This window comes from Pseudomonas lurida, from assembly GCF_013522705.1.
Classification (GTDB): Bacteria; Pseudomonadota; Gammaproteobacteria; order Pseudomonadales; family Pseudomonadaceae; genus Aquipseudomonas; species Aquipseudomonas quebecensis.
Map to the genome: position 1 here is coordinate 223,434 of NZ_JAAMRE010000003.1, position 57,671 is coordinate 281,104.

Consider the following 57,671-nt stretch of genomic DNA (forward strand, 5'->3'; position numbering starts at 1 on the left):
CGCGCGCGGCAGGCCCGGGGATGGGTGCTGGCTGTCCCGGTCGGCGCCCAGCCCACGAAGGCCCTGGGCGTAGCTGAGTGTGCCGTTCCAGATGCCGTCGGAGATCCTCAGCAGGTTGAGGCTGGCTTCGGCCACCGTGAGGCTTGGGCTCTGAATCGCCAGGAAGGTGTCGGCAATATAGCTGCGTGAACGTTTGGTACTCAGGCGCAGGTTGCCGTTCAGCAGGGTGCGCTGGTCGCGCCACAACAGGCGGTTGAGGCCCACGCCATACTGATTGACCTGACCGTTGGCCCTGATGGTCTGACTGGGCAGTTCGATGCCGTACCGGTAGTGCGCCTGGCTGGCAGTCAGGGCCAGGGTCCAGTACCCGTAGGGCAGCGAATAGTAGATGCCCTCGGAGCGGCTGTAACGGGTGCTGCCGGCCAGGGAGGTGCTGGCGCTGAGGTTGATGAAATCATTCAGGCCCAGCGGGCTGTCGTAGGCGAGGTTGAACACGCCCGTGTGCCGCCCGGTGGTGTCGGCGCCCCGGTTGTTGTACCGCGCAATGCTGCTCAGGCGCGATGCAACGCTGCGCGGATGCACCCGCAGATGGGAGCCGCCGGGCTCGGTGCCGGGCAATACCTGCACCGTCAGGTCGAGTGAGCGCAGGCGGTTCAACTGGTCGAGGCCCTGCTCCAGGTCGCGCAGTTGCAGCGGTTGGCCCAGCATCCCGGGAAACGCACCGCGCAGCGACACGGGCAGGCTCGGGTCGGCCAGCTCGATGCTCTCGACAAAGCCTTGTTCGATGACGATATCCAAGGGTTGGCCATCTTCGGGCGCCTGCCGCAAGTACGGCCGGCTGGCGATAAAGCCCGCGTCGACATACAGCGCGGTCAATGCCGCGAGCAGTTGGTTTATCTGCGTAGCGCTCATGCAGGCGGTGAGGTGTGACTGCAGCAGGCTGCGCACGCGCGCAGGGTCCAACAGGGAATTGCCCGTCAGGATCAGCCCGCTCGTGTGCCAGCAGGGCTCGTCGGTGACGGGCGACGGTGCGCAGGGGCTTGCCGGCGCCGGTGGTTCGCGTTCGAGCTGGCGCAAGCGTTGCTCGCGTTCCAGATGTTCACGGGTTCGGCGTTCGAATTCCTGTGTGCGCAGCTCAACCGGGTTGGCCTGCACGGTAGCGGCCAGACCGGGCGTGGCGGCACTCGACGCAATGGACAGGGCCGTGAGCAGGCAGGCGCGAATATCGAGCGGGAAGGGACGCATGAGCAGAGGTCCTGTCGAATGCTTTCAACGCGAAGTTTAAAGTCGTTTTCCCCTGTAAATGCTGAGTTGTACGTCTGAAAATTGTGTGGGAATCGAACTACTCAAGTAGGACCCTGTCGTTTTTTTTGTAGGTTTCTGACCGAGTGAACAGCGTTAGACACAGCGACGCCAATCCCCGTAGACTGCGGCTTTCGAGCCTCATAGGTGTCTTATGGAGTTTCTTGCCGAGTACGCAAGTTTTCTAGCTAAAACCGTCACCCTGGTGGTCGCCATTCTGGTGGTGCTGATCAGCTTCGCGGCGCTGCGCAGCAAAGGTCGGCGCAAGTCCGCCGGCCAATTGCAGGTCAGCAAACTCAACGATTTCTACAAAGGCCTGCGCGAACGTCTGGAGTCGAGCCTGCTCGACAAGGACCAGCTCAAGGCCCTGCGCAAATCCGAGGGCAAGGCTGAGAAAAAGAAGGGCAAGCAAAAAGCCGAAGCTAAACCACGCGTGTTCGTGCTGGATTTCGACGGTGACATCAAGGCTTCGGCCACCGAGAGCCTGCGCCATGAAATCACTGCACTCCTGAGCCTGGCCACGCCCAAGGACGAAGTGGTGCTACGCCTGGAAAGCGGCGGCGGTATGGTGCACAGCTATGGCCTGGCCTCGTCGCAACTGGCGCGTATCCGCCAGGCCGGCGTGCCGTTGACGGTGTGCATCGACAAGGTGGCGGCCAGCGGCGGCTACATGATGGCGTGCATCGGCGAGAAGATCATCAGCGCCCCGTTTGCCATCCTCGGCTCCATTGGCGTGGTGGCGCAGTTGCCCAACGTCAATCGCCTGCTCAAGAAGCACGATATCGACTTTGAAGTCCTCACCGCTGGTGAATACAAGCGCACCTTGACGGTGTTTGGCGAAAACACCGAGAAGGGCCGGGAGAAGTTCCAGGAGGATCTGGACATTACCCATCAACTGTTCAAGAACTTTGTCTCGCGTTATCGCCCGCAACTGGCCATCGACGAAGTGGCGACCGGCGAGGTGTGGCTGGGTGTGGCTGCGTTGGATAAACAGCTGGTTGATGAACTGCAGACCAGCGATGAATACCTGGCGACGAAGGCGAAGACGGCCGAGGTGTTTCATTTGCACTATGCCGAGCGCAAGAGTTTGCAGGAGCGCGTGGGGTTGGCGGCGAGCGGGTCGGTGGATCGAGTGTTGTTGACGTGGTGGAGTCGGTTGACTCAGCAGCGCTTTTGGTAAATCTGGATTCAGAATGCAGTGTGATTGTGGGCGTAGGTTTGTGCACACATCTTAAGGCTGATAAATAACTGTGTGGTGAGCGGGCTTGCTGTGGTGAGCGATCGGGGGCAAGCCCCTCCCACCTGGTTTATGTGCCAGGTACAGGTTTTGTAATGGTTTTGTGTTGTGGGAAAGTCGCGTTTCGAATGTAGGATTTAAGTCCTTTTCTGATCACAGGACTTGCATGAATACCCTCTCGGAGCCCCCCAGTCGTCTCTCCCCAAGGCGCTTGTTGCTGCCGTTCCCGCTGAAACATCCCGTTTTTCGATTGCTAACCTTGTCCCGGTCTTCTGACCGCGTCTTGCCGTGTCCGGCATTCTGAATTCAACCAGGGGACTTCATAAATGGAATGGTTAGCGGATCCAACGGCCTGGCTCGGCTTGTTGACCTTGATTGTGCTGGAACTGGTGCTGGGTATCGACAACCTGGTGTTTATCGCGATCCTGGCGGATAAGCTCCCGCCCGAGCAGCGCGACCGTGCGCGGTTGATCGGTTTGTCTCTGGCGTTGCTGATGCGCCTGGGCCTGCTTGCGAGTATTTCCTGGTTGGTAACGCTCACCCAGCCGCTGTTTGAGGTCTTTGACAAGACGTTCTCGGGGCGCGATCTGATCATGCTGTTCGGCGGTGTGTTCCTGCTGTTCAAGGCGACCATGGAATTGCATGAGCGTCTGGAGGGCCATGTGGCACAGCGTTCGGGCAATGCGGCTTATGCGCTGTTCTGGCCGATCGTGGCGCAGATCGTGGTGCTCGATGCGGTGTTTTCCCTGGATGCGGTGATTACCGCCGTGGGCATGGTGGACGAGCTGGCGGTGATGATGATCGCCGTGATCATTTCCATCGGCCTGATGATTGTCGCGAGCAAACCGTTGACGCGCTTCGTGAATGCCCACCCCACGGTGATCATGCTGTGTCTGGGCTTTCTGATGATGATCGGCTTCGCCCTGACCGCCGAAGGCCTGGGCTTTCATATTCCGAAGGGCTACCTGTATGCGGCCATCGGCTTCTCGATTCTGATCGAAGTGTTCAACCAGATTGCCCGCGCCCGTCGCAGGAAATCGGCGCAGGGCGTGCTACCGGTGCGTGAGCGCACCGCCCATGCGGTCATGCGCCTGTTGGGCGGCCGCAGCCTGGCGGTGGAAGAGGTCGGTGAAGAGGTTGCCGATCTGCTGGGCGAACCGGACGCGGCGCAAGGTCCGCTGTTCCACCGACGCGAGCGGGTCATGATCAGCGGCGTACTGCAATTGGCCGAGCGACCGATCCGCACGCTGATGACACCGCGGGCCAAGGTCGACTTCATCGATCTGTCGGACGATCGCGACACTATTCGCCTGAAACTGATGCATTCGTCCTATTCCCGGCTGCCGTTGATCCGTAACGGTGCCATTGATGAGCCATTAGGCTTTGTGCACAAGAAGGAACTGCTCAAGGAATGCCTGGCTGGTAACGAGCCGAACCTTGAGCACCTGGCGCGCCGGGCGATCAATCTGTTGGAGAGTTTTTCGATCCTCAATGCATTGGAGCAGATGCGCCAGGAGTCGACCCACATCGCGTTTGTGATCAACGAATTCGGTGATTTTATCGGCGTATTGAGCATGACCGACATTCTTGAGTCCATCGCAGGCGAACTGCCGGATGCCAGCGAAATTGAAGGCCCGGACATTGTTGAAGAAGGCGCGGGCTTTCGCGTCAACGGCGCGCTGAATCTGCAGCACGTGCGCCAACGCATCGGCTTCAACGCCATCGCTACCCAGGATTACCAGACCTTGGCGGGATTGGTGATGAGCCTGCTCGACCGTCTGCCCGTGGTGGGCGACCGGCTGGAGCATGAGGGTTGGCGTTTGACGGTGGTCGCGGTAGAAGAGCGGCGGGTGACGCAAGTGGTTTTGCAACCTTGCGACGTGAATAATGTTTGAAGGTGCTGCGCACGACACGGAGTTGCTTGGTCTCGGGCCCGAAGCCCTTGAGTTTCTCCATCAAGGTGCCGCGCATATAAATCAGTAACGTCGGGGTACCCGTCACGTCAGGGTGCCTCGGCGTCTTCGCGCAATCCACCACCAGGCTGCGCACGCGCGGGTACTGTCGGGCAATTCGGTCAAACAGCGGCCCGGCCGTTACGCAGGCTGGGCAATGCTCAGAGACAAACAAAATGAATACCGGACGCTTGGTGTTCAAGATCCGTTGATATTCCTGGGCGTTGGCAATCGTTGCGGTGGCATACCCCATGGCGTGAACCTCCTGGATAGAGCTGGTTTTCACCAACGCTAAGCCGGGCCCGCGCCTGCGTCTACTGTCAACCTTTACAGGTCAGCCTCCCGTTCCGCGCGTTCGCGCGCCTTGCGCGCCTGGTTCGCGCACTTGCGGTATTCCTCATTGTCGCGAGACGCCTTGGCGCGGCGATAGTCGTGATGGTTCTGGCTGCTGTAATTGGCATCGAAGGACTCCTTGAGCCTCGCCAACTCCTCCTTGCACGCGCGACGGTCCTCGCTGCCCAGTGCATGCCCGGCAAACATCGCAAAAACCACTAACCCGACAACACTCGTCTTCATCATCGCCCCCGCACCCCGCCTTCAAAAAAACCAAAACAACACGCCGCGCCTGACCCTGAAAGCCTAGCTCCCCCTCTCGATATTTCCACGCTGCCACCGCCCCCAATTGAGGCGTTATCACCCAACCTGTGGCCGCAGGTAGCACCTTAGCAGCCGATACTGGCTCTTAGCCGTATTTCATCAAAAGCCTATCTCACTGATCTAAAAGGTATTTCCCACCAGCATATTTTTCCGCGTCTACGTATGGCACACTTTCTGCTGTCTATTCCGTTGTTACAAACTAAGTTCCGGTATAGCGGAATACACAACCCCTGGAGTGCTTGTCATGCATCACCGACCTTCCGTGTTCAAAGCGTGTGTTTTTCTCTTCGCCGCATCGGCTTCCCTCGCCAGCGTTGCGCAGGCGGCGGGCAGCAAGCTCGATGATGTGCTCAAACGTGGGCATCTGATCGTGGGTACAGGCAGTACCAATGCGCCGTGGCACTTCCAGGGAGCGGATGGCAAGTTGCAAGGGTTCGATATCGATATCGGCCGCATCGTGGCCAAGGGGCTGTTCAACGACCCAAGCAAGGTCGAGTTCGTGGTGCAGTCGTCCGACGCGCGGATTCCCAACCTGCTGACCGACAAGGTCGACATGAGCTGCCAGTTCATCACCGTCACCGCCAGCCGCGCGCAGCAGGTGGCGTTTACCTTGCCTTACTACCGCGAAGGCGTGGGCCTGCTGCTGCCGAACAACAGCAAGTACAAGGAAATCGACGACCTGCAGGCCGCGGGCGATGGCGTGACCGTGGCCGTGCTGCAGAACGTGTACGCCGAAGAGTTGGTGCACCAGGCGCTGCCCAAGGCCAAGGTCGATCAATACGACAGCGTTGACCTGATGTACCAGGCCGTGAACTCCGGCCGCGCCGATGCCGCCGCCACTGACCAGTCCTCGGTCAAATACCTGATGGTGCAGAACCCCGGCCGCTACCGCAGCCCGGCCTACGCCTGGAGCCCGCAGACCTACGCCTGCGCGGTCAAGCGCGGCGATCAGGACTGGCTGAACTTCGTCAACACGGCGCTGCATGAAGCCATGACCGGCGTGGAGTTCCCCACCTACAAAGCGTCCTTCAAGCAATGGTTTGGCGTGGACCTGCCGGAGCCGGCGATTGGCTTCCCTGTCGAGTTCAAGTGACGTGTAAAAACCGGGGCGCCAACACTGGCGCCCCTCTCAGGTAGCGTTGACCATGAATTATCAGTTGAATTTTGCCGCCGTCTGGCGCGATTTCGACACCTTGCTGGCGGGGCTCGGGTTGGGTCTGCAACTGGCATTGCTGTCGATCGCCATCGGCTGCGTGATCGGCCTGCTGATGGCGTTTGCCATGCTGTCCAGGCACCGCGCCTTGCGCATACTGGCGTCGGTGTACGTGACGGTGGTGCGTAATACGCCGATTTTGGTGTTGATCCTGTTGATCTACTTTGCCTTGCCCAGCCTGGGCATTCGTCTGGACAAGATTCCTTCGTTCATCATCACCTTGTCGCTTTACGCCGGGGCGTACCTGACCGAAGTGTTCCGCGCCGGGCTGTTGAATATTCCCAAGGGGCTGCGCGAAGCCGGCCTGGCCATCGGCCTGGGCGAGTGGCGCATTCGGGCCTATATCACCGTGCCGGTGATGCTGCGCAATGTGCTGCCGGCGCTGTCGAACAACTTTATCTCGCTGTTCAAGGACACCTCCCTGGCCGCTGCGATCGCCGTGCCGGAACTGACCTATTACGCCCGCAAGATCAACGTCGAAAGCTACCGGGTGATTGAAACCTGGCTGGTCACGACCGCGCTCTACGTGGCCGCCTGTTACCTCATTGCCCTGTTGCTCCGCTACCTGGAACAACGTCTGGCGATCCGTCGTTAAGGAGGGTTCCCCATGTACGAATCTCCCAGCTGGTTGCATGCGTTGTGGATCGCCCGGGACACGCTTTGGGCGGGGTTTCAGGCCAGTGTCTATGTGTCGGCGCTGGCTATTATCTTTGGCACGCTGATCGGTATCGTCGCCGGGTTGATCCTGACCTACGGCAGGTTCTGGATGCGTGCACCGTTTCGCCTGTATGTCGACCTGATCCGTGGCACCCCGGTGTTTGTGCTGGTGCTGGCGTGCTTCTACATGCTGCCGGCGCTCGGCTGGCAGATCAGCGCATTCCAGGCCGGTGCGGTCGGGCTTACGTTGTTCTGCGGCTCCCACGTGTCGGAAATCGTGCGCGGCGCATTGCAAGCCATTCCCCGTGGGCAACTCGAAGCGAGCAAGGCGATCGGTCTGACGTTCCGGCAGTCGCTCGGCTACGTGCTGTTGCCGCAGGCGTTGCGTCAGATCCTGCCGACCTGGGTCAATTCCTCCACGGAGATCGTCAAAGCCTCGACCTTGCTGTCGGTAATCGGCGTGGCCGAATTGCTGCTCAGCACCCAACAAGTGATCGCACGCACCTTCATGACCCTGGAGTTCTACCTGTTCGCCGGGTTTCTGTTCTTTGTCATCAACTACGCCATCGAGTTATTCGGGCGCTACATTGAAAAGCGGGTGGCCTTGCCATGAACCAATCTCACACAACCGAACCGCTGCTGAACATTCGCGGCCTGCGCAAACAGTACGGCGAGGTCGAAGTGCTCAAGGGCGTCGACCTGTCGATGCAGCGCGGCAATGTGGTGACGCTGATCGGCTCCAGCGGCTCAGGCAAGACCACACTGCTGCGTTGCGTCAATTTGCTGGAAGAGTTCCAGGGCGGCCAGATCACCCTGGACGGCGAGTCGATTGGCTACAGCGACGTCGGTGGCAAACGCGTGCGTCACCCGGAGCGCGTGATCGCTCAGCATCGGGCGATGACGGGCATGGCGTTTCAGCAGTTCAACCTGTTTCCGCATTTGAGCGCGTTGCAGAACGTCACCCTGGGCTTACTGAAAGTTAAGAAAATGCCTAAGGACCAGGCGGTAGCGCTCGCGGAAAAATGGCTTGAGCGCGTAGGACTTCTAGAGCGGCGCAATCACTTTCCCGGCCAATTGTCCGGTGGTCAGCAACAGCGCGTGGCAATTGCCCGCGCCATTGCGATGAACCCCAGCCTGATGCTGTTCGATGAAGTGACCTCGGCGTTGGACCCGGAACTGGTCGGCGAAGTGCTCAGTGTGATCAAGGGCCTTGCCGAAGAGGGCATGACCATGTTGCTGGTCACCCATGAAATGCGTTTCGCCTATGAAGTGTCCGACCAGATCGTATTTATGAACCAGGGGCGTATTGAGGAGCAGGGTTCGTCGAAGGATATCTTCGAACGTCCGCAATCGCCGCGCCTGGCGGAATTTTTGAAGAACATTCGTTTTTAATCAGGAGCACATCGTTATGAGCATCACTCGTTACGGAGCCGGCAGTACTGCCGGCGGTGGCCAGCCTCGTCCTTTCGCGCGTGCCGTGGAGGCGGATGGCTGGTTATACGTGTCAGGCCAGGTGCCGGCAGTGGACGGCGAAATCATTACCGGCGGCATTGTCGAGCAAACCCACCAGACCTTGCGCAATGTAGTAGCGATTCTGGAAGAAGCCGGCTACGAATTGAAAGACGTGGTCCGGGTCGGCGTATGGCTGGAAGACCCACGGGACTTCTGGAGTTTCAACAAAGTCTTCGGCGAATATTTCACCCCTGAACACGCCCCTGCGCGGGCTTGCGTGCAAGCCAGCATGATGGTCGATTGCAAGGTCGAGATCGATTGCGTGGCCTACAAGAAAAAAGGCTAAATGCTTCGACTTCCATACAGAACCCATGTGGGAGGGAGTGGCTCCCCCCACATTCGACCGGACCGAAAACCACCATGACCGAAGACACCATCAAACGCCGCGCCAAAGGCCTGGACCGCGCGTTCGATATTCTCGATTTTCTCAAGGAAATCGGCCAACCGCTGCGCCCGAACGATATCGCCAGCGGCATCGGCAGCCCCAAGTCCACGGTCTATGAACTGGTCGCCTCGCTGCTGGAGCGGCGCATCCTGGAAACGGTGGGCAAGGACGGTCACGTCTACCTGGGCCGCCAACTGTACTTTCTCGGTCAGGCGCACCTGCGCCATTTCGACCTGACCCGCGAGGCCGACCATGCCTTGCAGGAGATCGTCAGCCAGACCCACGAGACCGCCCAGATGTGCCTGCTCAACGGGCGCAAATACACCGTGGCGCTGATGCGCGAAGGTGAGCGGCATTTCCGTATTTCCTCGGACATCGGCGAAAACGCGCCCATCCCCTGGACTGCCTCCGGGCGTCTGCTGCTGGGGCACTTGAGCGATCAGCAGATCGTCGACCTGATCGACCCCGACGACTTCATCCTGCCGGACGGCCAGCGCCTGCCGCTGGAGACTTTCCTGGCGCAGATTCGTCAAGCCAGCCTCGACGGCTTCTTCTCGTTCGACAGCGTGGCCGACACCTTCACCCACTGTTTCGCCGCCCCGGTGCGGGATGCCCAAGGGGTGAGCATCGCGACTTTGTGCATCGTCGCGCCACGGGCCGACGCCCTCAACAACTACAACGACTATCGCCGGGTGCTGATCGAAAGCGCCAACCATCTGGCCCGTCGCATCAACGAATAGGAACCTCTTATGCCTGCCCTCAATGCCGTTGAAAAAGGCGCCGCCGCGGTCGGTGCCCATCTGGTCCGCGACGTCAGCATGCCGGCCCTGGTGCTGCACCGTGACGCCCTGGAACACAACATTCGCTGGATGCAGACGTTTGTCCGCAACAGCGGCGCCGAGCTGGCGCCCCATGGCAAGACCAGCATGATGCCGGCGCTGTTCAAACGGCAGATCGAGCAGGGCGCGTGGGGCATTACCCTGGCCACCGCGGTGCAGACCCGTGCTGCTTATGCCGGTGGCGTGCGCCGCGTATTGATGGCCAACCAGTTGGTGGGCGCGCCGAACATGGCGTTGATTGCTGAGCTGTTGGCCGACCAGGATTTCGAGTTCCATTGCATGGTCGACCATCCGGACAACGTCGCCGACCTGGGGCGGTTTTTTGCCGCCCGTGGCCTACGCCTGAACGTGATGATCGAGTATGGCGTGCTCGGCGGACGTTGCGGGTGCCGCAGCGAGCAGGACGTGCGCGACCTGGCCAAGGCGATCAAGGCGCAGCCGGCCCTGGCACTGACGGGGATCGAAGGCTACGAAGGGGTGATCCACGGCGAACACGCCATCCGCGGTATTCGCGATTTTGCCGCGAGCCTGGTGCGCCTGGCGATGGAACTGCAGGACAGCGGCGCTTTCGATCTGGCCAAGCCCATCGTCACCGCTTCGGGGTCGGCCTGGTACGACCTGATCGCCGAGTCGTTCGAAGCCCAGAACGCCGCCGGGCGTTTTCTCAGCGTACTGCGCCCCGGCAGCTACGTGGCCCACGACCACGGTATCTACAAAGACGCGCAGTGCTGCGTGCTCGACCGCCGCAGCGACCTCAGCGAAGGCCTGCGCCCGGCCCTGGAAGTCTGGGCCCACGTGCAATCGCTGCCCGAGCCGGGGTTTGCAGTCATCGCCCTGGGCAAGCGCGACGTGGCCTACGACGCCGGCCTGCCAATGCCGCTCAAGCGCTACAAGGCCGGTGTCCTGCCGGCCGAAGGCGATGATGTGAGCGCCTGCGTCGTCACCGCCGTGATGGATCAGCACGCCTTTATGACCGTGGCGCCGGGCGTGGAGCTGCGCATCGGCGACATCATTTCCTTCGGCACCTCGCACCCGTGCCTGACCTTCGACAAATGGCAAGTCGGCTGCCTGGTGGATGAGCAATTGCAAGTGATCGAATCCCTGCACACCTGCTTCTAAACCGCGCCGCCCCTATCTGGGGCAAGCCCCCACCCACCTGTTGAAATGCGTTCCCATGTGGGAGGGGGCTTGCCCCCGATAGAGCCCTCAGCCACATCAGAGACTCAGGCATGAACACAACCCCTCGCATCGCCCTGATCGGCGAATGCATGATCGAACTGCAATACCGCGCCGACGGCAGCCTGCACCAGAGCTTCGGCGGTGACACCCTGAACACTGCGGTGTACCTGCGCCGTGAGCTGGGCGAAAGCGGCAGCGTCGACTACGTCACCGCCCTGGGCGATGACAGCTTCAGCGATGCAATGTGCCGGCAATGGGTCGACGAAGGTCTCGGTCTCGGCCTGGTCCAACGCCTGCCGGGGCGGTTGCCGGGTTTGTATTGCATCCAGACCGATGACCAGGGCGAGCGAAAATTTCTGTATTGGCGCAACGAAGCCGCCGTGCGCGACTGCTTCACCACGCCCGCCGCCGAGCCGGTTCTGGCGGCGCTGCCGAGCTACGACGTGGTGTATTTCAGCGGTATCACCCTGGCCGTGCTCGGTGAGGTCGGCCGTGCGCGCCTGCTGCAGGCGCTGATCGAAACCCGCCGCCGTGGCGGCCAGGTAGTGTTCGACAACAACTACCGTCCGCGCCTGTGGCCCAGTGTGGAAGCAGCGCGCGCGGCGTATCACGCGGTGCTCGCCGAAGTGGACATCGCCTTGCTCACCGAAGATGACGAGCGCGGGTTGTTTGGCTATCAGGACGCCGAGCAGGTGTTCGCGGCCTATCCAGCCATTGCCGAGGTGGTGCTCAAGCGTGGCGCCGATACATGCCTTATCCGCTGCAACGGCGAGCATTTTGCCGTGCCGGCGTTGAAGATCGAGAAGGTGGTGGATACCACGGCGGCGGGGGATTCGTTCAGCGCGGCGTATCTGGCCAGCCGGCTCCAGAGTGGTTCACCCGAGGTGGCGGCGTTGGCTGGACATCGTCTGGCCAGTCGGGTGATTCAGGTTCCGGGGGCATTGATTCCCCTGGGGTGAATAGCCGTCTTCGGCGGATCGGGGGCAAGCCCCTCCCACAGTCGATTGCATTCCTCCAGATATATGCATTCCACGGTGGGAGGGGCTTGCCCCCGATAGGGCCCTGAAGGCATCCCTCAATCGCGATAAAACACCTGCACCAAGTGATACCCGAACTTGCTCTTGACCGGCCCATGCACCACCCGCAGCGGTTTCTTGAAAATCACCGCATCGATCGCCCCAACCATTTGCCCTGGCCGGATCTCGCCCAGATCGCCGCCACGTTTGCCCGACGGGCAGGTGGAGTACTTCTTGGCCAGCACATCAAAAGCTTCGCCCTTGGCAATGCGCTGCTTGAGTTGTTCGGCTTCCTCGCTGGTTTTCACCAGGATATGACGGGCTTGGGCTTTCATGGTTTTCTACCAGGTGTGCGACGGCGCGCGATTATGCCTGAAGTCGTTCGTCGACGCCGATCATCGCGCGGATTTTCGTCGCCAGCAGATCAATGGAAAACGGCTTGGCTACCATGTCCATGCCATCCTCCAGGAAGCCCTGGCGCTCGGAGGCTTTTTCGGCGTAGCCGGTCATGAACAGCACCTTGAGCCCCGGACGGTGCTGGCGCGCGATTTCCGCCAGTTGCCGGCCGTTCATGCCCGGCAGGCCCACGTCGGTCACCAGCAGGTCCACGCGCAGGTCCGATTCCAGCAGCGGCAACGCGGTACGCGCGTCCGCTGCCTGGTGTGCCGTGTAGCCCAATTCGTCCAGCAGGTTCACCACCAGCATGCGCACCGCCAGGTCATCCTCGACCACTACGACTGCTTCGCCCGCCTGGGCCACCGGCGCTTCGCCGAGGCTGGCCGGCAGGCTGCTCTCCAGGGAGGTGCCGTGCAGGCGCGGCAGGTACAGGCGCACGCAGGTGCCCTGGCCCGGCTCGCTTTGGATGGTCACATGGCCGCCGGACTGCTGGGCAAACCCGTAGATCATCGACAGCCCCAGGCCAGTACCCTGGCCGATAGGCTTGGTGGTGAAGAAGGGGTCGAACGCTTTGGCAAGAATCTTCGGCGCCATGCCGGTGCCGTTGTCGCACACACCGAGCATCACGTAATCGCCGGCCTTGACGGGTTCGAGGGTGGTGATGTCGGTGCCGTCCAGGTAACTGTTGGCGGTTTCGATCAGTATTTCACCGCCGTCGGGCATGGCGTCACGGGCATTGATCACCAGGTTGAGCAACGCGTTTTCCAACTGGCTGGCATCGGTGTTGACCGGCCAGATGTCCTGGCCCAGTTGCACATTCAGGCGAATGTGCGCGCCTTTGGTACGACGGAACAGGTCTTCCAGGGACGCCACCAGTTGGTTCGGGTCCAGTGGGCGCCGGTCCAGCGACTGGCGCCTGGAGAACGCCAGCAACCGATGGGTGAGGGCGGCGGCGCGATGGGCGGAGGACACGGCGGCCTCGATGAAACGGCCGATCTCCTCGCTGCGCCCTGCGGTGATGTAGCGCTGCATCAGGTCCAGGCTGCCGATAATGCCGGTGAGCATATTGTTGAAGTCATGGGCGATGCCGCCGGTGAGCTGGCCTACCGCTTCCATCTTTTGCGCATGGCGTAAGGCATCTTCGGCGCGCTCGCGTTCGTACATTTCGTTTTGCAGGCGCTGGTTGGCCTCGGCCAGCGCCTGGGTGCGCTGGGCGACCCGCTCTTCGAGGTTTTCATTGAGGTGGCGCAGGGCCTGTTCGGTGGTCTTGCGTTCGGTCAGGTCCAGGGCGGCGCCGAGGAACCGCGCCGGCCGGCCCTGGTGGTCCTTGTAGCAGCGGCCGCGGGCGAAGATCCAGCGTACCTCGCCATCGGGCAGCAACAAACGGTACTCCTCGGCGTATTCGGTGCCGTGGCTGATGCAATGCTTGATGCTGCGCGCCACCGTGCCACGGTCTTCGGGGTGAACACCTTGCAGGTAGGCGCTGATGGGCAAGAGGCCGGCGTCGCCGGGTGCGACGCCGTGCAGATAGGCGAAGTGCGCGTCGGCGATGAAGTGGTCTTCGCCAATGTCCCAATCCCAGGTACCCACCGCGTCGGTAGCGGCCAGCGCCAATTGCAGGCGTTGCTCGCTGTTATGCTGGGCCTTCAGGCTGGCTTCGGAGCGTTGTTGCAGCTCGAGGGCCTTGCTGCGGCGCTCGTGGGTGTCGATGGCGGTGACCAGGATGCCGGCAACCTGGCCGCTTTCGTCGCGGATCGGGCTGTAGGTGAGGTCCAGCCAGATTTCGGTGTCGCGGTGGTTGCGCTGCAGCACAAAGCGCTGCTCGCTGAAGGTGCGCGTCTGCCCGTCGCGCACGGCGCTGTAGATCGGTGCGGTAAAGCTTTCCAGCTCCGGCCAGGTCTGATGCGCCGGCTGGCCCATGGCATCGGGGTGCTTGTTGCCCGCCAGCCGGGCAAAGCCATCGTTGTACAGTTGGATAAGTTGGTGGCCCCACAGCAAAAGCATCGGCATCGGTGAATTGACCACGATATCGACGGCTGTGCGCAGGCTTTGCGGCCAGTCATTGGCCTCACCGAGCGGGCTTCGTGCCCAGTCCAGCCGTGCAATCAATGCAGCGGCTTCGCTACCGGTGGATGTTCCATTCATGAAAAAGCCCTGAGCGTAACGCTTTGAAAGATAAAAACACCCATTATCCCGTGAGTGGGCAATAAGTGACTACCCCGGAAAAATAGCACGCCCTGGCGTTTTGTCTCGCAAATCGGCCCCTCAGAGCTGAAACCTTTCATCTTCAAGCCAGTTCGGGACGGTCGCGAAACGCCTCCAGGGCCTCGGGGTTGGCCAGGGCGTCGGTGTTCTTCACCGGTTCGCCGTGCACGACGTTGCGCACCGCCAGTTCGACGATCTTGCCGCTGATGGTGCGCGGAAGATCGCTGACGGCGAGGATCTTCGCCGGCACATGGCGCGGTGTGGTGTTGGCGCGGATCACCTGGCGGATCTGCTGTTCCAGCGCCTCATCGAGCACGACGCCAGGGTCCAGGCGCACAAACAGCACGACCCGAACGTCGTCCTGCCAGCGTTGGCCGATGGCCAGGCTTTCCAGCACCTGAGGGACTTTTTCCACCTGGCGATAAATCTCGGCGGTGCCGATGCGCACGCCGCCGGGGTTGAGCACCGCGTCCGAACGCCCGTGGATCAACAGGCTGCCGTTGGCGCGCTGCTCGGCGTAGTCGCCCTGGGCCCATACGCCGGGGAACTGGCTGAAATACGACGCACGCAGTTTCTGCCCGTCGGGGTCGTTCCACAGGCCGATGGGCATGGCGGGGAAGTGACGGGTACACACCAGCTCACCTTTTTCGCCGATCAACGGCTGGCCCTGGTCGTCCCACACCTCGATGGCCATCGCCAGGCTCTTGCACTGCATTTCGCCACGGCGTACCGGCAGCACCGGGTTGCCGATGACAAAACAGGAGACGATGTCGGTGCCGCCGGACATCGACGACAGGCACAGCTCGGCCTTGATCTCACGGTACACGTAGTCGTAGCTCTGCGGTGACAGCGGCGAGCCGGTTGAGATCAGCCCCTTGAGGCTACCCAGCGCATGGCTCAGGCGCGGTTGCAGGCCGGCCTTTTCCAGGGTGGCGAGAAACTTGGGGCTGGTGCCGAACACGCTGATGCGTTCCGCGTCGATCAGGTCGATCAAGCGCGCAGGCCCTGGGTGAAACGGCGAGCCGTCATAGAGCACCGCCGTAGCGCCCAGGGCCAGTACCGACACCAGCCAGTTCCACATCATCCAGCCGCAGGTGGTGTAGTAGAACAGGCAGTCGTCGCGGGACAGGTCGGCATGCAGGCCGTGTTCCTTCAGATGGGTGAGCAGCACACCGCCGGTGCCATGGATGATGCACTTGGGCACCCCAGTGGTGCCACTGGAATACAGGATGTACAGCGGATGATCGAACGGCACCGCAACAAACGCAGGCTCGCCGCCGGGTTGGTAAACGTCCTGCCAGAGCGTCACGCGGGCCCGGGTGCGATAGTCCTCGACCCGAGCCTGCGGCCGTGCGTACGGCACCACGATCAACTGCTGCAAAGACGGCAGGCGTTCGAGGATTTCATTGAGCTTGGCGCTCTGATCGATGGTTTTGCCGGCATACCGATAACCGGCGCAGGTGATCAGCACCTTGGGTTCGATCTGGCCGAAGCGATCGATCACGCCTTGGGTGCCGAAGTCGGGCGAAGAGCACGACCAGATCGCGCCAAGGCTGGTGGTGGCAAGCATGGCAACCAGGGTTTGCCAGGTATTGGGCATACACGCCGCGACGCGGTCGCCGATACCGACGCCCGCTGCTCGCAGACTGTTTTGCAGGCCGGCGACATGGGCGGCGAGTTCGGCGTAGGTGAGTTGTTCGCGCTGGCCGTCTTCGCCGACGGCGACCACGGCCGGGTGATGGTCGCGGCGGCGCAGCAGGTGCTCGGCAAAATTTAGGGTCGCACCGGGAAACCACTGGGCGCTGGGCATCGCGTCGCCTTCGATCAGCGCGGCGCTGGGCGGGCTGCGAAACTGCACGTCGAAAAACGCGACAATGGCCTGCCAGAACTCGGCGCGCCGGTCGATGCTCCACTGGTGCAGCGCCGGGTAGTCGCAAAGCTGCACGGCGTGGCGATCATTGATAAAGCGCCGGAACTGATCCATGCGCGTGTTGCGGATGCGTTCCGGGGAGGGTTGCCAGAGGATTTCGGACATCAGCCAGGTCTCTTGTTCTTATGCACGTCTTCCAAACAACAGCGTTCCGCTGTGTTTGATCTATTGGGCCAGCCAGCCCCCATCGATATTCCACGCCGCACCACGCACCTGGGCGCCGGCCTCGCTGCACAAAAACAGCACCAGTTCGCCCAGTTGCGATGGGGTCACGAACTCCAGCGACGGCTGTTTCTCCGCCAGCAGATCATGCTGCGCCTGCTGCGGGTCCACGCCTTGGGCAATGCGGTCGTCGATCTGCTTCTGCACCAGCGGCGTCAGCACCCAGCCGGGGCAGATCGCGTTGCAGGTTACGTTGCTGGGGGCGGTCTCCAGGCCCACCACTTTGGTCAGGCCGATCACGCCGTGCTTGGCCGCCACATAAGCGGCCTTGCCCACCGAACCGACCTGGCCGTGCACCGAGGCAATATTGACGATACGCCCCCAGCCCTTGGCCTTCATGCCCGGCAGGCCCAAGCGTGTGCTGTGGAACACCGACGACAGGTTGATCGCGATGATCGCGTCCCAGCGCTCGGCCGGGAAGTCTTCGACCGCCGCCACATGCTGGATGCCGGCGTTGTTCACCAGAATGTCCACGCCGCCGAACTCACGCTCGGCGTAGGCGAACATGTCGGCGATCTGCGCCGGGTCGCTGACGTCCGCCGGATGGTGACCGACCTGGCCGCCATAGGCTTGCACCTGGGCGATTACCGCGCTGGCATCGCCAAAGCCATTGAGGATCAGGTTGGCGCCGGCCTTGGCCAGGCTCAGCGCGATACCCAGGCCGATGCCGCTGGTGGAGCCGGTAACCAGGGCGGTCTTGCCATTCAATGTCGTCATGTACACCTCATACAATGCCTGTGGCATAGAAAGTACCGATCACCACGAACACCGCAAGGGTCTTGATAATCGTGATGCCGAAAATATCCTTGTAGGCTTCGCGGTGGGTCAGGCCGGTGACCGCCAGCAGGGTGATCACCGCGCCGTTGTGGGGCAGGGTGTCCATGCCGCCACTGGCCATGGCCGCGACCCGGTGCAGCACTTCAAGGGGGATATTGGCCGCGTGGGCCGCCGCGATAAAACTCTCGGACATCGCGGCCAGGGCGATGCTCATGCCGCCCGAGGCGGAACCGGTGATACCGGCCAGCAACGTCACAGTGATCGCCTCGTTGACCAACGGGTTGGGGATGCCCTTAAGCCAGTCCGCCAGCACCAGAAAGCCCGGCAACGAAGCGATGACCGCACCGAAGCCGTATTCCGACGCGGTATTCATCGCCGCCAGCAACGCACCGCTGACCGCGCTCTTGCTGCCTTCGGCGAGTTTGCTCTTGATGGCCGAGAAGCCGAACACCAGCACCATGATAATCCCCACCAGCAGCGCCGCCTGCACCGCCCAGATCGCCGTGAGCTTGGCAATCTCGGTGGTCACCGGCGCGCTCATGCCAGGCAGGCTGAGGCTGTGGGTCTTGCCGTACCACTGCGGAATCCAGTGGGTGAACAGCAGGTTCATCACGCCTACCAGGATCAGCGGCGACAGCGCGATCCACGGGTTGGGCAGCGCCAGGTTCTCAGCGGTTTCCGGTTCATTGCGCAGGTCGATGCCGTAGCCTTCCCCGGCGCGCTGGGCCTTGTTGCGTTGGCGTGCCAGGTAGAGCATGCCGGCGCAGAACACGAAGATCGTGCCGATCAGCCCCAGCCACGGCGCCGCCCAGGCTGTGGTGTTGAAGAACGTGCTGGGGATGATGTTCTGGATCTGCGGCGTGCCGGGCAGGGCGTCCATGGTGAAGGAAAACGCACCCAGGGCGATGGTCGCCGGGATCAGGCGCTTGGGGATATTGCTCTGGCGGAACATCTCCGCCGCGAACGGGTACACCGCGAAAACCACCACAAACAGCGACACGCCGCCGTAGGTGAGCAGGGCGCAGACCAGCACGATCACCAGCATCGCCTGGCGCGTGCCGAGCAAACGGATCGCCGCCGCCACGATCGAACGCGAGAAGCCCGACAACTCAATCAACTTGCCGAATACCGCACCCAGCAGGAACACCGGGAAATACAGTTTGATAAAGCCGACCATTTTTTCCATAAACACCCCGGTAAAGGCAGGGGCGACGGCGGAAGGATCGGTCAGCAGCACCGCGCCGAGGGCGGCGATGGGGGCGAACAGGATAACGCTATAGCCACGGTAGGCAGCCAGCATCAGCAACGCGAGGGCTGCCAGGGCAATGATCACACTCATGGTGTGTCTCCAGATGGGATTGTTATTTTTGTGGGTGACGCTGTGGGAAGGGCTATAGCGAGATGTGTGCCAAGTGGTTAATTGCTTGAAATATATGGATATTTTTCAACAGGTTTTAAGCCGTGTCTCAATTTCAAGACAGGCGCGGATCAAATGTGGGAGGGGGCTTGCCCCGATAGCGGTCTATCAGCCAGGAAAATAGCGGCTGAACCAATGCCATCGGCGGCAAGCCCCCTCCCACCCAGTCTGTCTATTTATTGAGATGCTTGTCTCTATTTAGAGATTGCGTAATGCCCAGGGCCACCATCTTCTTGTACAACGTCGATCGCCCCAGCCCCAACCGCTTAGCCGCCTCCACCACATTGCCTTCACATCCTTTGAGCGCCGCCACAATCACCTGCCGGTCAAACCGCTCTCGCGCCGCGTTGTAGCTTTCGCCTTCTACCGCCGCCACGGCATTGCTACGCGCCACCGGACTGAAGGTGCCGATCGCCGCGCGGACTTCCTCGGCGTTCAATACCAGGTCATCGCTCAACAGCGCCGCGCGCTCCAGCACATTGCGCAACTCGCGGATATTCCCCGGCCAGGCATGCTGGGCCAGCAGGGCCAGGGCTTCGCGGTCCAGTTCGTGGTGGCTGCTCAGTTCTTCGAGGATCGCCTCGCTGAGCGCCGGAATATCTTCCAGGCGTTCGCGCAGGGGCGGCACCTGGATGGGCAGCACGTTCAGGCGGTAGTACAGGTCTGCGCGAAACTCGCCGCGCTTGATTGCCGCTTCAAGGTCCATCGATGTGGCCGCGATCACCCGCACATCACTGTGCAGCATCTCGTTGGAGCCGACCGGTTCGAATTCCTTTTCCTGCAACACCCGCAGCAGTTTGCTCTGCAGCGGCAGCGGCATATCGCCGATTTCATCCAGAAACAACGTACCACCCTCGGCGATCTGGAACTTGCCGGAGCGGCCCTTGCGGTCCGCCCCGGTAAACGCGCCAGGTGCCGTGCCGAAAAATTCGGCTTCCAGCAGGTCATGGGGGATCGCCGCGCTGTTGATGCTCACGAACGCCTTGTGCGCCCGCGACGACGCGCCATGAATGGCCTGGGCCAGCAGCTCCTTGCCGGTACCGGTTTCCCCCAGCAGCAATACGGGCGACTCGGCCTTTGCACTGCGCCGCGCCCGGCGTTTGACCTCCAGGCTCGCGGCACTGGTGCCGATAAAATGCGCGAAGGTGTACTTGCTCTGGCGTGAGCGCAGCAACGAGCGGGTGGAGGCCAGTTCCTGCTGCATGCTCAGGTAGCGCTCGATCAGGGGCGACAAGTTGCGCAGCTCATCGAACAGCGCGAAGCCGATGGCGCCGATCACCGCGCCGGCATCGTTGTGAATCGGCAGGCGCATCACCACCAGCGGGCCTTTGGGCGTGTCCTGGATATCCAGCAGGATCGGCCGGTCGGTGCGCACCACCTGGCGCAACAAACTGTTTGAGATCACTTGTTCGCACGGTTGGCCGATGGCCTCTTCGGCGCTCTTGAGACCGAAGCGTCTGGCGTAGCGCTCGTTCATCCACACGATGTTGGCATCACGGTCGACAATCACCGTGCCTTCGCTGGACTGCTCGATGATCTCGAACAGCGACTGGATCGCCAGCCCGCGTACCTGTTGGTAATCGGTGAGGTTATCGGTGAGGTTCATGCCCATGCCGCCAGCAAAAGGGTGAGTGGAATCCCATAACGTCCTACAGCGGGATATGCGCCGCTGCCATCAGTTCCTTGGTGTAGGGGTGCTGCGGTGACTCGAATAGGTCATGGCTGGCGCCGCGCTCCACCACCTGGCCGTCCTTGATCACGATCATGTCGTGGGCCATGGCCCGCACCACGGCCAGGTCATGGCTGATAAACAGATACGTCAGGCCGTATTTTTCCTGCAGTTCACGCAGCAGCGCCACCACTTGTTTCTGCACGGTGCGGTCCAGAGCGGAGGTGGGTTCGTCCAGCAGCATCAGCGCCGGCTTGAGCACCAGTGCGCGGGCGATAGCGATGCGTTGGCGCTGGCCGCCGGAAAACTCGTGGGGGTAGCGATGCCGGCTGGCAGGGTCCAGGCCCACATCCTTGAGCACCTGGATGACCTGCGCTTCGCGCTCGGCCAGGCTGCACGGGGCATGCACTTCGAGACCTTCGCTGATGATCTGCTGCACTGACATGCGCGGGCTGAGGCTGCCGTAAGGGTCCTGGAACACCACCTGCATCTGCTTGCGCCACGGGCGCATCTGTTGATGGCTGAGGGCTTCTAGGGCGTGGCCCTGGAAGCATATGCCGCCGTGTGAGTCCAGCAGGCGCAGGATCGCCTGGCCAAGGGTGGATTTGCCCGAGCCGGATTCACCGACGATGCCCAGGGTCTTGCCACGTTGCACGCTGAGGCTGATGCCGTCTACCGCGCGCAGGTAGGTTTTGCGCCGAAACAGCCCGCCGCCGAGGCGGAACTGCACGCTCAGGTCATTCACTTGCAACACCGTCTCGCGTTCCTCGCTGCACAGGGCGTCGCCCGCCGGTTCGGCATCCAGCAGCAGGCGGCTGTAAGGGTGCTGCGGCGCGCTGAACAGCGCCTGGCATTCGGCCTGCTCGACGATCTCGCCGGCGTGCATCACGCACACCCGTTGGGCGATGCTGCGTACCAGGTTGAGGTCATGGCTGATCAACAGCAGCGACATGCCCAGGCGTTGCTGCAGGGATTTGAGCAGCAGCAGAATCTTGCGCTGCACGGTCACATCCAGCGCGGTGGTCGGTTCATCGGCTATCAGCAGCTCCGGCTCGCATGCCAGGGCCATCGCAATCATCACCCGCTGACGCTGGCCGCCGGACAACTGATGGGGATAGGCCTTGAGGCGTTCCCTGGGCTTCTGGATACCGACCAGCTCAAGCAATTCCAGGATGCGCGCCTGCGCCGCCCTGCCGCCCAGGCCCTTGTGCAGCAACAGGGTTTCACCGATCTGTTTTTCGATGCTGTGCAGCGGGTTGAGGGAGGTCATCGGCTCCTGGAAAATCATGGCGATGCGGTTGCCGCGCAGTTTCTGCAAGGTCGTCGCAGGCGCTCCCACCAGTTCCTTGCCGCGATATTTCACCGAGCCGGTGGTGGCGCTGCCGGCTTCAGGCAACAGTTGCAGAATCGAATGGGCGGTCACTGACTTGCCCGAGCCCGATTCGCCCACCAGCGCCAGGCACTCGCCGGGGCGCACCTCCAGGCTCAAGTTGCGTACCACGGCCTGGCCGTTGAAGGCGACGCAGAGGTCGCGGATCTCGATCAGGTTCATTTGCAATCACTCATGAGCGTGGGTCGAAGGCGTCACGCAGCGCCTCGCCGATAAAAACCAGCAGCGACAGGATCAGCGCCAGGGTGAAAAACGCCGTCAGGCCCAGCCACGGCGCCTGCAGGTTCTGTTTACCCTGGGCGATCAGCTCACCCAGCGACGCGCTGCCCGCCGGCATGCCGAAGCCGAGGAAGTCCAGGGCGCTCAACGTGGAAATGGCACCGGTCAAAATAAATGGCAGGTAGCTCAAGGTCGCAGTCATTGCATTGGGCAGGATATGCCGACCAATGATCTTGGCATCGCCCAGGCCCAGGGCCCGCGCCGCCTTGACGTATTCCAGGTTGCGCCCGCGCAGGAACTCGGCGCGCACCACGTCCACCAGCGCGAGCCAGGAAAACAGCGCCATGATCCCCAGCAGCCACCAGAAATTCGGCTCGACGAAACCCGACAGGATGATCAGCAGGTACAGCACCGGCAGGCCGGACCACACCTCAAGTACACGCTGCCCGATCAAATCCACCCAGCCGCCGTAGTATCCCTGCAGCGCGCCGGCGGCAATGCCGATAGCCGCGCTGATCGCGGTAAGCGCCAGGGCGAACAGGATCGATACCCGAGCGCCGAAGATGACCCGCGCCAGCACATCCCGCGACTGGTCGTCGGTGCCCAACCAGTTCACCGCCGAGGGCGGGCTGGGGGCAGGGCGGGTCAGTTCGTAGTTGGGCGTGTCGTCGCTGAATGGGATCGGCGGGAACAGCATCCAGCCGCCGTCCTGCTTGATCAGCTTTTGTACGTAATCACTGCGGTAATCGGCCTGAAATGGCAATTGCCCTCCGAACTGCTGCTCGGTGTAGCGCTTGAACACCGGGAAATACAATTCGTGCTTGTAGCTCACCACCCAGGGTTTGTCGTTAGCGATCAACTCGCCGCCCAGGGTCAGGATAAACAGACCGATAAACAGCCACAGCGACCACCAGCCGCGACGGTTTTTCTTGAACCGCTCGAAGCGTCGGCGGGCCACCGGTGACAGATTGAGCATCAGGCGTTCCTCGCGGCGAAGTCGATACGCGGGTCCACCAGGGTGTAGCAGAGGTCGCCGATCAGTTTTATCAGCAGGCCGAACAAGGTGAAGATAAACAGCGAGCCAAACACCACCGGGTAGTCCCGTGATACGGCGGCTTCGTAGCTCATGCGGCCCAGACCGTCGAGGGAGAAGATCACTTCGATCAGCAGCGAACCGGCAAAGAACACACTGATGAACGCCTGGGGAATTCCGGAGATCACCAGCAGCATGGCGTTGCGAAATACATGACCGTACAGCACGCGGCGCTCGCTCAGGCCCTTGGCGCGCGCGGTGACCACGTACTGACGCGTGATTTCATTCAGGAATGAGTTCTTGGTCAGGATGGTCAAGGTGGCGAAACCGCCGATCACCAGGGAGGTCACCGGCAGCACCAGGTGCCAGAAATAGTCGGCCACCTTGCCCACGGTGCTCAGCTCTTCGAAATTCTCCGAGACCAGGCCGCGCACCGGGAACCAGTTGAGGGATGTACCACCGGCAAACACTACGATCAGGAACATCGCGAACAGGAACGCCGGCATGGCATAGCCGATGACGATGGCGGTGCTGCTCCACACGTCAAAGCTGCTGCCATGGCGCACGGCCTTGCGAATGCCCAGGGGGATCGACACCAGGTAGGTGATCAGAGTGGCCCACAGGCCGAGGGAAATGGTCACGGGCATTTTTTCGAGGATCAGGTCGATCACGCTCTTGCCACGGAAGAAACTGTTGCCGAAGTCCAGCTGGGCGTAGCTTTTGAGCATCAGCCACAGACGTTCCGGCGCGGGCTTGTCGAAGCCGTATTGCTTTTCGATGTCCTTGATCAGTTTCGGGTCCAGGCCGCGACTGGCGCGCGAACCGCTGCCGATGCCTTCGCCGGACGAGCCGCCGACGCCACCGCCGCCAATCCCTTGCAGGTGGGCGATCGCCTGTTCCACCGGGCCGCCGGGGGCGGCCTGCACAATCACAAAATTCACCAGCAGGATGATCACCAGGGTCGGGATGATCAACAGCAGGCGCCGCACGATATAGGCAAACATCAGCGGGCCTCCGCGCGTTTTTTCAGTTCGGCTTTCATTTGTTCATTCGTCAGCGGTGTGGGGCTGATTTCCCACCAGGTTTCCAGGGCCTCATCGTTCTTGGCCTCGATGGCCGGGCGGCCGAAGCGGTTCCACCACGCCGCCGACGTACCGGGCGGGTAGTAATTGGGAATCCACAGATAATTCCATTGCAGCACCCGGTCCAGGGCATGGGCGTAGGTGAGCATCTGTGCCTGGGTGTCGGCCTTGACCAGGCCTTTGATCAGGGTGTCGACGGCCGGGTCCTTGAGCACCATGTAGTTATTGGCCCCCGAATCGAACGCGGCGGCCGAACCGAAGTAGTTGTACAGCTCCATCCCCGGAGAGGTGGTGACCGGGAACCCGGTGACGATCATGTCGTAGTCTCGACTCATCAAGCGGTTTACATACTGCGAGGAGTCGATGCGACGAATATTCAGGGTGATACCGATCTGCGCCAGGTTGCGCTTGTAGGGCAGCAGCAGCCGCTCGAGGCCGGCCTGGGCATTCAGGAAGGTGAACTCCAGCGGCTCGCCCTGGGCATTTACCAGTTTGTCGCCGTCGGGCTTCCAGCCAGCTTCCTCAAGCAGGCTCAGGGCCTGCAGCTGTTTGTCGCGGATCATGCCGCTGCCGTCGGTGACCGGTGCCTTGAACACCTGGGTGAATACCTCATCGGGTACTTGCCCGCGCAGCGGTTCGAGAATCGCCAGTTCCTCCTTGGTTGGCAACTGGCTGGCGGCCAGCGGGCTGTTGGAGAAGAAGCTCTGCTGGCGGATGTACATATTGCGCATCATCTGCCGGTTGGCCCACTCGAAATCCCACAACATCGCCAGGGCCTGACGTACGCGGCGATCCTTGAACATCGGCTTTTGCACATTGAATACATAGCCTTGTGCCGGTTGCGGCATCTCTTTGGCCAAATGCGCGCGTTGCAGGCGTCCATCGTCGAGGGCAGGGCCGTTGTAGCCGATGGAGTAGCCGGTGGCGGAAAACTCGCGATTGAAGTCGTAGGCACCGCCGCGCAATACCTGGCGTGCGACTTCGGTGTCGCCGAAGTACTCCAGGCTCAGGTGATCGAAGTTGTACAGGCCACGGCTGATGGGCAGGTCCTTGCCCCACCAGTCGGGGTCGCGGGTAAACGTGATGGTGCTGCCCGAATCGATCTTGCTGACCTTGTAGGGGCCGCTGCCCAGTGGCGCTTCGTAGCCGCCGCCGTTGGCAAAATCGCGGGTCTTCCACCAGTGCTGAGGAAACACCGGCAGGGTGGCGATATCCAGGGGCAGGGTGCGGTTCTCATTGCTGGAAAAGTCGAAGCGCACCTGGCGCTCGCCTTCCACTTCTACGTGCTTGACGTCGGCGAACAGCGTACGAAAGCGCAGGCTGCCTTGGGTCATCAACAGGTCAAAGCTGTAGCGTACGTCTTCGGCGGTGATCGGCTTGCCATCGGCAAAGCGCGCCTTCGGGTTCAGGTAAAAGCGCAGCGACAGGCCGTCCTCGGCACGCTCCATCTTCTCGGCGACCAGGCCATAGACCGTATAAGGCTCATCCAGGGAGCGCTGGGCCAGGGGCGCGTAAAGCCAGCCATCGACCTGGGACACGCCGATGCCTTTGTCGATATACGGCAGCACATGATCGAAGCGCCCGATCTCGATAGCCGAACGCCGCAGGCTGCCGCCCTTGGGTGCATTGGGGTTGGCATAGTCGAAATGGGTGAAACCGGCCGAGTACTTGGCCGGTTCACCGTACACCGTAAGGTACGTTTGTGGCGCCGCGATCACGGCGGTACTCGCCAGCACAAGGGCCAGCGCAGTGCCGAGAAGGGGTGTGGAAAAAGCCAATCGCATTGTCAGCCTTGAACGCCGGATAAAAGAATAGGGATTTGTACGCTAACGGCGGCACCGTCGCCAGTGATCGGATGCACAACGGCCCACCAGATGGCGGGCCGTTGTTTCACGCATCAGCGCAGGGCGGATCAGTCCTGACGGCTGGTGACTTCCAGCAGGTGGTAGCCGAACTGAGTCTTGACCGGGCCTTGCACGGTGTTGACTGGAGCGCTGAATACCACGGTATCGAATTCTTTAACCATCTGGCCTGGACCGAACGAACCCAGGTTGCCGCCGTCGCGGCTGGATGGGCAGCTGGAGTTGGCTTTGGCGATTTCTGCGAAGTCGGCGCCGCCTTCGATTTGGGCCTTGAGTTCGTTGCACTTGTCTTCGGTGGACACGAGGATGTGGCGGGCGGTGGCTTTGGCCATGAGAGTAACTCCTTGAATGAAAAGGGTGAGCGTACCGGAATCAGGCGGCTATTTCCCGGCAAAGTTCCCAGGGATTGCCTGAGCGGTGCGGCGGCGGGCCATGCCTTTGGCAGGCAGGCTGACGTTTCACTATAGAACGATGTAATCGTTGCGCTGGACGATTGGAAGATGTGCGCCCTGGACCAGGTGCAGGTAGCGGCCATCCACCAGGTCGATGGGCAGGCAGTCGTCCACATCCAGCACTGCGTCGGTATGGGCCTGGGACCAGTGCCGTCGCATCTGTTGCTTGCCTTTGCTCGTGGCTTCCTGCTTGTTACGGGCAACCACCAGCACATAATGATGGGCCTCGCCGAAGCTGTCGGTCTCATAGCCGCCCAGATTGATGAAATACAGATGATGGGCGCCGGCCTGGGGCGCCAGGTGGCTGAGTTCGATTTTCCAACCGTCGACGCCGTCGACCTCCATCCACGAATCGATGTGCACGCCCTTGGCATTGCCGAACCAGGCATCGCGCAGTTGCGGGTAAGTGCCTTGCAGCGTATCCGCCGCAGCGAACACCACATCATGAACTTCGATACTGGCCCGTGGGTGTTTGCCCCCGAGCATCACGACAAACAGCATTGCAGGTCCTTCCTGGCGATTGAGCAAGGCACAACCATACTTCGATTGAACCCTTTTGTCCGGTCAATGCCACAGTGTTAACCCGTGAATTGAGCAGGAGGTTGTCATGCGTAGCATTGATCTGGCGGGCGTGCCCGTCCCTGTCATCGGCCAGGGCACTTGGCGCATGGGCGAAGACCCGAATCATCGCCGCGCTGAAGTCGCGGCGCTGCAACTGGGCATCGACGAGGGCATGACCTTGATCGATACCGCCGAAATGTATGGCGAAGGCGGCGCTGAACGGGTGGTCGGCGAGGCCATTCATGGTAAACGCGACCAGGTGTTTCTGGTGAGTAAGGTGTATCCGCACCATGCCAGCCAAAAGGGCATTCCGCGTGCATGTGAAGCCAGCCTCCAGCGCTTGGGCACTGACTATATCGATCTGTATCTGCTGCACTGGCGTGGTCAGTACCCCCTGGAAGAAACCGTCGAAGCCTTTGAGCGTCTGCGCGAGGCAGGCAAGATCGGCCGTTGGGGCGTTTCCAACTTCGACGTAGCCGACCTGCAGGAACTGGCATCCCCGGCCTGTGCGACGAACCAGGTGCTCTACAACATTCAAGAGCGCGGCATCGAGTTTGATTTGCTGCCCTGGTGGCGACAACATCACTTACCCCTTATGGCCTACTGTCCGATTGCCCAGGGCGGAGAACTGTTGTCCAGTCCGGCGCTCAAGCAGATCGCCGCTCGTCACGAGGCAGATCCCGCCCAGGTGGCCCTGGCCTGGGTGCTGCGCCAGGACGGTGTGATCGCCATTCCCAAGGCGGTTACGCCGGAACACATCCGGCTTAACGCGGCGGCTGCCGACCTGGTTCTGGACAAGCACGACTTGGACGCCATCGACCGTGTCTTCGGGCCGCCCCAGCGCAAACATCGGTTGGCAATGGTCTAGCCGCAACCGGAAACGGTGCCGTCCATGGGCGCCGTTTCCGTGCCGAGCGGCTTAACCCGCTACCGGGCTGCGCCAATCGTCGGAGCCGGAAGTACCGGACACTTCGTGTGTCCACACGATCTTGCGATAGGTGAAGTACACATCCTCCAAGTGCGTGAAATGGGCGTTTTCCGGGTCCTGGCAGTTGGGCATGCGCGATTGGATATCCACCAGCGTGGCACCCTCCAGCTCGATGGTGAAGTAATGCTCCTGGGTACCGGCCGACGAAGTCCGGAACCATTCCAGTCGACACTTGACCTCTTCGCCACTGGTCAGCGCACTGAACAGCAACGGTGAGGATTTATCGAAGACCTTGCTGATCATCAGCGGCTTGTGAACCCGCTGCCCGGTCGGCTGCCCGGATTGCGGATCGCGGGGAATGATGACCTGGTGGGCGAAGGCCTGGACCAGGATCTGATCCTCGTGCCCCTCCTGATAGATGTTACCTACCGAGTCCTGTGTAAACGTGCCTGCCGTGATCAAACCTTGTTTGACGCCGGTAATGGAGAGATACGCGGGTGTTGGCATGACGGTTTTCCTTGCCTGGTTAAATAGGTAGTTCCAGAAGACAGCTGCGTCGACTGGTCAAATGCCTATAACAAAAAGCGTGCCGGAAAGTGCGTGAGCCAATAAAGGCGCGGGGTTGCTGCGATAACGTGCTTGTTTTGGTCGAATATGATCGAGTGAGAGTTAAGTTAATGGTGGGTTGTTTGCGCATGAGTGCGCAGTTAATTGCTCGCAGTGAACGGGCTTCAAAGGCTGGGGTTTAGTATTTAATTGACGAATTGGGCTTAGTTGACTGTTCAAAATGCTGCGCAGGCCTTGATTTTATTGGGTTGTAGGAAATGGCTTAAGTGGCGACTGGTGGCTTGCTGAATGCTGGAGGCAAGTCTACTGTTTGCAGACTTCGTTGTCGTTCTGGCGAAATATATCTGAAATATGATGCGTTTATGCAATGCGATTAGTTGGCTTCTCGTGCTCTTAAGTTGCGCGTGGTTAAAATGAATTATTATGAAAAGCTCTGTGTTTATTATATTGAAGTTGTCCGTGCGCCCTGTTCGCAAGAACATTTCGCGGGTGGTGACGTGCGCTTTTCGCCCGAGTACGAGGCCTTGGAATTGGAACTAAGTAAGGTCCACTCAATGCACGGCACCTCCCAGCCGGATTGGCACAAGGTCATTGAAGTCAGTGAGCAGCTGCTGCGCCGTCAGTCCAAGGATCTGCGCGTGGCTGTCTGGCTGACCTGGGCGCTGCACCAGCGTGAGTCGTTTGCGGGTCTGCTGGCGGGCCTTGGGATGTTGTGTCATCTGTGCGACCGTCATTGGTCGATTGTTTATCCTGCAAAAAACCGTACCCGAGCCGCGGCATTCGCGTGGTTGGTTCTGCGTCTCGAGTCATTGTCGGCGCAGATTGTTTCGCTGCATGACCAGCAGCCGCTGCATCGCGCTTTGCTCGAGCGACTGGCCCATTTGGATGAGTTGTTGAGCAGTCACCTGGGTGATGACGCGCCGCTGCTGCTGTCGATCCGCAGGCAATGGGACCAGCGCTTGGAGCATACCGCGCCAGGCGATCCTGCTGACGCCCAGTTGGGCGGTGTCGTTGCTCAGGCCAACCATGCGACCACTCAATTGCTGCGAGCCGAACTGTCGCTGGACAGCGAAAAGGACGCCCATAAATGGCTGCGTTCCTTGCAGGAACAAGCTCGGCCATTGTGCGCCTGGTGGCTGCGTCAGAACGCTACCGACCTGCGTGCATTGCGCCTGAATCGCACGTTGATGTGGATGACCCTGATCAGCTATCCGCAAGCCGACACGGAGCGGATCACCACGCTGCGTGGCCCGGCGCCCGACAAGCTCAAGCGTTACCGGGAGTGGCTCGCCCAGGGCCAGTACGCCGATCTGCTGCTTGAGCTCGAGGCCAGCCTGGCGGGTGCGATGTTCTGGTTTGATGGGCTGCACATGGTCTGGCAATGCCTGGAGGCCCTGCAGGCGCCATTGGCCATGAGCGAGCTGGAAGTGAGCTTTGCCCTGCTGCTGCAACGGCTGCCCGACCTGCCTGAATTTCGCTTTCACGACGGCAGTCCGTTTGCCGATGCGGGCACCCGGACCTGGATTGCCTTGCAGGTGCGGCCTCATAGGCAGCCGCCCGAAACGCTGTGTGAGGCCGCCGATGCCCAGCCTTGGGAGGTCGCCCTGCAGGCGCTGCAGCCCAGGCTGCGAAAGGAGGGCCTGAAGGCCGTCGTACATGAACTCAAGCAAGGCCTGCACGGAGCTCGCGGCGACCGTGAGCGCTTTTACTGGCGCCTGGCCCAGGCGCGCCTGTGTGTGCAAGCGGGCAAGCATGAACTGGCAAAGATCCAGCTCGACCAACTCGATCTAGAACTGCAGCGCACCGGGCTGGACCGCTGGGAGCCGGAGCTTGCGCTGCATGTCGCCCAATTGCTGCACCGTTGCTGTGACCTCGTGCCGCAAAGCCATGCCGTGCGCGAGCGCAAGGAAGACACCCATCGCAGGCTGTGCCTCTTCGATCTTGAAGCGGTACTTGAATAGGCTCTCGAGCCCCCCGAACAAGGAGAAATACCATGGCCAAAGAAGGTTCCGTAGCCCCGAAGGAACGCATCAATATTACGTTCAAACCCGCTATCGGTGGCGCCCAGGAAGAAGTCGAGCTGCCGTTGAAACTGCTTGTGCTGGGGGATTTCACCCAGCGCGAAGACGTGCGCAAGCTCGAAGACCGCAAGCCTATCGCCATCGATAAGAACACCCTGGACGAAGTGTTGGCCAACCAGGCATTGAACCTGACCCTGAATGTGCCCAATCGACTTCAGGAGGGCGCCGATGCCGAGGAGTTGGGGATTCAGGTGCGCATCAACTCGATGAAGGACTTCAACCCTGCGCATCTGGTTGAGCAGATTCCTCAACTGCAAAAACTGATGGCGCTGCGTGAGGCGCTGGTGGCGCTCAAGGGGCCTTTGGGCAACACACCAAGCTTTCGCAAGGCCATAGAGCAAGCCCTGACCAACGACGAATCCCGCGTGCGGGTACTGGCGGAGCTGGGCCTGAGCGACCCATCCGCCTGACATACCTCAGTAAAAGGACACTGACGCCATGAATACCCAACACACTCAAACCGTTGCCCACGCCGCTCAAGAGCACGGCATTCTCGACAACATCATTGCCCAGACATTGTTGAGCGCGGACGACGAAGCCTATGGCATTGCCAAGCGTGGCGTCTCAGCCTTTATCGAAGAATTGATCAAGCCGCACAACAGCGGCGAGCCGGTGAAAAAACGCCTGGTTGATCGAATGATCGCCGAAATCGACGCGAAGCTCAGCCTGCAAATGGACGAGATCCTGCACCACCCGGACTTCCAGGCCCTGGAATCGTCGTGGAAGGGTTTGCAGTTGCTGGTCGACCGCACCAATTTTCGCGAAAACATCAAGATCGAACTGCTGAACGTTTCACGTCAGGACCTGCTGGATGACTTTGAAGATTCTCCGGAGGTGACGCAGTCCGGGCTCTACAAACATATTTACAGCGCCGAGTACGGTCAGTTCGGCGGCCAGCCCGTGGGCGCCGTCATCGCCAACTACTTCCTCTCTCCCAGCGCGCCCGATGTGAAACTGATGCAGTACGCCGCCAGTGTGGCCTGCATGGCTCATGCGCCGTTTATCGCGTCTGCCGGCCCGGGTTTCTTCGGATTGGAGAGCTTCACGGGCCTGCCTGACCTCAAGGATCTCAGGGACCATTTCGAGGGGCCGCAGTTTGCCAAGTGGCAAAGCTTTCGCGAGAGCGAAGATTCGCGCTATATCGGCTTGACCGTACCGCGCTTCCTGTTGCGCACGCCTTACGACCCCCTGGAATGCCCGGTCAAGACCTTTGCTTACCGGGAAAACGTGGTGAACAGCCACGAACATTACCTGTGGGGCAATACCGCCTATGCCTTCGCCACGCGCCTTACCGACAGCTTTGCACGGTTTCGCTGGTGCCCGAACATCATCGGCCCGCAAAGCGGCGGTGCAGTGGAAGACTTGCCTCTGCATCACTTCCAGAGCATGGGCGAGATCGAAACCAAGATTCCTACCGAAGTGCTGGTGTCCGACCGCCGTGAATATGAGCTGGCGCAAGAAGGCTTTATTGCCCTGACGATGCGCAAGGGCAGTGACAATGCTGCGTTTTTTTCCGCCAGCTCCGTACAGAAACCCAAACATTTCGGCATCAGTACCGAGGGCAGGGAGGCGGAGCTGAATTACCGGCTGGGCACCCAGCTGCCGTACATGATGGTGGTCAACCGTCTGGCGCATTACCTCAAGGTTCTACAGCGCGAGCAATTGGGTTCCTGGAAGGAGCGCACCGACCTTGAGCTGGAACTCAACAAGTGGATTCGTCAGTACGTCGCCGACCAGGAAAACCCCAGCGCCGAAGTCCGTGGACGGCGCCCGCTGCGTGCGGCACGTATTGTCGTCAGTGATGTGGAAGGCGAACCGGGCTGGTACCGCGTCAACCTGAGCGTGCGACCGCACTTCAAATACATGGGGGCCGATTTCACCTTGTCCCTCGTCGGCAAGCTTGACAAAGAATGAGCAAGCGCCAGGTCATGACTCGCAACCACAGCCTGTTCGAACGATTTGCAGCACCGTCGGCCAAGCCCGGCTGTGGCGTGACATCTGTCGCGGCTCACCTGGGCAAGATGCTCAGCATCCGCGCGGGGAGCGTGCAGACGCTGCCGGATTATGGGTTGCCTGACTTCAATGAGATGAACCAGAGCCTGCACGAATCATTGAGCCAGTCACGCTTGCTGATCGAGCGTTTTATTCGAGCCTACGAACCACGTTTGAGCAACGTTCGTGTGCGTGTGCTGCCGCGCGATCATGACCCCTTGTGCCTGGCATTTGCCATCGACGCCACACTGCGTATTGATGGCGTCGTGCAACCGGTGGTGTTTACCGCACACCTGCGTGATGCGGGGCGTATCGAGGTGTTGCCCGATGTCCTTTAACCGTTATTACCAAAGCGAACTCAGCGCCTTGCGTCAGCTGGGACGGCAGTTCTCCGAACGCAATCCGGCGCTTGCGCCGTTTCTCGGCGAAGCCGGCCAGGACCCGGATGTCGAGCGGTTATTGGAAGGCTTCGCTTTTCTAACCGGGCGCCTGCGTCAGAAACTGGATGACGAATTGCCGGAGCTGACGCACTCCCTGATGCATTTGCTATGGCCCAATTATATGCGCCCGATTCCAGCACTCAGCATCCTGCAGTTCGACCCATTGAAGACGGCTGGGCCTGGGGTCATGGTTGCGCGGGATACACCGGTGGAAAGTGGCTCGGTCGAAGGCGAACGTTGCCGCTTTCGAACCTGTTACGCGACCCAGGTCTTGCCCCTTCAACTGAGCGCGTTGGACTACAGCGTTCAGGGAGAGCAGGCAGTGTTGAGCCTGCAGTTGCGCATCAGTGCCGAGGGCGACTTGAGTCAGTGCGCATTTGACCAGTTGCGCCTGCACCTGACCGGGGACCGCTACATCAGCCAAGGCCTGTACCTGGGGCTGCTGCGTCATCTTACGGGTGTGCAGTTACTGCCACTGGACCGTGCAGGTGCGCCGATTTCCGAGCGTGATGGCCAGGCGTTATCGCTGCGCATTGGCGCGGATCAGGTGCAGCCGGTGGGCTTCGCGCAGGATCAGGCGCTGATCCCCTATCCGCCGAACACCTTCACTGGCTACCGTCATTTGCAGGAGTATTTCATCTTCCCCGACAAGTACCTGTTCGTCGATGTGACGGGGCTGGATGCGCTGCGACGCTTGCCCAACGAGGTCATCAAGCGAATCTGCGGCGTGACGTTGCGCTTTGAGTTACACAACCAACCCTCGCAGCTCCAGCATCTGACTCGGGACAACGTAAAGCTGTATTGCACGCCCATCGTCAACCTGTTCACACATGATGCGGTACCGATTCGCCTGGATGGCAAGCAGGACGAGTATCTGCTGATTCCAGGAGAGTATGCGCGAGGTAACGCCGGTGTGTTTTCCGTCGACCGAGTGACAGGCTGGCGTCCTGGCGGCCAGGGTTACCGGGCGTACGTCCCCTTTGAATCGTTTGAACACGATGGCCATGGGAACGCCTCCGCAGGCCCGCCCAGCTACACCATTCGCCAGCGCGCTTCGGCGCAGCATGGTGGGCTCGACACCTGGTTGGGTTTTGCCGATGGCGTCGGACACGAGCAGGAAACGCTGTCGATCGAGCTGACCTGCACCAACCATAACCTCACTCGACAACTAGCGGCTGGAGCGATCAACCAGCCCTGCGAGCAGACCCCCGAAGGGCTGTCGTTTCGCAACATCTGCGCGCCGACCGATAGCCTCGCACCGCCCCTGGACCAGGATTTTCTCTGGCGCCTGATCAGCAATATGTCGCTCAACTACCTGTCGTTGAGCGATATCAACGCGTTGAAGGGCGTTCTGGAAACTTACGACCTGCCGCGTTATCACGACCGGCAGGCCAGGAAAATCAGCCAGAGAAGACTGGGCGCATTGCGCTCCATCAGTCACGTCCAGGTTGATCGATTGCATCGAGGCATGCCGTTGCGAGGCGTGCTGATCGACCTGAGCATCGACGCCCAAGGCTTCCTGGGGCAGGGCGAGATATTTGTATTCGCCTCGGTACTCAACGAATTCTTCGCGCTCTATGCGGGCCTCAACACTTGCCACGAACTACGTGTCACCAGCACACAAGGAGATGTGTACCTATGGCCAACCCGGATGGGCCAGCAGCCTCTGATTTAACGCAACTGTCCCGTGTCATCCGTGAATATTCGCTGTTCCAGGCAATTTCGCAGGTGATCCGGCGTTTACGCGATGCGCATCCGTTGCTGGATAACGACGCGCTGTATGACCGTTTGGAATTCCAGGCCAACCCAGGCCTCGGATTTCCCGGTCACGATATCGATCGATTGGAGTTTTTTGTCGAGCAGGGACAATGGCGCGCGCGTCTTCGTCTCAACGTGCTGAGCCTATGTGGCGCAGGCTCGCCGTTGCCGGCGTTCTACGGCGAGCAGGCATTTGCCGATGGGGCGGGCGGCAATGCTGCCCGTGACTTCCTGGACCTGTTCCACCACCGGCTGCACCGCCTGATGCTGCCGATCTGGCGTAAGTACCGCTATCGCGCGTGCTTCGAGGGGGGCGCGCGGGACAGGTTTTCCGAACAGATGTTCGCCTTGGCCGGGTTGAGAGGCCAGCCGATTCGCGATGCCGCCCAGTTGAACTGCAAGCGACTGCTGCCTTATCTCGGGTTGCTCAGCCTGCGCGTGCATTCCGCGGCCTTGATCGAGACGGTGCTGCGTTACTACTTCAGGCACTCCCGCCTGTGGGTCGAGCAATGGGTGGCGCGCTCGGTTGTTATTTCACCGACGCAGCGCAACAGGCTTGGCGACGCCAACAACGCGCTGGGTGTGGACCATGTCCTTGGCTGCCGAGTCGACGACCGCAGCGGGAAATTCAGGGTGCACCTGCCGGACCTCGACTGGCAGCGTTTTCACGATTTTTTACCCTCGGGCACCGACCACCCGCCGATGTGTGCACTGATAGAACTGATCGCGCGCGAACCACTGGACTATGACCTGCGCCTGGTATTGAGCAAAGAAGAGATCAGACCGTTGCAGCTTGGCGAACACAACGTTTGTCGATTGGGCTGGGCCAGTTGGCTGACGCCTGCACGCGCCGATGGCGCGGTCATCGTGACCGGCAATATTCGCCGCAAGGGCAGAGGCATATGATGAATGTAGACCTGCAACAACTTATCCGCGCATTGAATCCCCAGGCGCGGCGAGACGTGGAACGTTCAGCCGAGCGTTGCGTGACGCGCGGAGGCGGCGAGGTTCTTGTAGAGGATCTGCTGGGCGTCCTGCTGGAACACCGCGAAGGCCTGTTGATCAAGGCATTGGCTGACGCCGAGGTTGACAGCGCTGAACTGGCAGCCACGCTGCGGCCAAGGATTGAAACGAGTGCTTCGTCTAATCCGGTGTTCGCCAAGGGCCTGGTGCAATGGTTGCAAAACGCGTTGATGGTGGCCCATCTGGAGTTGCATCAAACCGAGGTGGACCATGCCGCGCTGTTGTTGGCGTTGTTGTGTCACCCGCCACAGCCTGAAGGTTGCGCTTATCAACGCGTGCTGAGCCGCCTGGATGCGCAGCGCGTGCGCGAGTTTGCTGCAAGTCGGAAGGTGGAGGGCGCCCCGGCAAGCGATGGTGAGTCGTGCCTGTCACGGTTCACTCACGATCTGAACCGGCAGGCCCGTGAAGGCCGGATCGATCCGGTGCTGTGTCGCGATGGTGAGATTCGCCAACTGATCGATATCCTTGCGCGACGACGCAAGAACAACCCGATCCTCGTTGGCGAAGCCGGCGTAGGCAAAACAGCCGTGGTCGAGGGGCTTGCCTTGCGGATCGCCACCGATCAGGTGCCGGAACCGCTCAGAAACGCACGGGTGCTGACCCTGGACATGGGCATGCTGCAGGCCGGAGCCAGTCTCAAGGGCGAATTCGAACGGCGCCTCAAGGGCGTGATGGATGAGGTCAACGCCTCGCCACAAGCGGTCATTCTGTTTATCGACGAAGCGCATACGCTGGTGGGCGCGGGTGCCCAGGCGGGTGGCGCCGATGCGGCCAACCTGCTCAAGCCGGCGCTGGCCCGAGGTGAGTTGCGCACTATCGCCGCCACCACCTGGTCGGAATACAAACGTTACTTCGAGAAAGACCCCGCCCTGGCCCGGCGCTTTCAACCGGTCAAGGTCGGCGAGCCGAGTGTTGAGGAGGCGGTTTCGATCCTGCGTGGCCTGGTGCCGGTGCATGAAGCCAGCCATGGCGTCTATGTACGAGACGACGCCGTGGTGGCCGCCGCCTGCCTGAGTGCCCGCTACCTCGCTGGGCGCCAGTTGCCCGACAAGGCCGTGGACGTACTGGATACCGCCTGTGCCCGTGCACGTATCAGCCGGGTCTGCGCACCCGAGTCGCTGCAGCGGCTGGGTGCGCAGAAGGCTGAATGTATGCGACAGCGTCTGTCGCTGTTGCGAGACACAGACGCAGGGTTGCCGGTGGATGCGCAGGCATTGCGCGCGGTGGAACGGCGACTGGCGGCTGTCGAGCACGCGTACCAACAGTTACAAGCACGTTGGCTTGAAGAGCAGGCGTGCGCGCAACAGGTACTTGCACTGCGACAGCAATTGAACGATGCCCGCCAGGCAGGGCAGGACGTGGATGCCCTGGAACAGGTGCTGGCAGAACAGCGTGCCCGACAGGGCGCACATCCCCTGGTTCATCTCGAGGTGTGTCCGCGCCTGGTGGCCCAGGTCGTCAGCGCCTGGACAGGTATTCCGGTTGAACGCCTGGCGGTCGAGCACAGTGAGACGGTCCTGGGATTCGCTGACGCGCTGCGCTCGCGCATCCTGGGTCAGGAGCATGCCGTGCAGGCCCTTGATCGCAACTTGCGTGCCGTCGCCGCAGGTCTCAACACGCCCGACGCGCCTGTTGGCGTATTCCTGCTGGTGGGCCCAAGTGGCGTAGGCAAGACGGAAACGGCCATGGCCCTGGGGGATTTGCTCTATGGCGGCGAGCGCTTTGTCACGATCCTGAACATGGCTGAATATCAGGAAAAGCATGCGCTGTCTCGACTCATTGGTGCACCTCCCGGCTACGTCGGCTACGGGGAGGGCGGCGTACTGACGGAAGCGGTGCGTCAGCGCCCGTATTCAGTGGTGCTGCTGGACGAAGTGGAGAAGGCTGACCCCGACGTGTTGAATCTGTTTTATCAGATCTTCGACAAGGGCCTGGCCAACGACGGCGAGGGGCGTGAGATCGATTTTCGCAACACGTTGATTCTGATGACCTCCAACCTGGGCAGCGAATGCATCACCGAGCTGTGTGCCGGCGCTCAGCGGCCCGACCCGCAGGTACTGCAAGCGGCCATCTATCCGATGTTGCGTGATTATTTCAAGCCGGCCCTGCTGGCTCGAATGCGTGTGGTGCCCTATTACCCGATCGCCGGTGACGTGCTTCACGATCTGGCCAGGCTCAAGCTGGAGCGTCTCGGCTGCAGGCTGCAATTGCGTCGTTTGTCGTTCAGCTATACGGACGATCTGGTCAAGCACATGGCCGAACGTTGCAGCCACAGCGACAGTGGCGCCCGTTATATCGACCAATGGATCGACAGCTGCCTGTTGCCGCAGATGGTTGACCGGCTTCTGGAGACCATGGCTGTCGGCGAATCCGTAGCGCGCGTGCATGCCGGTCTGGACGCCAACGCCCAGCCGATCTGCGAGTTCAGCCAATGACAGACAATCCGTTCAGCCAAGTACCCCATCCCCTGGACTATGCCGAGGCTTTGCTGGCCTGGTTCACTCGCCTGGGCAGTGAGTGTGACGAAGCCAGCTTGCCTGACGCGTGCGTCGCGGCGGCGGCCCAGCTCAGCGGTTGTGAACTGAGCCAATTGTATTGGCGCGACGAGACAACGGGCCGGCTCGAGCTGACTGCCCAGCATTTGCCAGGGGGCACGCGACCCGCTGACCCCACGTGCGGGCCGGACTTTCAACATGAGCAACTGCTGCACTACGTAATCGATCAGGTTACCCCGCTGTCGCTCGATGAGTTGGCGCGCAGCGTCTATGCGTGCGGCTTCCTGCCGGCAATGGCGACACCCTGGCAGTCGTTGTCCTGCATACCGTTATTCGGGCGGCGCAAGTGCGTTGGCGGCCTGTTGCTGTGCGCCAGCCTACGTAAACAATCGTTGCAGGGTTACGCGTCGTCATTGGGGCAATTGGGCAGCTTTGCCTTGAGGCAGCTCACGCTGCTCAAGCGTACGGGGCCTGCACACACGCGTATGGGCGCCACGCCTCGTATGGGTGCATTCGGGCTGATCGGCAACAGCGCCGCTATGGCGGCAACCTGTCGCTTGATCGGTAAGGTGTTATTTGCCCCCAGCACCGTGCTCCTGCGGGGCGAGACCGGAACCGGCAAAGAGGTGGTGGCGCGTGCGATCCACGACGCAGGCCCGCGCAAGGGCAAGGCTTTCGTGGTGCAGAATTGTGCCGCCTTCCCCGAGGGGCTGCTGGAAAGCGAACTGTTCGGCTACCGCAAGGGCGCGTTCACGGGGGCCGAGCGTAACCATATCGGCTTATTTGACGCGGCCAATGGCGGCACGTTGCTGCTGGATGAGATTGGCGATATGCCACTGTCGCTGCAGGCCAAATTGTTGCGGGTACTGCAGGAGGGGGAGATTCGCCCGCTGGGTGCCGGCGCGCCGCATAAGGTGGATGTGCGGATTATCGCCGCCACCCACCGCGACCTCGCCGCGATGGTGGCCGAGGGCCGTTTTCGCGAGGACCTGTATTACCGCCTGGCGCAATTTCCTATCGAACTGCCGCCCCTGCGTAAGCGAGAGGGTGATGTGCTGATGCTGGCCCGGCATTTTATGCAGAACGCCTGCGATGCGTTGGGACGCAGCCCCCTGGAGTGGTCAAGCGCTGCGCTGGATCAACTGTCGAGTCACGCTTTCCCGGGCAACGTTCGGGAACTCAAGTGCCTGGTGGAGCGCGCGGTGCTGCTCTGTGAAGAGGACGTGATCCTTCCGGCGCACCTTTCTCTCACGCCACCACCAGTGCCCTGCGCCGTCGAGGCAACGTTGCGTCAGCGCCTGGAACGGGTGGAGCGGGTGTTCTTGATCGATTGCCTGCACAAGAACCGCGGCAATCGAACCCGCACTGCCCGCGAACTGGGGGTGGCACGTCGCACCCTGCTTTATCGTCTCGCACGCTTGAACATCCCTTGTGACGACATGCGCGGGGAGCGCTGATGAAGAGCTCATGGGTGCGATTTCCGGCTGCCCGGCCTGTTTTTCCTGGAGAAACCTGATGCATTTTCGTCCATGGCAAGCCTGGTGGCTTGCGTTGTGTTTGTTGAGTGGCTGCAACGCCAATTACGTGTTTGATGACGCCGACTACCGTCCGCTGGGTGATCCCCAGCTGACGCGTAGCGGCCGTTGAACGAGGGCCCTGGCATGCAATTAGTGTTTGAAGTGTGCGACGCCGCAAGCGGTGATTCGTCGGCGCGCAAGGTATTCGATGACGCCGGCGGCGTGATCGGTCGTGGGGTAGGGTGTGATTGGAACCTTGCCGATCCCAGTCGCTTGCTGTCCAGCCATCATGGTCTGGTCAGTTACCGTGACGGGCAGTACTTTCTCACCGATATCAGCAGTAACGGCATCGGCCTGCGGGGCAGCAGCGAACGCCTGCGCAAAGGCCTGGCACGGCTGATCAGCGACGGTGACGTCTATCAACTGGGGCCGGTGGATATTCGTGCGCGGCTGGCGGAACGACCAAGCCCCATCGCGGCGCAGAGCTTCGCCGGTAGCGAGACGATCCCCCATGATGCCTTTGTGGGGCTGGACCCGTTGCAGGCAATGCCCAGTGACGACTTGTCCCATCCGCCATCCGAAGATTCGCACGGGTTGCCCGACAACGCTGCGCTGAGCGCCCGCGCGCTTTCCAGCGGTGACTTGGCGCGCGACCACTTGATCGCGCCGAGATGGGCCGATGTCCAGGAAAAAGCACCGGATGTCGAACCGCTTTCGGCTCCTGCTCCGGTCCCTGCGGTCTTCTGGACGCAATTCGGCGAGGCGCTGGGCCTGCGGATGGAGGGGCTTGATTCACGCACGCGCGAAGCACTTGCGATCAAAGTGGCGGGATTGTTCAGGCAAACCGTCGAGGGTATTCAGCAAAGCTTGCGCACCCGCGACGAGCTGAACAGCGAGTTGCACCTGGACCTGACCACCTCACCCTTCAAGCGCCAGAACCCGCTCAAGGACTGTGTCGACCCCCAGGCTGCCATGAGCGCGCTGCTGGGCATGGAAGATCAAGGCCAGCTTTGCACCGAATGGGCGGTTGCCCAGGCTTGCCGTGAACTGCAGATCCACCAACTGGCGCTGCTCGTGGCTTGCCGTGCCACGGTGCGCAGTGCGGTAGCGGCGTTTGCCCCAGTGCATCTGCTGACATGCTTTGAACGTGAGCGCAGCCCGTCGAGGTTCACCACCGCTGGTGCACATTGGCGCGCCTACCAACGTCATTACCAACGACTTAACGACACGCCTGGCCTTGAGGAACGCCTGTTACGCGAGGATTTTTCCAAAGCCTATGACGAACAGGTGCGTCTGGTTTCAACACTGCACACGGCCTATCCGGGATGACTTTCATGTATCGAGCTGTCGTCGTCTTTCTACTGTCGGCGTTGAGCCTGCTGGCCGGCTGCCACAGCCTCTCTCCTTTTTCGACCTTGACCAAGCTGGAGCTGACCCTGACGGCCAGCGAAACGCTTAATCCGGACCTTCACGGTCGTCCATCGCCGGTGGTCATACACCTGATCGAACTGCGGCACCCGGCGGCATTTGAGCATGCTGATTTCTTCAGCCTGTATGGACGCGCTGAGCAAGCGCTGCCCAAGGACTGGGTCGGCAGCGAGGAGCTGGCCTTGAGTCCCGGTGAGCGGCAGGTGCTCAAGCTCAGTATCGAACCGCAGAGCCGCTACGTCGGCGTGCTGGCGGCCTACCGGGATCTGCCTCGTGTGCAGTGGCGCAGGGTACTCAGCGTTCAACAACAGCAGTTGACCCGTGTCGACCTTGTGCTTGACGAGGCGGGTATCCGCATCGTCGGCCATGAGGCCGGTCGCTTGGGAGATCGAAATGCAGATCTATAACGTCATCTGGCAGGAGGGCATGTTGCTGCGCCCGCAGCACTTGCAGCACAGCGACCGTTACTACCACCAGCAGCTTAACCAGACCCGCCTGTTGCAGGGCGATGGCTGGGGATTCCTGACGCTTGAGGTCGACTCGCAATACCTTAACCTGGGCAAAGTGGTAGTCGCCCGAGCCAGCGGGGTATTTCCGGACGGCAGCCTGTTCGAGCTGGGCAGCGCGAACGAACCCTTGGTGCTGCAGGTGCCTGCTGACGCGGGCGGGCAAGCGGTGTACCTGGTGTTGCCGCTGGCGGTCGGCAATCAGGTGGAGGTGCGCAGGGCGGAGCAAGGCGACGTTCTGGCGCGCTACGTCAGTCATGAAACCCAGGTGGGCGACTCCAATGCCGGTGTCGATTCCCGTTGCCCGATCAATTGCGCTCGTCCGGACCTGCGACTGGCGTTGGGAGAGCAGGCCGGCGACCCGCTCCTGGTGAAACTCCAGGTGGCCCAGGTGCTGGAGTCGACACGCGAGGGAGGCGTGACGCTGGACGCGGACTTTGTGCCGACGTTCATCTACCTGCAACGCTCAGGCTACGTGTCGTCGTGCCTCAAGGAGGTGATCAGCCTGCTGGGTACCCGCGGCGACGCGATTGCCGAGCGCATCCAGGGCAACGACGGATCGAGCACGCAACTGGGCGACTTTCTCATGCTGCAGTTGATCAACCGCACAGAGTCGACCCTGCGTCATTACCTGACCCAACCTCAGGTTCGTCCAGAGACGTTGTACCGCGAGCTGTTGGTGATCCTCGGTGAACTGTCGACGTTCGCTACCCACAATAAACGCGCCCAGATAGAGGCGAGTTACCGGCATGGCGACCAGGGTGCGAGCTTTCGCGGGTTGATGGACGGCATTCGAACGGTGCTGTCGTCGGTGCTGGAGCAGCATGCCATTGAGCTCTTACTGCAACCGCGCCAATACGGGGTGCTGGTCTGTCCGGTCAGTGACCTCAAGTTGCTGGGCTGCGCCACTTTCATTCTGGCGGCCACTGCCCAGTGCGACTCGGAAGAGCTGCGCCAGCGCTTGCCCGCGCACCTGAAGGTCGGCCCCGTGGAGCGCATTCGCGAACTGGTCAACCTGCATCTCGCGGGAATCAAGGTCAAGCCGCTGCCCGTGGCGCCGCGACAGATCCCGTTCCATGCCGGCAAGACGTATTTCATGCTTGAACTCAGTGCTCGTGACATCGCGCAGCTGGCGCAATCGGGAGGTTTTGCCTTCCACGCCAGCGGCGAGTTTGCCGGGCTTGAGCTCAAGTTCTGGGCCATCAGGAACTGATCGTTATGACTATGGACAGTGAATACCCGCAGGACGAGAAAACCGTACTGCTTGATCGCGATGGTCACGGTCCCGTGCAGGGCGCCGTGACGGATTTCGCAGCGCCGCCGCGCTTCGAGCACCTCGAGGACCGGATGATCTACACCGCCGGCCTGCAGGGCGCGCACAGCTTTACGATAGGCCCCAACCTCCTGGTCGCGTCGGCCTGGGACCTGCTGCTCCAGACGGTCCAGCTCAAGACCAGTTCGGGACGCGAGAGCCTGCAGGCGCTTAACGACCGGCTGTCCGCAGGGATCCTGGCCTTCGAGGCGCGCGCCCTGCATCACGGCGAGGAAAACAGTCAGGTCATGTCCGCGCGTTATGTACTTTGCAGTGTGATTGACGAAGCGGTGGTGACCACGGCGTGGGGCGGCCATAGCGATTGGTCGAAAACAAGCCTGCTGAGCCGCTTTCATCAAGAGACCTTTGGCGGGGAAAAGTTTTTCCAACTGCTGGAGCGCTTGTCCCTCGATCCGCTTAAGCACCTGGCGATGCTGGAATTGATGTACCTGTGCCTGTCCATCGGCTTTGAAGGCAAGTACCGCGTGACGGAGCGCGGTGGGGTGCAGCTTGAAGCGGTGCGCGACGGCCTGTACCGACAGATTCGACATGGGCGTGGCGAACACGCGTCGATGACGGTTTCCACCGAGCCAGACAGACCGGCGCGCACGCGGCTACGCATTGTGCCGGCCAAATGGGTCGCCACTTGTGCTGGGATCTGCCTGCTGGCGATGTATCTGGCATTCGCCGGCGTGCTCGGCGACCAGCGCACGACCTTACTGCAATCCTTTCAATCTTTGGCGCCGGATCTGACGCGGACGTCCTCGTAACGCTGGGAGCAATCATGAGCGCATTCTTCAAGGGCGTGGGCGCGTTGCTGCGCAAAATTTGGTTATGGAGCCTGTTGTTGGTACTGGGCAGCGCACTGTTGATATGGTTTGCCGGGCCGCTGTTGGCGGTCGCTGACCACCGTTTCTGGCAAAGCTCGACGGCGCGTCTGCTGACGATCAGCGCGTTGTTTCTTGCATGGGGGCTGGCGATGGTGGGGGCCGGCGGTCGGCGTGCCGCACGGTTGCGCTTACCTGAGACCGAGGCGAGTCACCCGCGCGACGGATTGGTGGAGACGGAGCAACGCCAGGTGCGCGGGCGTTTCAAGGAGGCCTTGCACACCTTGAGAACCACGCGGCGTTACGGTGAGCGCAGCGCGCGCTGGCGCAACGAGTTGCCTTGGTATTTGTTGGTTGGCGAGCAAGGCAGCGGCAAAAGCTCTTTGCTGGCGGCCAACGGTTTGGTTTACCCGCTCGATCGCTCAGAGGCGCGGTCTTCGAGAGCGAACGCTTACTTCGATGCCTACCTGGCCGACGAAGCCGTTGTGATAGAGGTTGCCGGGCGCTATCTGACGCAGCCTGACGTGCCGGTGGACGGTGCTGGATGGTCGACGTTGCTGGGCCTGCTCAAGTCGCGACACCGAGCGCGGCCGCTCAACGGTGTGGTGGTGACCCTGGCGGTGGAAACGTTGCTGGGCATGAACGAGCACGACCTCGACCTGCATGCACGACGGATACACACGCGTCTGCAAGACATCCAGCAACGGCTGCACATGGACGTGCCGGTGTACCTGATACTGACCCAGGCCGACCGCTTGCCGGGGTTCGCCGAATTCTTCGACTCCCCTATGGGCGACAGCGCAGAAGCGGTGCTCGGCGAGCCCCTGGCGGCAGGCAAGGCCGGCACCGAGATCGGCCATGTGCGCGAAGCGTTCGAGAGGTTGCTGAAGCGTCTGGGCACGCAGGTGATTGCTCGCTTGCATCTGGAACGTGATGTCGAGCGCCGCGGGCAGATGCTTGACTTCCCCCGGCAGGTTGCCCATATCGGTGAGCGTTTATGCCTGTTCGTGGAAACTGCGTTCTGCGCTCATCGCTTCCAGCGCATCAATCGACTGCGCGGGTTCTACCTGGCCTGCGGGGCGTCGGAGGACGGACGCTCGTATTTCGTGCAGGGCCTGTTCAACCGCGTGATCTTTGCGGAGGCTGACCTAGCGGGGCTGCATACCCCCGAGCGACAACGCCTGCGCCGCCGCCAAGGCCTTGGGATGCTGGTCGCTTCGTTGCTCGTGGTCGTGGCGGGAATAGTCTGGACACACAGTTACTCGGTCAACCACCAGCGCCTGCTGCAATTGGCGCAACTGCTCGACATCCAACCGCCCGATCCTGCCATAGCGGATTCCACCCTGGCACTGCTGCCGCGGCTGGACAGCCATCGGGCTGCGACCCAGGTATTCCCTCCCGTGGCGCAGGTGCGGATGGTCGAGCGGGTAGGGTTGTTCCAAGGCGAGGCCGTCCGTCCGCTGTTATCCGATGTTTATGACAGGACACTGCATCAGCAACTGCTGCCGCAAGTGGTTGCCCTGCTTGAAGAACAGGTCCGGGCCAGCCTGGGCGATCGCGAAACGTTGATGGATACGTTGCGGGCGTACCTGATGCTCAACTTGCCGAAACGTCGTGATAATGCCTGGCTGAAGGAGCGTGTGGCGGGTCATTGGTCTGCACGTTACGCCAGCGACCCGTCGGTGCAGAAGCGCTTGAACGAGCATTTCTCGCGCTTGCTTGAGCAACCGTTCGTGATGCCCTTGAGCGATGACCTGGTGGCCGAGGCTCGCCAACAATTGCGCGGTGAATCGCTCGCCGGCGTGGTCTATCGGGCGCTGCGTCACCAGGCTCGCAACCTTGAACCTTATCGACTGGTACAGGGGCGCGGGCTTTCCGCGCCGGATGAACCCATCCCCGGCTTCTTCACCCGGCGGTACGTGCAGTACTTCGAAAAGCAGGGGCCGCGACTGGTCAACGCCATCGCGCAGGACAACTGGGTGCTCGGCGAAAGCGGTGACCTGAGCCCCATGGATTTACGCCAGCTGATGCTGGAGCTGGAGCAACGCTATTTCAGCGAGTATGCCGATGCGTGGAGCCACGCCATCGGTCAGGTTCGGCTGTTGGAGAGCGACAACCTGCGACAGCATGCCGAGACGCTTGCCGACCTGGCATCCGCCCAGTCGCCGTGGGTGCAACTGTTGCATCAGTTGCGTGAAAACACCCGGCTTGTGGCGCAACGCGAGCACCTTGAGGGCGTGACGCGCCAAGTTGGCGAGCTGGGCGTTGCGGCGCAGGCGGGCGCGTCCCTGTTGTCAGGCAGCGCATTACCGGGGCAGATGGCACCTGATTCCGCGCGGCGCGCGTTGCAGCGGCGCTTCGAGCCCTTGCATCAATTGCTGGATGCGGAGCAGAACCCACGTGAACAACTGCTGCAGGCGTTGCGGCTGCTGGATGAATGGCAACTGCAGTTGGCGGGCTTGAACCGCGATGACTTGCCCGAACAGGCCGCGTTCAGGATGGCCAGCCGGCGCATGGATGGCCAGCAACCGCAATTGGGGCGTTTACGTGATACGGCTGCGCGCCTGCCGCAACCTCTGAAAGGGTGGTTCGACAGTATTGCCGACGATAGCTGGCGGCTGTTGCTTGACAGCGCTCATGCCTATGTCAATCAGCGCTACCAGAGCGAACTCTACGGCTTTTACGCCAAGACGATTCAGCGTCGGTATCCATTCACTGCCAGCGCACGCACCGATGTCGCCCTGGAGGATTTTCAGGAATTCTTCAAGCCACGGGGGAGCTTGGCGCGCTTCTACGACAGCCATCTGCGCGCGTTTGTCAGTGCAGACGGCCGCCGCTACCGCCTGCGTAGCCTGGACGGCCGCAGCCTGCCGATGTCGCGCTCGTTGCTGGACCAACTCAGCAAAGCCCAGATGATTCGTCAAGGTTTCTTCAATGACGAGCAGGAGTGGGCGGTGCGGTTCAGTCTGGCGCCCTACAGCCTGGACCCGGCTGTCAGCCGTGCGATGCTGAGTATTGGCGACAAACAGCTCGAATATCGCCACGGACCCATCGTGCCCATGGTGTTCGACTGGCCCGGCGAGGCGGACCAGAGCCGCACCAGCCTGGTACTGGAGCGTGGCGCGCAGCGGCCATTAGGCATCAAGGATAACAGCGGGGCGTGGTCATTGTTTCGGTTCGTCGAGCTGATGCAAAGTGAGCTCATTGATGCTCGCCAGGCCCGCCTGTTCAAGGCTGATCTCTCCGGGCTGCGTGCGCACTTCCTGCTTTCCAGCCAACGCAACCCGGTGCCGCTGCAGTGGGAGCAATGGCGCACCTTTCGCTTGCCGGAGCAACTATGACCCCGATGCCTGCGTTGTGGCGCAGCGCCGGGCGTACGGCGCGGGGCAAGCTGCGTGCGCGCAACGAGGACGCTTTCCTCGACTGCCCGCAGCGTGGCTGCTGGGCGGTAGCCGACGGTATGGGCGGCCATCGTGCCGGGGATGTGGCCAGCCAGTCGGTCATCCGAAGCCTGGCGTCGTTGCCTGGCGGTGATGGCTTCGATCAGCGTATCGACACGGTGCGCAGGCGTCTGCGCGCACTTGACCGCCAGTTGAGCCGCGCGGCGCCATCGGTTGATGGCAGCCTGACGGATATGATGGGCAGCACCGTGGTCGCCTTGCTGCTGGATGGCAATCGTGCCGCCTGCCTTTGGGTCGGCGACAGCCGATGCTACCTCTGGCGCGGGCAACGTCTGTACCAGTTGTCGCGGGACCATTCACGCTTGCAGCAATTGATGGATCGCCAGCACTTGACCCTGGAGCAGGCGCGCGGCCATCCGAATGCCAGAGCCCTGACGCGGGCCATCGGCGGCCGACAACCCCTGGGCCTGGAGGTGCTGGAACTGTGCGTCCACCCCGGCGATGTGTTTTTACTGTGCAGCGACGGTTTGTATCAGGGGCTCAGCCACGGCGTGCTGGGGCATGCGCTGAGTATGAACAACCCTCGGCAAATGGTGGATCGGTTGTTCGCCGAAGTGTTGCGCGGCCCGGCCCAGGACGACCTGACGGCGGTGGTGGTGCAGCCATGAGCGCGGCCCTGGGTCCGCCCGACCTGCTTGCGGGGCGCTATCAGCTTGAGCGCGTGTTGGGAACGGGTGGGATGGGTGTGGTTTATCGTGCACGAGACCTGCTGCACGAAGCCTTCGGTGAGCCCAGCCCCTGGGTCGCATTGAAACTGCTGGGCGACAGCCTTTCCACCTGTCCCGATGGGCATGTGCTGCTGTACAGCGAATTCGCCCTGACACGAAGGCTGCGCCATGAGCACGTGGTGCGCGCGTTCGCTTTTGAAGTCGACACGGTGCGTCAGGTGGCGTTCTTCACCATGGAGTGGCTGCCGGGGCTGACCCTGGACCGGCTGCTGCTGGAGTACCCGGACGGCCTGCCTTGGAATGAGCTGCAACCGATGGCCGTGCAACTGTTGGATGCGCTTGCTTATGCGCACCGCGAGGGTGTGCTGCATGGGGATATAAAACCGACCAACATCATGGTCGGGGAGCAGGGCTTGTGCCTGTTCGACTTCGGCCTGGGGCATGCCGAGTCGCAAAGAGCCGCCGGATTACCAGGCTTGAGCCACCGTCGGCTGAATGCGTGGACCCCGGCCTATGCCGCCCCGGAGTTGAAGGACGGCGGCGGACCGTCAGTGAGCGCCGACCTTTATGGCGCCGCGCGCGTGCTGTACGAGTTGGCCCAGGGAAGGCGCGTCGTGGAGCCTCACCGCACCCGCCCACTGCCCCGGCCGCGCAGGTTGCCCAGGCGCTGCTGGAGCGCGTTGCGTTCAGCCTTGAGCTGGGCTGCGACGCATCGAACGGTTACGGTTGAACAACTGCGCGATAGCATGGCGGTGACGCACCGGCGATGGTTTGTCTAGGGGAGGGGGACGCCGGGCAGGTTGTGCAGCTCGCAGTATTCGGACCAGCTCAATCCGGCCATCTGCGCCACTTCCCTGTGCACTTCCAAGCGTTGAGCGTTGAAGGCTTCGGGGGACTCGGCGGTGAGTTTAAGCGTCAGTTCCCACGCGAACAAACCCAGGCGCTCGGCTTCCGCTTCGAAGGCTTCGTGCAAGCGTTCCGCGCGGTATTGGGCAAGCGATTCACCCTTGGCCTGAGCGGCCAGGGGATTCAAGGCGTCCAATTGCGCGAGGAGCTCCGGATGGGCCACAAGAAATCGATCAAGGGCCAGTTGATGGCTATCACCCGGCTCAGCTACAGGATCGTTTCTATGCTCAGACACCGGTGCCGACCTCCTGGTGGGATTCCCTGCGTCGAGCACGCTTGCGCAGGTGGCGCGATACCCGATGTTGCAGTGGTTCGAGTATGAAGAACAGCAGATAGGCCATCAGCACCAGCGTCAGATCAACCCAGGTACCGGCGATCGGTCCGGACACTTCTTCAACAATATCTTTGATTACAAACAACAGGGCGACTCCGCCCAGCCATAGCATTGCGTTAAGCAGCAGTGGCCGCATTGCGTTCGACAACTTGTGTTGCATTTTGAACCTACCTCCTGGGTACCTGGTATGACTCAGGCCCTGCTTCCCTGAATTGGCGACCTCAGCCTGACGCTTTGCCGGGTCACACTCACGCTCCATAAGCCGTCAATAGTACCCGCTCAACCACGATTAGGGATTTTTCCTACTTAAAAAGTTCAATTAATTGCGCGCGATCACCCATTCCAGGCCGCAACCCCCTGGAAAATCGACGCCAACGCCGTAAAGGCCTTTCGCTCCCAGTGCCTGGGCGTGTAGCGTTACCTCGTGTTTCCGGGCCCTGCCTTGAAGGGCATCGTGCGATGGGCAGAGGGATGGGTCATGGCGCAAACGCTCTTCAAGCTTTTCTTCACCCAACGTCTGGCGGCCTTGGCCAGCACCGAGTCGTTGCGGGCAATCCGCGAAGGGCTGTTGTGGATCCTGCCTTGCCTGCTCGTTTCGGCCGGGTTTCTGATCCTGTCCGAATGCGCCCGGGTGCTGGGATTCGACCCGCGACTGGTGGCCTTTCTCGCGGGGCTGCATAACCAGATCAGTTCGGTCATCCCACTGCTGGTGGCCGCGTCCATTGGCTACATGCTGGCGATCCAGTATCGCCTCCCGCAGCTTCCGGTGGCGTTTCTCTGCCTGGCCCACGTGGTGATCGCCACCTTTGTACTGCGCGACTACCCACGGGCCTCGGCCACCTTCGTGTTATTCATCGCCATCGCCTCGCCGTTGCTGAACGTGCCGGCCGTGGCCTGGTTGCACCGTTATCGTTGGACGCGGCTGGTCAACGAGGACCTGGTGGGGCACAACCTGCGTGGCACCATCAACATGGTCGTTCCCGGCGCGCTCACCGCCCTGGCATTGGTCACGGTCCTGTCGTTACTGCTGCAAGTCCCGTATGTGGCACAGTTGCAGGGGCCGCAGGTGCTGGATGCGTTGCAATCGCCCTACGGCAGCGGCCTGTTCGTGACGCTGATGAATTCTCTGTTGTGGTTCTTCGGAATCCACGGCGTGTACGCCATGCAGCCGCTGTTCGATGTGTTGGATCAGGCCGTGGTGCTCAACGGCACGGCGGCGGCTGCAGGGGAGCCGATCAAGTACCTGTTGAACAGCGGTCTGCTCGGCAGTTTTGCTTTTATCGGCGGTTCGGGCGGCGCGTTATGCCTGCTGCTGGCGATCCTGCTGTTTTCCAAGAGCCAGTCCATGCGCCTGGTCGCCGTGGCGAGCTTGCCGCTGTCACTGTTCAACGTCAGCGAGGTGCTGCTGTTCGGCTTGCCGATCATCCTCAACCCGCGTCTGTTCATCCCTTTTCTATTAGTGCCTGCCATGAACGCAATGCTGGCCTTGGGGGCGGTGCAGATGGGCTGGGTTTCGCCGGCGGTGGCCAGTGTGCCGTTCACCTCTCCGGTGTTGCTCAATGCTTATCTGAGCACTCACGGCGACCTGGCGGCGGTCGCGCTGCAGGTGGCGTTGCTGGGCCTGGGCACGCTGGTGTATGTGCCGTATGTGCGGGCGATCCATCGCCAGGCCAGCGAAGGCGGCACGGTGTATCTCAAATCCCTGGACATGACCTTCCGTGGCCTGGAGGAAAAAGGCCGGCTGCGCGAACTGGACCCCGTGCTGGCTTCCCACAAGACCCTGGCGCGTCACGCCAATGAGCTGAGCCGCATCCAGCAGATCAGCGACTACGATTTCTATCTGGAATTCCAACCGCAAGTCTCGACCCGCACCGGACTGTGCACCGGTTGCGAGGCCTTGATGCGCGCTCGCGATGCCCAGGGCACGGTGCATTCGCCCTGGGAATTCCTGCAATGGCTGGCCCAGGCCCAATTGATGCCGGACGTGGACATGTGGGTGGCGTCCCAGGCCGTGCGCCAATACCAGAAATGGCAAAAGTTGGGGTTCACGCTACCCATGACCATTAATATTTCCAGCGCGACGCTGACGGATGCCACCTATGGCGAGCGCCTCGTCGGCATCCTGGCACAGGCCCACGGGCAGGTCTCGGTGGAGATCACCGAAGATGCTCTGGTCAGCGATATCCAGGCTACGCGGCGGACGATTCAAAAACTCCAGGCGATTGGCGCCAAGGTGTATATCGACGACTTTGGCACCGGTTTTTCAGCGTTGAGTTACCTGCACCAGTTTCCGGTGGACTTTATCAAGATCGACCGCAGCTTCGTGGTGGCCCAGCATGATCCCAAGGGCGCGCAGGTCCTGACCGGGATGCTGCGTTTCTGCGAGGCGTTGAACCTGGGTGTGGTCGTCGAAGGGGTGGAGACCGCCGAGCAACTGGCCTTCCTGAACACCGGCAGCGAACTGTTTATCCAGGGCTGGTATTTCAGCAAGGCGCTGCCGGGCGATCAGTTGGAAGGCTTTGTGCGCGAACGTGCGGCGTTGGCGCAGACCTAGGCGGATTCGTAGCCGCGCCGGGTCTGTTCGATGTCGTCGACCAAAGCGTCGATACCGGCCAGGTGCGCGCGATTGTCATGATCCCAAGGGTGGAAGCCTGGCTTGAAGTAATGCAGCCAAGGCACCAGCATGCGCGGGAAAACGCCTTTAGGGCCATACAGAAACTTGAGCATGCGCCAGAAGCCCTTGAAAAAACCTCCCGCCTTGCGGTCCGCCACCAGCAAGCGCACATGAAAGTCCAGCACCACCAGCCAGAACAGCAGCGTAGTGGTGAGCATGGTCCCGGTGCGCAGCAGATAGCGCCCGGGACCCGGCTTGATCACAGTGTTCCATACGTCAAACGCCACGGCTTTGTGCTCGGTTTCTTCGAGGGCGTGCCAGTACCACATTTGCTGGTAGCCCTTGAGTGAATGGCCGAAGCGCGACGGGTCGCTCAGCAGGATCTCGGCGAGCATCGCGGTGTAGTGCTCCAGGGCGATGGTCACGGCCAGGTTGAACGCCGGCGGCAGGTGTTTTTTTTGCCAGTCGAGGATGAATTTCAACCGCCGATCGAGGGTGTGCGCCGGCAGGCCCGCCGCTTGCAGCAGGTCGTTATAGGCCACATGTTCGCGGCTGTGCATGGCCTCTTGACCGATAAAACCCTGGATTTCCTTCTTCAACAGCGGGTCGTCGATGCGCTGCCGGTAATGGCGCACGCTGTCCATGAAGAACAGTTCGCCCTGGGGAAACAGCAGCGACAGGGCATTGAAGAAGTGCGTGATGAACGGGCCTTGTTCGTGCCAGTCCTTGATGCGCTCGGCGGGCAGGGCAAAACGGACATCGCGACGGATGGGTAGCATGGGCTGTGCTCCTGTTCAGAGACGAGACTCGTCGTTGGTTTCAAACACTGGCGTGCGCGGTTTGGGAGCCATGCGTTTGCTGGCAAATACCACCAACGCCTGGTAAGCCGCCGGCAGGCAACGGGCAAGCAGGTCGAGGGCATAGGCGTCGCGGCCGATCAACACGCGACGCTTGTTTTTGCGCACTCCGTGCAGGATCACTGTCGCGGCCTGGTCGGCATCGGTGATAAACAGTTTTTCGAAGTCGGCGCGGGCCTGTTGTTCGCTGTGGATCAAAAAGCCGGTCATGTTCGCGTCGATACGGCTGCTGCGGCAGATATCGGTGCGGATCCCGCCGGGGTGCACGCAGGTCGCCGACACGCCGCAGCGTTGCAGGTCGAGTTCCTGACGCAGCGCCTCGGTAAAGCCACGCACTGCGAACTTGCTGGCGTTGTAGCCGCTCATGCCCGGCTGCGCGAACAGCCCGAACACGCTGGAGGTGTTGATCACGTGGCCTTCGCCGCTTGCCTTGAGGTAGGGGAGGAAGGCCTTGGTGCCGTGGACCACGCCCCAGAAATTGATACCGACGATCCACTCCAGGTCAGCGTAATCCACGCCCTCTACGGTACTTGACAGTGCCACCCCGGCATTGTTGAAAACCAGGTTGACCTGGCCGTGCTCGGCCATGCAGCGCGCGGCCCAATCCTGCATGGCTTGGCGGTCGGCCACATCAAGCATCTGCGTAGTGATCCGCACCGGCGGCAGGCCCGACTCTTCGAGCAAGGCGCGGGTGTGTTCCAGGCCTTGAAGGTTTTTGTCCGCCAGTGCCAGGTGGCACCCCTCACGGGCCAAGGCCAGTGCCAGCGCGCGGCCCATGCCGGAGGCCGCGCCGGTGATGGCCGCAACGCGGCCGTTGAATGACTTCATGACAGGCTTCCTTCGGGATTGGCGCGGACCACGGAGGGCGCACGCGCAGGTGGGCTGAGGACCGCCATGCCCGTCACATAATCCTTGAGCGCGAACTGGCGGGTGAGTTGCTTGAAACGCCAGGTCGAGCCGGGCCACAGCGTGGTGTTCCTGCCGGTGCGCGGGTCCAGATACCAGCTCTGGCAACCGCCGGTGTTCCAGATGGTGCGTTCAAGCTTGTGTTGCAGATGGTGGTTGTAGGCCTGTTCCACCGTCGGCTTGACCTCCACCGTGGCGATACGCTGGCGTTGCATCTGCTTGAGCGCGTCGAGGATGTAGGCCACCTGGGCCTCAATCATCAGGATCATCGAGTTGTGCCCAAGCCCGGTATTGGGCCCGACAATCAGGAACAGGTTGGGATAGCCGGGCACGGTTGTGCCCTTGTAGGCATGGGCGCCCTCACGCCAAGTGTCCATCAGGTCCATGCCGTCGCGGCCGATGATGCAGCCGCGTGGCAGCGGGTCGCTGGCCTGGAAGCCGGTGCCGAAAATCAGGCAGTCCGCCGGGTGCTTGATACCGTCGGCGGTGATCACGCCGTCGGGTTCGATGCGCTGCACAGGCTCGGTCACCACCTCGACATTGCTGCGCGACAATGCCGGGTAATAGTCATTGGAGATCAGCACGCGCTTGCAGCCGATGGTGTAGTCCGGCGTGAGGCGCTTGCGCAGGGAAGGGCGCGCCACTTGCCTGTGCAGGTGACGCAGGGCGATACGCTGCACCATCTTCATCAGCCGCGGATGCCGCGCAAAGCCCACCACTCGTCCTTCCAATGCCCAGTAAAACCCCGCGCGCATAAGCCGCTGCGTAACAGGCACGTGCTTGAACAGCCAGCGTTCCAGCGGCCCAATCGCACGGTCGGGTTTGGGCATGATCCATGGCGGCGTGCGCTGGAACAGGTCCAGATGGGCCACCTGCGGGGCGATCTGCGGCACGAATTGAATCGCGCTGGCGCCGGTGCCGATCACCGCCACGCGCTTGCCCTTGAGCGAATAACCATGGTCCCACTGCTGCGAGTGGAAACGCTGGCCCTTAAAACTTTCCAGGCCCGGAATATCCGGCAACGCTGGGCGCGACAGGCCGCCCATCCCCGACACCAATACCCGTGCGCTCACCTGCCGACCGTTGCTGAAACTCAGGTGCCAGCGCTGTTGGGCTTCATCGAACACCGCGCGGGTCAACCCCATACCGAAGCGCAGGTAGGGCGCCAGCTCGAAATGCGTGGCGCATTGCTCCAGGTAAGCGCGAATTTCCGCCTGCGGCGCGAACTGCCGCGTCCAGTTCGGGTTGGGCGCAAAGGAAAACGAGTAGACATGGGACTGCACATCGCAGGCACAGCCGGGGTAATGGTTGTCGCGCCAGGTACCGCCGAGGCTGTCGGCCTGTTCGGCGACGAAAAAGTCGGTAAGCCCGGCCTGCTTGAGCTGGATGGCCATGCACAGGCCGGCGAAGCCTGTACCGATGATGGCGATGTCGATCGAGTCATTGTGGGCATTCATAGGCTGTCCTGAGTGGGCATCGGATGGGCTCCTGATCTTGTTGTGTCTTTTGGGTGGAACGCCGTTGCAAAGGAAAATTTAATTAATTATTTTAAAAAAGATTTTAAATAATCTACCTGAAAATATCGCCTACGCTAGGTCCTTGTCTCGAATGTGCGATTTGTCCGACGGACGCGCATGTCTGTATCAGGCTCGGGTCCAGGGTGTGTGCGGTGGCCGAGGCCCGACCAATTCCGGTTGGGGCGCCGGCGGCAGGGAATGCAGAGGACCGAGCGCATGACGATGGAATGGGTAATGGCTGCGGGTGTGGGGGCGTGTGCAATGGCCTGGGGTTTCAGCGCCTGGATGACGCGGCGCATTGAAAAGGCCGTGCCGCGCGCTGGCCGTTTTATTGAGGTCGACGGCGAGCAATTCCACTATGTGGAAGAGGGCAACGGGCCGCCATTGGTGATGATTCACGGATTGATGGGTAGCAGTCGCAACCTGACCTACGCCTTGTCCGGTCACTTGCGCGAGCAGTTTCGGGTGATCACCCTCGACCGGCCGGGCTCGGGTTACTCCACGCGCCGCACCGGCACTGCGGCCGACCTGCCGGGCCAGGCGCGGCAAATTGCCCGGTTCATCCAAGCGTTGCGGTTGGACCCACCGCTGGTGCTTGGGCATTCCCTGGGGGGCGCGCTCGCTCTGGCGCTGGCCCTCGACCATCCTGAGACGGTATCGGGCCTGGTCCTGGTGGCGCCACTGACTCATCCCCAGCCGACATTGCCGCCGGTGTTCTGGTCGCTGGCGGTGCGGCCGGCATGGCTGCGCCGCTGGGTTGCCCATACGTTGACGGTGCCCATTGGCCTGTTGACTCGGCGCAGTGTGGTCAAAGGCATCTTCGCGCCGGATGTTGCGCCCGAGGATTTCGCCACCCGTGGCGGTGGCCTGTTGGGCATGCGTCCCGCCAACTTTTATGCCGCCTCCAGTGAAATTGCCCTGGTCAACGACGACCTGCCGCACATGGTCCGGCGCTACCCAGGCCTGACCTTGCCGATTGGCTTGATCTACGGCGCGCGGGACCGGGTGCTGGACTTTCGCACGCACGGTCAGGCGCTCGCCGACAGGGTGCCGGGCCTGAAACTGCAGCTCGTTGAAGGGCGCGGCCACATGCTGCCGATTACCGCCACGCCGCGGGTGGTGGAGCTGGTGCAGCAGGTGGCCAAGCGCGTGCGGTCAGGGCATGCCAATACGCAACTGCCCCCGCCCGTTGCCCTGGCGAACAAATAATCATGGCCGTCGTGTTCGGGCGGGGCGGTGCAAACCGTTGTTCTAGAGACCTGACTGGCGGACCTGAAAAAAGACTGCGCAGTCACCGGAAAAAGCGCTCGACAAAGTAGTTGACGACCTAACGATTCCGCGCTATCTATTTAAAAAAATATTTCAATATTTATTTTGAAATGAATTTTTTGAAGTGCCTAAGAGCGAACAAAAATGAAAAAAACGCTTTTTATCGCATGCTTGATGTCCGGGGACCGCTCGCGCTCCCCCATCCTGTGGTCTGCCACTCGGCCTGCGCGTTTCGCCCGGAGGCTGCCATGAACCAGACGCTCGCAGCACCTTCGGTATGGGCCGATGGCAAACGCCACCTGTGGTGGCTGGGCATCATGCCCCTGGCCACGCCGCTGTTGTCCGGAGCACTGGCGATCAGCACCGGCGTCCAGCAGCTCTGGTGGGTCGGGGTGCTGGTGATCTTCGGCCTGATTCCGTTGATCGACGGCCTGCTCGGCGAAGACGTCAGCAACCCACCGGAATCCGCCGTCGGCCACCTTGAATCCCAACGCTATTACCGCTGGATCGTCTACACCGGCGTACTCTTTGTGATCGCCTCGGTGGTGATTACCGGCTGGCTCGCCGCGGGGGGCATTGCCTGGATCATCGACGGCGGGCTGCTACAGGCCACCGCCCATCTCGACCCGGCTGACTGGCTGTCCCAGGTGGCCGCTTACGTCACCGCCCGCACTCAGTTGCATGGCGAACCGAGCTGGTTCACTTACCTGGGCATGGCCATGTCGACCGGTGCCGCCACCGGGATTGCGATCAACACCGCCCATGAACTGGGGCACAAACCCAAACCCCTGGAGGTGTTCCTGGCCAAGGTCACGCTGGCGCCGACCTTCTACGGGCACTTTTACACCGAACACAACCGTGGCCATCACGTCCGCGTCGCGACCCCGGAAGATCCGGCCAGCTCGCGCCTGGGGGAAAGCTTCTGGGCATTTCTACCACGCTCGGTGTGGTTCAGCGCGCGCTCGGCCTGGAACCTTGAGCGTGAGCGCCTGCGCAAACTCGGTCTGCCGGCCTGGCACTGGAAAAACGCCGTGCTCAGTGCCTGGATGTACAGCGTGGTACTGTGGGGCGCGATGATTGCCTGGCTCGGGGCGGCGGTGA

50 protein-coding genes and 1 pseudogene (2 of these 51 cut by a window edge) are annotated in these 57,671 nt (G+C 61.5%); 30 read left to right on the top strand and 21 right to left on the bottom strand.

Translation table 11 applies throughout. The annotated features are described in order from the left end of the window. Positions 1-1,245 carry the 5' portion of a ShlB/FhaC/HecB family hemolysin secretion/activation protein gene (locus tag G7025_RS04410; RefSeq protein WP_181076870.1) on the bottom strand. Its footprint begins 450 nt before the window's first position, so only the first 1,245 of its 1,695 coding nucleotides appear in the window; the start codon lies at positions 1,243-1,245; its stop codon lies beyond the left edge, outside the window. 211 nt (positions 1,246-1,456) lie between these two features. Here G7025_RS04410 and sohB point away from each other — a divergent pair, with 211 nt between their 5' ends. After that, positions 1,457-2,482 carry a protease SohB gene (gene sohB / locus G7025_RS04415; protein ID WP_181076871.1) on the top strand — a complete coding sequence of 342 codons (1,026 nt, stop codon included), beginning with the start codon at positions 1,457-1,459 and terminating at the stop codon, positions 2,480-2,482. 383 nt (positions 2,483-2,865) lie between these two features. Continuing rightward, on the top strand, positions 2,866-4,434 hold the full coding sequence (locus G7025_RS04420) for a TerC family protein (RefSeq protein WP_181076872.1): 1,569 nt from the start codon (positions 2,866-2,868) through the stop codon (positions 4,432-4,434). Between the two features lie 43 nt (positions 4,435-4,477). Here G7025_RS04420 and G7025_RS04425 read toward each other — a convergent pair. Then, a pseudogene (locus tag G7025_RS04425) lies at positions 4,478-4,744 on the bottom strand (thioredoxin family protein); the annotation flags it as partial. Between the two features lie 74 nt (positions 4,745-4,818). Further along, positions 4,819-5,067, bottom strand: coding sequence for a hypothetical protein (locus tag G7025_RS04430; protein WP_181076968.1), 249 nt, complete (start codon positions 5,065-5,067; stop codon positions 4,819-4,821). 325 nt (positions 5,068-5,392) lie between these two features. Between G7025_RS04430 and G7025_RS04435 the strand changes: the two genes are divergently transcribed. From G7025_RS04435 to G7025_RS04470, 8 genes are all read left to right on the top strand, one after another. Then, entirely contained in the window at positions 5,393-6,241 is an 849-nt protein-coding gene (locus G7025_RS04435; RefSeq protein WP_040268561.1) for a transporter substrate-binding domain-containing protein, read from the top strand. Between the two features lie 52 nt (positions 6,242-6,293). Then, complete coding sequence (locus G7025_RS04440) at positions 6,294-6,956, top strand: amino acid ABC transporter permease (RefSeq protein WP_034098333.1); 663 nt, start codon at positions 6,294-6,296, stop codon at positions 6,954-6,956. A gap of 12 nt (positions 6,957-6,968) precedes the next feature. Continuing rightward, positions 6,969-7,631 (top strand): amino acid ABC transporter permease, encoded by a 663-nt coding sequence (locus tag G7025_RS04445; protein WP_181076873.1) that lies wholly within the window; start codon positions 6,969-6,971, stop codon positions 7,629-7,631. Further along, positions 7,628-8,410: an amino acid ABC transporter ATP-binding protein gene (locus G7025_RS04450; RefSeq protein WP_181076874.1), complete on the top strand. Its 783-nt coding sequence runs from the start codon at positions 7,628-7,630 to the stop codon at positions 8,408-8,410. The genes G7025_RS04445 and G7025_RS04450 overlap by 4 nt, the downstream gene beginning before the upstream one ends. 16 nt (positions 8,411-8,426) lie before the next feature. Beyond that, positions 8,427-8,816: a RidA family protein gene (locus G7025_RS04455; protein WP_181076876.1), complete on the top strand. Its 390-nt coding sequence runs from the start codon at positions 8,427-8,429 to the stop codon at positions 8,814-8,816. Between the two features lie 74 nt (positions 8,817-8,890). Beyond that, a complete protein-coding gene (locus tag G7025_RS04460) occupies positions 8,891-9,655 on the top strand; it encodes an IclR family transcriptional regulator (RefSeq protein WP_181076877.1) in 765 nt (254 codons plus the stop codon). Positions 9,656-9,664: 9 nt separating this feature from the next. After that, positions 9,665-10,873 carry an amino acid deaminase gene (locus G7025_RS04465; RefSeq protein WP_181076878.1) on the top strand — a complete coding sequence of 403 codons (1,209 nt, stop codon included), beginning with the start codon at positions 9,665-9,667 and terminating at the stop codon, positions 10,871-10,873. Positions 10,874-10,983: 110 nt separating this feature from the next. Then, the gene (locus G7025_RS04470; RefSeq protein WP_181076880.1) at positions 10,984-11,892 is read left to right on the top strand and encodes a sugar kinase; all 909 of its coding nucleotides are present in this window, start codon (positions 10,984-10,986) and stop codon (positions 11,890-11,892) included. Between the two features lie 116 nt (positions 11,893-12,008). Here G7025_RS04470 and G7025_RS04475 read toward each other — a convergent pair whose 3' ends face one another. From G7025_RS04475 to G7025_RS04530, 12 genes are all read right to left on the bottom strand, one after another. Beyond that, complete coding sequence (locus G7025_RS04475) at positions 12,009-12,284, bottom strand: peptidylprolyl isomerase (protein ID WP_046383114.1); 276 nt, start codon at positions 12,282-12,284, stop codon at positions 12,009-12,011. A 31-nt stretch (positions 12,285-12,315) separates the two neighbouring features. Further along, entirely contained in the window at positions 12,316-14,490 is a 2,175-nt protein-coding gene (locus G7025_RS04480; RefSeq protein WP_181076881.1) for a PAS domain-containing hybrid sensor histidine kinase/response regulator, read from the bottom strand. A 142-nt stretch (positions 14,491-14,632) separates the two neighbouring features. Continuing rightward, on the bottom strand, positions 14,633-16,585 hold the full coding sequence (locus tag G7025_RS04485; protein ID WP_181076882.1) for an acetoacetate--CoA ligase: 1,953 nt from the start codon (positions 16,583-16,585) through the stop codon (positions 14,633-14,635). Positions 16,586-16,645: 60 nt separating this feature from the next. Then, positions 16,646-17,419, bottom strand: coding sequence for a 3-hydroxybutyrate dehydrogenase (locus G7025_RS04490; protein ID WP_181076883.1), 774 nt, complete (start codon positions 17,417-17,419; stop codon positions 16,646-16,648). A gap of 7 nt (positions 17,420-17,426) precedes the next feature. Then, a complete protein-coding gene (locus tag G7025_RS04495) occupies positions 17,427-18,818 on the bottom strand; it encodes a GntP family permease (protein ID WP_181076884.1) in 1,392 nt (463 codons plus the stop codon). Between the two features lie 250 nt (positions 18,819-19,068). Continuing rightward, positions 19,069-20,502 (bottom strand): sigma-54 interaction domain-containing protein, encoded by a 1,434-nt coding sequence (locus G7025_RS04500; RefSeq protein WP_181076885.1) that lies wholly within the window; start codon positions 20,500-20,502, stop codon positions 19,069-19,071. Between the two features lie 43 nt (positions 20,503-20,545). Further along, a complete protein-coding gene (locus G7025_RS04505; RefSeq protein ID WP_181076886.1) occupies positions 20,546-22,117 on the bottom strand; it encodes an ABC transporter ATP-binding protein in 1,572 nt (523 codons plus the stop codon). A 10-nt stretch (positions 22,118-22,127) separates the two neighbouring features. Next, positions 22,128-23,150 carry an ABC transporter permease gene (locus G7025_RS04510; RefSeq protein WP_181076887.1) on the bottom strand — a complete coding sequence of 341 codons (1,023 nt, stop codon included), beginning with the start codon at positions 23,148-23,150 and terminating at the stop codon, positions 22,128-22,130. After that, positions 23,150-24,211, bottom strand: a complete 1,062-nt coding sequence (locus tag G7025_RS04515) for a microcin C ABC transporter permease YejB (protein ID WP_181076889.1) — start codon at positions 24,209-24,211, stop codon at positions 23,150-23,152. The genes G7025_RS04510 and G7025_RS04515 overlap by 1 nt, the downstream gene beginning before the upstream one ends. Continuing rightward, positions 24,211-26,073 (bottom strand): extracellular solute-binding protein, encoded by a 1,863-nt coding sequence (locus G7025_RS04520; RefSeq protein WP_181076890.1) that lies wholly within the window; start codon positions 26,071-26,073, stop codon positions 24,211-24,213. The genes G7025_RS04515 and G7025_RS04520 overlap by 1 nt, the downstream gene beginning before the upstream one ends. 128 nt (positions 26,074-26,201) lie before the next feature. Next, complete coding sequence (locus G7025_RS04525) at positions 26,202-26,483, bottom strand: peptidylprolyl isomerase (protein WP_010210937.1); 282 nt, start codon at positions 26,481-26,483, stop codon at positions 26,202-26,204. A 129-nt stretch (positions 26,484-26,612) separates the two neighbouring features. Further along, positions 26,613-27,104 (bottom strand): DUF1543 domain-containing protein, encoded by a 492-nt coding sequence (locus G7025_RS04530; RefSeq protein WP_181076892.1) that lies wholly within the window; start codon positions 27,102-27,104, stop codon positions 26,613-26,615. A 106-nt stretch (positions 27,105-27,210) separates the two neighbouring features. Here G7025_RS04530 and G7025_RS04535 point away from each other — a divergent pair, with 106 nt between their 5' ends. After that, complete coding sequence (locus G7025_RS04535) at positions 27,211-28,032, top strand: aldo/keto reductase (protein WP_181076893.1); 822 nt, start codon at positions 27,211-27,213, stop codon at positions 28,030-28,032. Between the two features lie 51 nt (positions 28,033-28,083). Here G7025_RS04535 and G7025_RS04540 read toward each other — a convergent pair whose 3' ends face one another. Continuing rightward, a complete protein-coding gene (locus G7025_RS04540) occupies positions 28,084-28,599 on the bottom strand; it encodes an Hcp family type VI secretion system effector (RefSeq protein WP_181076895.1) in 516 nt (171 codons plus the stop codon). A 473-nt stretch (positions 28,600-29,072) separates the two neighbouring features. On the opposite strand from G7025_RS04540, the gene tssA reads away from it, so the two are divergent. From tssA to G7025_RS04620, 16 genes are read left to right on the top strand one after another with little or no spacing between them, the layout of a single operon-like run. After that, the gene (gene tssA, locus G7025_RS04545; protein WP_181076896.1) at positions 29,073-30,620 is read left to right on the top strand and encodes a type VI secretion system protein TssA; all 1,548 of its coding nucleotides are present in this window, start codon (positions 29,073-29,075) and stop codon (positions 30,618-30,620) included. A 32-nt stretch (positions 30,621-30,652) separates the two neighbouring features. After that, positions 30,653-31,150: a type VI secretion system contractile sheath small subunit gene (gene tssB, locus G7025_RS04550; RefSeq protein WP_181076898.1), complete on the top strand. Its 498-nt coding sequence runs from the start codon at positions 30,653-30,655 to the stop codon at positions 31,148-31,150. Positions 31,151-31,178: 28 nt separating this feature from the next. Further along, a complete protein-coding gene (tssC, locus tag G7025_RS04555) occupies positions 31,179-32,654 on the top strand; it encodes a type VI secretion system contractile sheath large subunit (RefSeq protein ID WP_181076899.1) in 1,476 nt (491 codons plus the stop codon). Positions 32,655-32,668: 14 nt separating this feature from the next. Then, complete coding sequence (tssE, locus tag G7025_RS04560; protein WP_181076901.1) at positions 32,669-33,070, top strand: type VI secretion system baseplate subunit TssE; 402 nt, start codon at positions 32,669-32,671, stop codon at positions 33,068-33,070. Beyond that, the gene (tssF, locus tag G7025_RS04565) at positions 33,060-34,847 is read left to right on the top strand and encodes a type VI secretion system baseplate subunit TssF (RefSeq protein WP_181076903.1); all 1,788 of its coding nucleotides are present in this window, start codon (positions 33,060-33,062) and stop codon (positions 34,845-34,847) included. The genes tssE and tssF overlap by 11 nt, the downstream gene beginning before the upstream one ends. Next, positions 34,811-35,836 (top strand): type VI secretion system baseplate subunit TssG, encoded by a 1,026-nt coding sequence (gene tssG / locus G7025_RS04570; RefSeq protein WP_181076904.1) that lies wholly within the window; start codon positions 34,811-34,813, stop codon positions 35,834-35,836. Before tssF ends, tssG begins: the two co-directional genes overlap by 37 nt. After that, positions 35,833-38,388 (top strand): type VI secretion system ATPase TssH, encoded by a 2,556-nt coding sequence (gene tssH, locus G7025_RS04575; protein WP_181076905.1) that lies wholly within the window; start codon positions 35,833-35,835, stop codon positions 38,386-38,388. Before tssG ends, tssH begins: the two co-directional genes overlap by 4 nt. Further along, positions 38,385-39,905, top strand: a complete 1,521-nt coding sequence (locus G7025_RS04580; RefSeq protein WP_181076907.1) for a sigma-54 interaction domain-containing protein — start codon at positions 38,385-38,387, stop codon at positions 39,903-39,905. The genes tssH and G7025_RS04580 overlap by 4 nt, the downstream gene beginning before the upstream one ends. 58 nt (positions 39,906-39,963) lie before the next feature. Next, complete coding sequence (locus tag G7025_RS04585; protein ID WP_181076909.1) at positions 39,964-40,095, top strand: type VI secretion protein; 132 nt, start codon at positions 39,964-39,966, stop codon at positions 40,093-40,095. A gap of 14 nt (positions 40,096-40,109) precedes the next feature. Further along, positions 40,110-41,294, top strand: a complete 1,185-nt coding sequence (tagH, locus tag G7025_RS04590) for a type VI secretion system-associated FHA domain protein TagH (RefSeq protein ID WP_181076910.1) — start codon at positions 40,110-40,112, stop codon at positions 41,292-41,294. A gap of 5 nt (positions 41,295-41,299) precedes the next feature. Then, positions 41,300-41,800, top strand: coding sequence for a type VI secretion system lipoprotein TssJ (tssJ, locus tag G7025_RS04595; RefSeq protein WP_181076912.1), 501 nt, complete (start codon positions 41,300-41,302; stop codon positions 41,798-41,800). Beyond that, positions 41,787-43,112, top strand: coding sequence for a type VI secretion system baseplate subunit TssK (gene tssK, locus G7025_RS04600; protein WP_181076914.1), 1,326 nt, complete (start codon positions 41,787-41,789; stop codon positions 43,110-43,112). Before tssJ ends, tssK begins: the two co-directional genes overlap by 14 nt. Before the next feature lie 5 nt (positions 43,113-43,117). Beyond that, a complete protein-coding gene (gene icmH, locus G7025_RS04605) occupies positions 43,118-43,981 on the top strand; it encodes a type IVB secretion system protein IcmH/DotU (protein ID WP_181076916.1) in 864 nt (287 codons plus the stop codon). A 14-nt stretch (positions 43,982-43,995) separates the two neighbouring features. Then, positions 43,996-47,379 carry a type VI secretion system membrane subunit TssM gene (gene tssM / locus G7025_RS04610; protein WP_181076917.1) on the top strand — a complete coding sequence of 1,128 codons (3,384 nt, stop codon included), beginning with the start codon at positions 43,996-43,998 and terminating at the stop codon, positions 47,377-47,379. After that, positions 47,376-48,107, top strand: coding sequence for a PP2C family protein-serine/threonine phosphatase (locus G7025_RS04615; protein WP_181076919.1), 732 nt, complete (start codon positions 47,376-47,378; stop codon positions 48,105-48,107). The genes tssM and G7025_RS04615 overlap by 4 nt, the downstream gene beginning before the upstream one ends. Beyond that, complete coding sequence (locus tag G7025_RS04620) at positions 48,104-48,946, top strand: serine/threonine-protein kinase (RefSeq protein ID WP_181076920.1); 843 nt, start codon at positions 48,104-48,106, stop codon at positions 48,944-48,946. Before G7025_RS04615 ends, G7025_RS04620 begins: the two co-directional genes overlap by 4 nt. Here the strand turns inward: G7025_RS04620 and G7025_RS04625 are convergent. Beyond that, positions 48,943-49,308: a DUF6388 family protein gene (locus tag G7025_RS04625; RefSeq protein ID WP_181076921.1), complete on the bottom strand. Its 366-nt coding sequence runs from the start codon at positions 49,306-49,308 to the stop codon at positions 48,943-48,945. The two genes, G7025_RS04620 and G7025_RS04625, sit on opposite strands and share 4 nt — an antisense overlap. Next, positions 49,301-49,567 (bottom strand): hypothetical protein, encoded by a 267-nt coding sequence (locus tag G7025_RS04630; RefSeq protein ID WP_181076923.1) that lies wholly within the window; start codon positions 49,565-49,567, stop codon positions 49,301-49,303. The genes G7025_RS04625 and G7025_RS04630 overlap by 8 nt, the downstream gene beginning before the upstream one ends. A 318-nt stretch (positions 49,568-49,885) precedes the next feature. Here G7025_RS04630 and G7025_RS04635 point away from each other — a divergent pair, with 318 nt between their 5' ends. Beyond that, a complete protein-coding gene (locus G7025_RS04635) occupies positions 49,886-51,961 on the top strand; it encodes a PTS sugar transporter subunit IIC/EAL domain-containing protein (protein WP_181076924.1) in 2,076 nt (691 codons plus the stop codon). On the opposite strand, the gene G7025_RS04640 is transcribed toward G7025_RS04635, so the two are convergent. The 3 genes from G7025_RS04640 to G7025_RS04650 are packed head-to-tail and all read right to left on the bottom strand — an operon-like array spanning position 51,958 to position 55,241. After that, the gene (locus G7025_RS04640) at positions 51,958-52,800 is read right to left on the bottom strand and encodes a metal-dependent hydrolase (protein ID WP_181076926.1); all 843 of its coding nucleotides are present in this window, start codon (positions 52,798-52,800) and stop codon (positions 51,958-51,960) included. The genes G7025_RS04635 and G7025_RS04640 overlap by 4 nt on opposite strands. 15 nt (positions 52,801-52,815) lie before the next feature. Next, positions 52,816-53,706: an SDR family NAD(P)-dependent oxidoreductase gene (locus G7025_RS04645; protein WP_181076927.1), complete on the bottom strand. Its 891-nt coding sequence runs from the start codon at positions 53,704-53,706 to the stop codon at positions 52,816-52,818. Further along, positions 53,703-55,241, bottom strand: coding sequence for a flavin-containing monooxygenase (locus G7025_RS04650; RefSeq protein ID WP_181076929.1), 1,539 nt, complete (start codon positions 55,239-55,241; stop codon positions 53,703-53,705). The genes G7025_RS04645 and G7025_RS04650 overlap by 4 nt, the downstream gene beginning before the upstream one ends. 276 nt (positions 55,242-55,517) lie before the next feature. Between G7025_RS04650 and G7025_RS04655 the strand changes: the two genes are divergently transcribed. Beyond that, complete coding sequence (locus G7025_RS04655; RefSeq protein WP_181076930.1) at positions 55,518-56,510, top strand: alpha/beta fold hydrolase; 993 nt, start codon at positions 55,518-55,520, stop codon at positions 56,508-56,510. Positions 56,511-56,818: 308 nt separating this feature from the next. Continuing rightward, on the top strand, positions 56,819-57,671 hold the 5' portion of the coding sequence (locus G7025_RS04660; RefSeq protein WP_181076932.1) for an alkane 1-monooxygenase. 428 nt of this gene lie beyond the right edge of the window; only the first 853 of its 1,281 coding nucleotides appear in the window; it begins with the start codon at positions 56,819-56,821; the stop codon falls past the right edge of the window.

Bases quoted from the DNA above. Each gene is read 5' to 3' on its own strand.
- sohB (WP_181076871.1), top strand. From the start codon at position 1,457: ATGGAGTTTCTTGCCGAGTACGCAAGTTTTCTAGCTAAAACCGTCACC.
- G7025_RS04420 (WP_181076872.1), top strand. From the start codon at position 2,866: ATGGAATGGTTAGCGGATCCAACGGCCTGGCTCGGCTTGTTGACCTTG.
- G7025_RS04430 (WP_181076968.1), bottom strand. From the start codon at position 5,067: ATGAAGACGAGTGTTGTCGGGTTAGTGGTTTTTGCGATGTTTGCCGGG.
- G7025_RS04435 (WP_040268561.1), top strand. From the start codon at position 5,393: ATGCATCACCGACCTTCCGTGTTCAAAGCGTGTGTTTTTCTCTTCGCC.
- G7025_RS04440 (WP_034098333.1), top strand. From the start codon at position 6,294: ATGAATTATCAGTTGAATTTTGCCGCCGTCTGGCGCGATTTCGACACC.
- G7025_RS04445 (WP_181076873.1), top strand. From the start codon at position 6,969: ATGTACGAATCTCCCAGCTGGTTGCATGCGTTGTGGATCGCCCGGGAC.
- G7025_RS04450 (WP_181076874.1), top strand. From the start codon at position 7,628: ATGAACCAATCTCACACAACCGAACCGCTGCTGAACATTCGCGGCCTG.
- G7025_RS04455 (WP_181076876.1), top strand. From the start codon at position 8,427: ATGAGCATCACTCGTTACGGAGCCGGCAGTACTGCCGGCGGTGGCCAG.
- G7025_RS04460 (WP_181076877.1), top strand. From the start codon at position 8,891: ATGACCGAAGACACCATCAAACGCCGCGCCAAAGGCCTGGACCGCGCG.
- G7025_RS04465 (WP_181076878.1), top strand. From the start codon at position 9,665: ATGCCTGCCCTCAATGCCGTTGAAAAAGGCGCCGCCGCGGTCGGTGCC.
- G7025_RS04470 (WP_181076880.1), top strand. From the start codon at position 10,984: ATGAACACAACCCCTCGCATCGCCCTGATCGGCGAATGCATGATCGAA.
- G7025_RS04475 (WP_046383114.1), bottom strand. From the start codon at position 12,284: ATGAAAGCCCAAGCCCGTCATATCCTGGTGAAAACCAGCGAGGAAGCC.
- G7025_RS04480 (WP_181076881.1), bottom strand. From the start codon at position 14,490: ATGAATGGAACATCCACCGGTAGCGAAGCCGCTGCATTGATTGCACGG.
- G7025_RS04485 (WP_181076882.1), bottom strand. From the start codon at position 16,585: ATGTCCGAAATCCTCTGGCAACCCTCCCCGGAACGCATCCGCAACACG.
- G7025_RS04490 (WP_181076883.1), bottom strand. From the start codon at position 17,419: ATGACGACATTGAATGGCAAGACCGCCCTGGTTACCGGCTCCACCAGC.
- G7025_RS04495 (WP_181076884.1), bottom strand. From the start codon at position 18,818: ATGAGTGTGATCATTGCCCTGGCAGCCCTCGCGTTGCTGATGCTGGCT.
- G7025_RS04500 (WP_181076885.1), bottom strand. From the start codon at position 20,502: ATGAACCTCACCGATAACCTCACCGATTACCAACAGGTACGCGGGCTG.
- G7025_RS04505 (WP_181076886.1), bottom strand. From the start codon at position 22,117: ATGAACCTGATCGAGATCCGCGACCTCTGCGTCGCCTTCAACGGCCAG.
- G7025_RS04510 (WP_181076887.1), bottom strand. From the start codon at position 23,150: ATGCTCAATCTGTCACCGGTGGCCCGCCGACGCTTCGAGCGGTTCAAG.
- G7025_RS04515 (WP_181076889.1), bottom strand. From the start codon at position 24,211: ATGTTTGCCTATATCGTGCGGCGCCTGCTGTTGATCATCCCGACCCTG.
- G7025_RS04520 (WP_181076890.1), bottom strand. From the start codon at position 26,073: ATGCGATTGGCTTTTTCCACACCCCTTCTCGGCACTGCGCTGGCCCTT.
- G7025_RS04525 (WP_010210937.1), bottom strand. From the start codon at position 26,483: ATGGCCAAAGCCACCGCCCGCCACATCCTCGTGTCCACCGAAGACAAG.
- G7025_RS04530 (WP_181076892.1), bottom strand. From the start codon at position 27,104: ATGCTGTTTGTCGTGATGCTCGGGGGCAAACACCCACGGGCCAGTATC.
- G7025_RS04535 (WP_181076893.1), top strand. From the start codon at position 27,211: ATGCGTAGCATTGATCTGGCGGGCGTGCCCGTCCCTGTCATCGGCCAG.
- G7025_RS04540 (WP_181076895.1), bottom strand. From the start codon at position 28,599: ATGCCAACACCCGCGTATCTCTCCATTACCGGCGTCAAACAAGGTTTG.
- tssA (WP_181076896.1), top strand. From the start codon at position 29,073: ATGAATTATTATGAAAAGCTCTGTGTTTATTATATTGAAGTTGTCCGT.
- tssB (WP_181076898.1), top strand. From the start codon at position 30,653: ATGGCCAAAGAAGGTTCCGTAGCCCCGAAGGAACGCATCAATATTACG.
- tssC (WP_181076899.1), top strand. From the start codon at position 31,179: ATGAATACCCAACACACTCAAACCGTTGCCCACGCCGCTCAAGAGCAC.
- tssE (WP_181076901.1), top strand. From the start codon at position 32,669: ATGACTCGCAACCACAGCCTGTTCGAACGATTTGCAGCACCGTCGGCC.
- tssF (WP_181076903.1), top strand. From the start codon at position 33,060: ATGTCCTTTAACCGTTATTACCAAAGCGAACTCAGCGCCTTGCGTCAG.
- tssG (WP_181076904.1), top strand. From the start codon at position 34,811: ATGGCCAACCCGGATGGGCCAGCAGCCTCTGATTTAACGCAACTGTCC.
- tssH (WP_181076905.1), top strand. From the start codon at position 35,833: ATGATGAATGTAGACCTGCAACAACTTATCCGCGCATTGAATCCCCAG.
- G7025_RS04580 (WP_181076907.1), top strand. From the start codon at position 38,385: ATGACAGACAATCCGTTCAGCCAAGTACCCCATCCCCTGGACTATGCC.
- G7025_RS04585 (WP_181076909.1), top strand. From the start codon at position 39,964: ATGCATTTTCGTCCATGGCAAGCCTGGTGGCTTGCGTTGTGTTTGTTG.
- tagH (WP_181076910.1), top strand. From the start codon at position 40,110: ATGCAATTAGTGTTTGAAGTGTGCGACGCCGCAAGCGGTGATTCGTCG.
- tssJ (WP_181076912.1), top strand. From the start codon at position 41,300: ATGTATCGAGCTGTCGTCGTCTTTCTACTGTCGGCGTTGAGCCTGCTG.
- tssK (WP_181076914.1), top strand. From the start codon at position 41,787: ATGCAGATCTATAACGTCATCTGGCAGGAGGGCATGTTGCTGCGCCCG.
- icmH (WP_181076916.1), top strand. From the start codon at position 43,118: ATGACTATGGACAGTGAATACCCGCAGGACGAGAAAACCGTACTGCTT.
- tssM (WP_181076917.1), top strand. From the start codon at position 43,996: ATGAGCGCATTCTTCAAGGGCGTGGGCGCGTTGCTGCGCAAAATTTGG.
- G7025_RS04615 (WP_181076919.1), top strand. From the start codon at position 47,376: ATGACCCCGATGCCTGCGTTGTGGCGCAGCGCCGGGCGTACGGCGCGG.
- G7025_RS04620 (WP_181076920.1), top strand. From the start codon at position 48,104: ATGAGCGCGGCCCTGGGTCCGCCCGACCTGCTTGCGGGGCGCTATCAG.
- G7025_RS04630 (WP_181076923.1), bottom strand. From the start codon at position 49,567: ATGCAACACAAGTTGTCGAACGCAATGCGGCCACTGCTGCTTAACGCA.
- G7025_RS04635 (WP_181076924.1), top strand. From the start codon at position 49,886: ATGGCGCAAACGCTCTTCAAGCTTTTCTTCACCCAACGTCTGGCGGCC.
- G7025_RS04640 (WP_181076926.1), bottom strand. From the start codon at position 52,800: ATGCTACCCATCCGTCGCGATGTCCGTTTTGCCCTGCCCGCCGAGCGC.
- G7025_RS04645 (WP_181076927.1), bottom strand. From the start codon at position 53,706: ATGAAGTCATTCAACGGCCGCGTTGCGGCCATCACCGGCGCGGCCTCC.
- G7025_RS04650 (WP_181076929.1), bottom strand. From the start codon at position 55,241: ATGAATGCCCACAATGACTCGATCGACATCGCCATCATCGGTACAGGC.
- G7025_RS04655 (WP_181076930.1), top strand. From the start codon at position 55,518: ATGACGATGGAATGGGTAATGGCTGCGGGTGTGGGGGCGTGTGCAATG.